Consider the following 54,632-nt stretch of genomic DNA (forward strand, 5'->3'; position numbering starts at 1 on the left):
GCGCAAGAAGGAGTTTACCGTTACCGTCGACCTGCATCTGGGCGACGGACGGGCAACGGTCTACACCTCGGACCTGTCCTACGACTACGTCAAGATCAACGCCGATTACCGTACCTGAGGAACAGAGAGGTGTCGAACAACACCAAGAACAGGAGGGGGAGGTGGTGCGGATGCTGAGACTGGTCGTCCTGCTCGTCACGCTGGTTGTGTGCGGCATGGTCATCGGCTCGCCCGTTCGGGCGGCCGACCTCAAGATCACCGAAATGGCGGTAACCACCAAGATTTCCCGCAACAACCCCATTGATGCGGTTCGTCGGATCTCGCACCGGTCGGTGAAAGCCCTCTACTGCTTTACCCGCATAGTCAACCCCGGCGCCCAGGAAACGGTCATCCGCCATGTCTGGTACAAGGACGGCGCCATGGCCGGCGAGCAGGAGCTTGCGGTCAAGGGTGCGAAATGGCGCACCTGGAGCAAGAAGCCCGTGGACGCCGAATCGGTTGGCACCTGGCGCGTCGAGGCGGTGGATTCGGCCGGGAAGGTTCTCAAAACAGTGGAATTCAAGGTACACTGATGGGGAGACGCGGTCTCCCCTTTTTTCTGGTCCCATAGCCACGGCTTGAATTTTGCTTGTGTCGGTGGTTAGGGCCCGTGCCCTCCAGCGGTTCAAAGCCGTTCATGTTCGTTGCAGAGTGACGGTATTTCTTCATGGTGTTCCGAAAGATACTCGCCATAGCCCTGATCCTTTTCGGCTCGCTGACGGTTTGTGCCGGCGATTCGCCGTCCGCGCCGCCAGCGGGTGGGGAAGCCATCGGGCGGTTGATGGAAAGGGCCATGCACGACGGGCTGGTGGCGGGCGGGATCGTGCTGGTGGGGAACCGCCACGGTGCGGTCTACGAGCACGTCTTCGGCAAGCAGTCGTCCCTGCCCGATGCCCCGCCGGTAACGTCTTCGACCATCTTCGACATGGCCTCCCTCACCAAGGTCATCGCAACGACCCCGGCAGTCATGAGACTGGCGGAAGAGGGCCGGCTCTCCCTGGTCGATCCCCTGGTCCGCTGGTTCCCCGAATTTGCGGGACACGGCAAGGACGACGTCCTTGTGGTGCATCTGCTGACCCATACCTCCGGCCTCGACGACTTCTCCCTGTCCTCGGCAGACCCCCTGCAAAGCGCCATCAACGGTGTTGCCGCCCAGAAATTGAAAGGTGAGCCGGGCACCCGGTTCAGGTATGCCGATATCAACTTCATCCTGCTGGGCGAGCTGGTCCGGCGCGTTACCGGCAGTACTCTTGACCGCTATGCGGCGGATGCCTTTCTCCGCCCCCTGGGCATGAAGGACACCGCTTTCCTGCCCGGCCCCGCAATTGCGGAGCGGTGCGCCGCCACCCTGGACGGCTCGGGGGGGGCACACTTCGGCACGGTGCAGGATCCCCTGGCACGCCTCATGGGAGGCGTTGCCGGACATGCGGGCCTCTTCGGCACCGCGAGCGACCTGGCGCTCTTCTGCCGGATGCTCCTCGGCGAAGGCGAGCTCAACGGTCGGCGCGTCCTGGAACAGCGGACGGTGCGCCAGATGACGGCCCCCTACTTTTCCCGCGGGGGCAAGGTGGCGCGGGGGCTCGGATGGGACATGGCATCCCCGTTTTCGTCGCCCCGGGGAGAAGGGTTTTCCGAGGAGTCGTTCGGCCACACCGGCTACTCGGGGGGATCGATCTGGATCGACCCGCGCACGGACACTTACGTGATCTTTCTTTCGGTCCGCCTCGACCATCGGCATACCAAGGCCTTTAGTCAACTGCGGAGCGATCTGTCGACGCTGGCCTTTCGGATGCTCTTCCCGGACCTCCGGGAACTGGTGGAAACGGCATCCTACGGCCCTGTTACGACCCGGTAAATAGCTTGACACCCTCAGGTCAGTATGGTAGCGTTTCCGCGATTGTGCGCGGGTTAACCGCACTTTTCCCCATCTATCCGGGGCCCCTTTTCCGACGCTCCCCCTGAAGGAGGATCCATGGGCAACAGGCTGCTCCTCGCCGACGACAGCATCACCATTCAGAAGGTCGTGGGTATCATCTTCGCCAATGAAGATTTTGAGCTGACCGTTGTCGACAACGGGGACGCCGCACTGGAAAAAGCCCGTGAAAGCAGACCCGATGTGATGCTCATCGACGCCCTCATGCCCGGCTCGAACGGCTATGAGGTGTGCGCCGCCGTACGGCATGACCCCGCCCTGAAGAACACGCCCCTCCTGCTCATGACCGGTGCCTTCGAGCCCTTTGACGAAGAGCGGGCCCGGCAGTGCGGCGCGGATGACTTCATCTCCAAACCCTTTGAATCCCAGCAACTTGTCGACAAAGTAAAAGAGCTTCTGGCTCTGGGAAGCTCGCGCGCGGTAACGGGCGCAGGCGCTACACCGGACTTTGCCGCGGAGAGTCCTCCCGCCGCCTTCGAGGTGGAGCCGGAGCCGTTCGTTTCGCCCCCCGAGCCGTCAGCCGTATTCGAGTCGGCTTTCCCCGAGCCATTTCCGACCTTCGAATCGGAGCCCCTGGCCGAACCCGCTGGAGCGCCTGCGTCGCAGGCGGTGACGTTCGAAGCGGAGGAGGCCGCTCCTGCCGACGATCTGTGGGGAGCCTTCGAACTTGAGGAAGAAGTCGCCGGGGAGGTTGAAGTCGGCGAGATGGTGACCGGAGACGAGGCAATGACAGAGGTGTTCGATGCCGCTGCCTTTGCCGCAACGCCTGCCGCCTCTGCCGATTCAGGCACGTTCGGCGTGCCTGTTGAAGAATTCACCTTCACGGAAGAACCCGCGTCCGGCGCAGTCGAGGAGACGATAAGCTTCGGCGCGGTGGCCGAACCCGAGTCCTTTACCTTCGAGCCGGAGCCGACGGCCGGTGCCCCGGCTGCCGAGGCCTTTGCCGGAGAACCGGTGACAGGCTTTGAATTCGGCGGGGCTGCCGTGCCGGCACAGTTTGTCGTGGAACAGCAGTTCGCCCCTGAGGAAGAATATGTCCCCGCAGCCGCTCCGGCTGCCTCCACGGTGGCGGTGCCGGCTGTTGAGCCGGTTGCTCCGGGCGCGGGGACCATCACCCTCTCCGAAGAACAACTGGCCGCCGCCATTTCCCGTATCTCCCGCGAAGTAATCGAGCGGATCGCCTGGGAAGTGGTGCCCGACCTGGCGGAGACGATCATCAAGGAAGAGATCCGCAAGATCAAGGAAGGACTTTAGGTCGTACTTCAGGGCCGGCCCACGGGACCGGTCCACACCGCTGAAACTGAAATGGGGATGCTTCATCCCCATTTTCATTTTGAAAAGGGAAGAGGTTAATCGAATGGCAGAAAAAGAACTGGCAAAGGTGTACGAGCCCACGGCCGTTGAACGGAAATGGTATGAAACCTGGGAGCAGGAAGGCTATTTCCGGGCAGACCCGGATAGCGGCAAGCCCCCCTACAGCATCGTCATCCCGCCGCCCAACGTCACCGGCGCCCTTCATATGGGGCACGCCCTGAACAATACGCTCCAGGACATCCTCTGTCGCTGGAAGCGGATGAGCGGCTACGAGGTCCTCTGGATGCCCGGCACCGACCATGCGGGCATTGCGACCCAGAACGTGGTGGAACGCCAACTGGCGGGCGAGGGGACGAGCCGCCACGAGTTGGGGCGCGAGGCATTCATCGAGCGGGTCTGGAAATGGAAGGCCGAGTCCGGCGGCCAGATCATCGGCCAGTTGAAGCGGCTCGGCGCATCCTGCGACTGGGGGCGCGAGCGCTTCACCATGGACGAAGGGCTTTCCCGCGCCGTGCGCGAGGTCTTTGTCCGTCTCTACGAGGAAGGGCTGATCTACCGGGACAACCGTCTCATCAACTGGTGTCCCCGCTGCCACACGGCCCTGTCCGACATCGAGGTGGAGCACGAGGACAAGGCGGGAAATCTCTGGCACATCCGCTATCCCGTGGTTGGCGAGCCCGGCCGCTTCGTGGTGGTGGCCACGACCCGTCCCGAAACCATGCTCGGCGATACCGCCGTGGCGGTTCACCCCGAGGATGAGCGCTATGCCGACCTTGTCGGCAAAAAGGTACTGCTCCCCCTCGTGAACCGGGAAATACCGGTGGTGGCCGACGAGTACGTGGATCGGGAGTTTGGTACCGGCGTGGTAAAGATCACCCCGGCCCACGATTTCAACGATTTCGAGGTGGGGCGCCGTCACAATCTGGACCTGCTCAACGTCTTCGACGAATCGGCCGTGGTTAATGCCGCCGGGCACCAGTACGAGGGGATGGAGCGTTTCGCCGCCAGAAAGCGGGTGGTGGAAGACCTGGAAGCGCTGGGGCTTCTGGAGAAGATCGACGATCATGCCCACGCGGTGGGGGGCTGCTATCGCTGTAAGACGGTGGTGGAGCCGTACCTGTCCCTCCAGTGGTACGTGAAGGTCGGTCCCCTGGCCGAACGGGCCCTGGCCGCGGTGAAGGACGGGCGGACCCGGATCGTTCCCCAGCAGTGGGAGAACACCTATTACGACTGGATGGAGAATATCAAGGACTGGTGCATCTCGCGCCAGATCTGGTGGGGGCACCGGATTCCGGCCTGGTATTGCGACCACTGCGGCGAAACCACGGTGGCCAAAATCGATCCGACAGTCTGCGCCGCGTGCGGCAGCGACGAGATCCGTCAGGAAACCGACGTGCTCGACACCTGGTTCTCCTCTGCCCTGTGGCCCTTTTCGACCATGGGCTGGCCGGACCGGACGCCGGAGCTTGCGGCGTTCTATCCCACCTCGTGCCTGGTGACCGGTTTCGACATCCTCTTCTTCTGGGTGGCGCGGATGATGATGATGGGGCTTCACTTCATGGACGAGGTGCCCTTCAGCGACGTATACATCCATGCCCTGGTGCGCGATGCCCAGGGCCAGAAGATGAGCAAGTCCAAGGGAAATGTCATCGACCCCCTGGTGGTCATCGACCAGTACGGCACCGACGCCTTCCGGTTCACCCTGGCGGCCTTTGCCGCCCAAGGGCGCGACATCAAGCTGGCCGAGGAGCGGATTGCCGGCTACCGGAATTTCGTGAACAAGATCTGGAACGCCTCCCGGTTCGCCCTCATGAACCTGGAGGGGTTCGAGCCCGATACGGTGGACCCGGCGACACTCGACCTGTCCAATGCGGATCGCTGGATTCTGCATCGGCTCAACGCTGCCGCCGCCGAAACCGCCGAGGCGCTGGAGGCATACCGCTTCAACGATGCGGCCGGAACCCTCTACCGGTTCACCTGGAGCGAATTCTGCGACTGGTACATTGAGCTGGCAAAGGACGATCTCTACCGGGGCGACGACGCACGCAAGGAAACGGCGCGGTATATCCTCTGGCTCGTGCTGGAAAATCTCCTGCGGCTGCTGCATCCCTTCATGCCCTTCATTACCGAAGAGATCTGGCAAACACTGCCGGGCGCGCGTCCCGCACCGAGCATCATGGTGGCCGGCTATCCGCGTCCCGCGCCCGAGCGCGACTTCCCCGAAGGCGCCGCAGAGATGGAGCTGGTCATGGAGGTGATCCGCGGCATCCGGAACATCCGGGGCGAGATGGATGTGGCTCCGTCGCGGGAGATAGCCGCCATCCTCTCCTGCGGTTCCGTTGAGAGCCTGCATCTGCTCAAACGCAACGAGGTCTACGTCATGAGTCTCGCGCGCCTCTCCGACCTGGCCATGGGGCAGGGGCTCGAACGGCCCGCCGACGCAGCGGTTCAGGTGGCCGGAGACGTGGAGATCGCGGTTCCCCTCAAAGGGCTCGTTGACGTTGAGGAAGAGGAAAAGCGTCTCCTCAAGGAGATCGGCAAGCTCGACAAGGAAATCGAGATGTTCGGCCGGAAGCTTGAGAACCCCTCCTTTGTGGAGCGGGCGCCGGCGGACGTGGTGGCCAAGGAGCGGGAAAAGCTGGCCGAGGTGACCCAGAAGAAGGATGTGCTCCTGGCCAGTCTCGAAAAAATACGAAAACTGGCCTGAAGTTACGCTATAACGCCGCCGGGTCCGTTGGTGACCGGCGGCGTTTTTCATGGGGTGCCTTTTCGCCGCGTGGGACAGTTGCCGGCGCGGGTCAAGATGGTGACATGCGTTGTCAATAATCTCGTGGAGATCGCGGGTGCCGGTTACCCCATAGCCGTGGCAAACATGCCGATGTCACGGATTATTTGTTCCGTTCGTTGTGTCGCTCCTGTTTTTGGATGGAATTTTGCATTTATTTAAGCTTTTATGGTTGCGGCCCCGTGCGCATGACCGACAGAACAAAGTCAGGATAATCTTCCGGGTCCCATGGCGAATCTCAAGCGATATAACGACGGCCTGTTCAAGCTTGACCTCTGGATCAGGCGACTGCTGACCATTGGTGAGTCGGGCGCGCTCTACACGGCCCTCTGCGATGGTGTCTGCGATATCGTCGGAGCCGGGACCGCTGTGTTTACCACCATCGACATCCAGGCCGGCACCCTGACCTACATGGCCGCGTCCGGGGGCTGGAATGCCATGGTGAAAGGGCTGGCGGTCCCCATGAAGAGCGGGAATCTGTGTGCATCGGTGGCCGCCTGCGGTACTCCCCTGCGGATCGACCGGATATCCTCCCGCGCTGACTCCTGCGAACTCCTGCAGGTGATGGACATGGATGCGGCGCTGCTGGTCCCCGTCCTTGAGGAAGGGAGAGTGACGGCCTGTCTGTCCGCGTTCCGGGTAGGCAATCCCTTTGATCAGATCGACGAGCAGCTTCTGCAGCAGTATGCCCACACCGCAGCCATGGTACTGCGCACCGTTCACCTCATGGTCGACCTGCGGCGCCATGCCGCCATGCTCGAAGAGGAGAACGATGAGCGGACCAGGGCCGAGCAGAAGCTGGCCGAGACCAACGTCTTCCTCAATTCCGTGGTTGACGGTGTGGCCGAGCCCATGGTGGTGGTCGGGCTCGATCGCCGTGTCATCATGACGAACCGGGCGGCTCGCGACTTTTTCCAGATAGCCGAGGCCGGCAGTGACGAGGCCTGCCATCGGCTCATTCACCATCGCGATACCCCCTGCGTCAGAGACGAGGGGATGCGATGCCCCCTGCTCGATGTGCGGACGGCGAAGCGTCCGGTCATCGCAACCCAGGAGCATCGGGACCAGAGCGGGGACAAGCGCGTGGTGGAGGTCATGACGTCCCCGCTGCTCGGCAGCGATGGCACAGCCATCGGGATCATCGAGGCGTTCCGGGATATCACGGATCGTCGCCAGGCCGAGGAAACCATCCGGCAGATGGCGTACTACGACTCACTCACCGGGCTGCCCAACCGCAGGCTCTTCAACGACCGGCTCCGCCAGTCCCTTGCCCTTGCCCAGCGGAGCAAGCGTCTTCTGGCAGTGCTGTTTCTCGACCTGGACCGGTTCAAGCTGATCAACGATACCCTCGGGCATGCGGTGGGAGACAAGCTTCTCATGCAGGTGGCCAAGCGCCTCAAGGGGGTCTGCCGCCGCGACGGCGACACCGTGGCCCGGCAGGGCGGCGACGAATTCATCATCAATCTGTCGGTCATTTCCGACGTGAAAGATGCCCTGAAAGTGGCCCAGAAGATCATAGACAGCCTGCGGACCCCCTTCGTGATCGATGGACACGAGTTGTTCATCACCACGAGCATCGGTATCAGCGTGTTTCCCTATGACGGCCGCACGAGCGACGCTTTGGTGAAGAACGCCGATTTTGCCATGTACCGGGCCAAGGAGCAGGGGCGGAACAACTGCCAGCTCTACACCCCCGAGATGAACAGCAAGGCATTCGAGCGGCTTTCCCTTGAAAACGATCTGCGCAAGGGGCTTGAGCGGGAAGAGCTGGTTCTCTACTATCAACCCAAGGTCAACGTTGACGACGGGCAAATCTCCTGCATGGAGGCCCTGGTCCGCTGGCAGCACCCCACCCTGGGGCTCGTGCCGCCGGCGCGCTTCATTCCCCTGGCGGAAGAAACGGGGCTCATCGTTCCCCTGGGCGAATGGGTGTTGAGGACCGCGTGCCGCCAGAACCGGGAATGGCAGAAGGCCGGCTACCCACCCATGCAGGTGGCGGTCAACATCTCTCCCCGCCAGCTCCAGCAGGGAAGCTTGGTGGAGGTGGTGGAGCGGGCCCTCTCCGACTCGGGGCTCGCCCCCCGGTGGCTCGTTCTGGAAGTGACGGAGAGCATCATGATGGACGGTACCGAAAGCACCTTGGCCACCTTCCGCGTGCTGGAGCGAATGGGAATCCATATCGCCATTGATGATTTCGGTACTGGATATTCATCCCTGCACTATCTGAAAAAGTTTCCGATCCATGCCCTGAAGATCGACCGTTCGTTCATTCGCGACATCACAACGAACCCTGACGACGAGGCAATTACCAGCGCGGTGATCACCATGGCAAAGGGGCTCAATCTGAAAGTGGTTGCCGAAGGTGTTGAAACCGTGGAGCAACTGGAAGTGCTGCGGGCGCTGCAGTGCACCCACATGCAGGGACATCTCTTCAGCCGCCCCGCGCCGGCGGAGCAGTTCGCGCCGGTCTTCGGCCGGGCTGCGGGCGCCTACCTCGGTTTTGGAACCTGGTGTTGACGGGGCCGGGCGGGAACAGGGCGACAAGGCCCAGGCAGGCTGTGTTACCGGTTAATCTATGACCTTACCAATTGTGTTCTATATCTTTTCCTTTGTCCTCGGGGCAGTGGTCGGCTCATTCCTGAACGTCTGCATCTATCGGCTGCCAACGGGTGAGTCGGTGGTGTTCCCCCCTTCCCGCTGTACCTCCTGCGGGACGCGGATTCGTCCCTGGGACAACATCCCGCTTCTGAGCTGGCTCATCCTGCGCGGATCATGCCGCGCCTGCGGTGCGAAGATATCGGCCCGCTATCCCCTGGTGGAACTCATCAACGGCCTGCTCTGCCTTGCCCTGTTCCTCAAGTTCGGGCCGACCCTGACCTTTGCGGCCCTCTTCGTATTCTGCTCCGCCCTGGTGGCGATCACCTTCATCGACCTCGACCATCAGATCATCCCCGATGTCATCAGCCTGCCCGGAATCGTCCTCGGCTTTGCCCTGTCATTTGTCCTTCCCTGGCTCGGCTGGCTCAACTCTCTCATCGGCATCGTGGCGGGGGGCGGGAGCCTCTTGCTGGTGGCCTGGCTCTACGAGCGGCTGACGGGCAAGGAGGGAATGGGCGGCGGAGATATCAAGCTCCTTGCCATGATGGGGGCCTTTCTCGGCTGGCGGGCAGTGCCGTTCATCATTTTTGCCAGTTCTCTGGTGGGCTCGATCATCGGGCTCACCGTCATGATGCTCCAGAAAAAAGACAGCAAGCTTGCCATCCCGTTCGGCCCGTTTCTGGCGCTGGGGGCACTTCTCTACATCTTTTTCGGCAAGGCGATCATTCTCTGGTACCTGAGCATCGGCGCCCGGTAGCGAGGTGCACCCGTGAGGCGTCTGCGCTTCAGTCTCAGCTTTCTGATCCTCTCTTCCCTTACGTTCCTCCTGGTTCTCACCTGGCTCCTCCTGAGCCTGATCTCCTTCAAAACCGCCGAAAGCGACCTTCTCCGCCAGAAAAGCGACAAGGCGCGCATCCTGCTCGCTTCCTTTACGGCGCTGGTTCCACCGTCGCTGGACGGGATCGGTCCTTCGGCGGCCGGCGTGCTTGCCCGCCAGTTGGCGGGTGAGCCGGAATTCACGGCCCTGACCGTCGTGCGGGGTGATGGAACGCCGGTGTTCGGCCTGGGGAGCGGTTCACCCGTTGACGAGCGCTTGGCGGCCTGTCTTCGCGACGGCGCCGAATCGGCCTGGTTCCCTGCGGGGGAAGGCGTTCTCATCCGCTATGCCCCGATCGTCAGTGACGGGGCGACCGTTGGCGCGGCCAGGCTCATCCTTTCCCTGGCAGGGGAGCGGCAGATGCTCGCCCATTCGCGTCACCTGTTCCTCGCCTACTTCGCCCTCGATTTCCTTCTCATCCTGGCAGTGGGGTCACTGCTGCTTTCCCGCTTTATCATCATTCCCATGCGCAAGCTCCTGGCCGCAACGGAGCGGATCGGCGCCGGCGACTATCACCATAAGGCCGTGGCTCCGGGGAGCCGTGAGATAGCCGAACTGGCCGATTCATTCAACCAGATGGTGGACGCCCTGCGGGTCAAGGACGAAGAGGCGGCGCGCCACGTGGCGTCGCTGGAGCGGGCCAACCGGGAGCTCAAGGAGGCCCGCGAGGAAACCCTCAGATCCGAAAAAATGGCGTCGGTGGGAATGCTGGCCGCAGGAACGGCCCACGAGATCGGCACCCCGCTGGCAGCCATCATGGGGTACGTATCGCTCTTGCGGGATGATGAATCCCTTGATCCGGAAAGGGCCGACTATCTTCGCCGGATCCTACAGGAGGCCGAACGGATCGACCGGATCGTCCACGACCTGCTCGATTATGCCCGCCCCGCGTCCCTTGCCGCCGAAGAGGTTGACGTGGCCTGCCTGGTGTCTGAAACTGTGGAGATGGTGAGTCGGCAGGGGGCCCTCAAGCGGGTGCAGGTGCACATCGGGGCAGGCGAGGAAAACGCAGCGGCCGTGACCGACCCCCATCAGCTCCAGCAGGTTCTGATCAACCTGCTGATCAATGCCCGCGACGCCATGCCCGCTGGTGGACGCCTGGATGTCACCGTGTCGTCCGGAATGTTCACGCCGCCGGCGGGGCTCACCGATAACGGTCCCTGGACTGTCATGGCCGGACGGCGCAAGGACGACTTCGGCGGGGTGTTCCGCACGCCGTTTGCCGGGGACGGAAGCGAGGCGCCGTGCATCCGGATTGCCGTGACCGACACCGGATCCGGGATCGCACCCGAGCACCTGGAGAGGATCTTTGATCCCTTTTTCACCACCAAGGAGCCGGGCAAGGGGACTGGGCTGGGCCTGTCCATCTCGGCCAGGATCATCGACTCCCTGGGTGGGAGAATGACCGTCGAAAGCACGGTAGGGGAGGGGACGCGGTTCGAGGTATGGCTTCCGGTCTCGAAATGAAATGAAATCCACTGGGTTATGGACAGGGGCATGAAATGAAAAAGCGGATACTGGTCGTCGATGACGAAGAAAACATGCGGCACATGCTGTGCGCCATGCTCCGCAAACAGGGCTACGAGGCCGTGGAGGCCACCGATGGCGAAGCGGCCCTGGCCCAGGCATCTGCTGCTGCCTACGACTTCATCCTCTGCGACATCCGGATGCCGGTCATGGACGGCGTTGGGTTCCTGCGGGCCTTTCAGCAGGCCGGACTCCCCGGCACCGTTATCATGATGTCCGCCTACGGTACCGTGGATGCGGCCATTGCCTGCATGAAGGAGGGGGCCTACGATTACGTTTCGAAACCCTTTAAAAATGATGAGATCCTCCTGGTCCTCAGGAAGGCGGAGGAGCGCGAGCGCCTCAAGAGTGAAAACCGGCGGCTGCGGGAAGTGGTCGGGCGGGAGTATTCGTTCGGCAGCATTGTGAGTCGCAACCCGCGCATGCGCGAGATCTTCAACCTTATCCGCAAGGTGTGCGACGTGCGGACCACCGTCCTCATCCTCGGCGAGTCGGGAACGGGCAAGGAACTGGTGGCCCGGGCCATCCACCACAACGGCAGCCGCAGCGACAGACCCTTTGTGGCGGTCAACTGCGGGGCCATCCCCGAAAGCCTTCTGGAGTCGGAACTGTTCGGTCACGTGCGCGGTGCCTTTACCGACGCATCGTCGGACCGGGCCGGACTTTTCGAGGAGGCCAACGGCGGGACGCTCTTTCTCGACGAGATCGGTGAAATGCCCCTGGCGCTCCAGGTGAAGCTTCTGCGCGTGCTGCAGGAGGGTGAGGTTCGACGGGTGGGCGGGGCCAAGGCCCTGCGCGTCGATGTCCGGATCCTTTCCGCCACTTCCCGGGATCTGGCCCGGGATGCCGCGGAGGGACGCTTTCGCGAGGATCTCTTTTTTCGCCTCAACGTGTTCAGCATTACCCTGCCTCCCCTGAGGGAGCGGTTGGAAGACATTCCGCTGCTCGTGAACCACTTCCTGCACAAGTATGGCGAGTCTTTCGGCAGGTCCGGAATGGTCGTGTCGCCGGACGCCATGAAGCTGCTTGCCGCCTATGGCTGGCCCGGCAATGTGCGTGAACTGGAAAACTGCATCGAGCGCGCATTCATTCTCAGCGAAGGAGAAATCCTCGATAGTGGAAGCCTGCCCGATGTCGTGCGGGGGGACTCGGCTGGAACTCCTTCGGGGTTCCGTCTCCCCGAGGACACCCTTTCCATCAAACAGGCCGAAGAGTATCTAGAGCGGGAATTCATCCGCAGGGCCCTGGCCAAGACCGGCGGGAACCGGACCCAAGCCGCGCGCTTGCTGGAAATCAGCCATCGGGCGTTGCTCTATAAGCTTAAGGAGTTTGGTATCGAGTAAAGTAAAAAATATTAATAAAATGTTGTAAATGTAAGAGGGCTGTGCAATTATTGCAAAGTCCTTTTTTTGTCACAAGGAGGTGACCGGGATGAGCGGGATGGTTAACCGCACCATTCTGCCCCCAGGGAAGGGGGATAGGGGGGCGGGTGGTTTCACGCTGCTCGAACTGCTCGCGGTGGTGGCGATCATCTGTGTCCTGAGCGTGATTGCCGTTCCCGCGTTCAGCAGCCTGTACGCCGACTGCTGCCTCAAGGCGGCGGTCTGGGAGATCAAGGATCTGTTCAAGGATGCCAAGCTGTTGAGTATCCAGGGCAAGTCGTGCTGCATCGAATTCGATCCCCCCCGCGGGCGGGCGATGCTTTACTCCGGCAGGGGGGAGGATGGACAGTGGGGTACCGGCGATGAGCAGTTTGTCAGAGAGGTTCGCCTCTCCGACAAAGGGGGCGGCCTCAGCTTCGGTTACGGAGAGCGGGGGCCTGTCCTCAAGCCCAACAAACTCACCGCAACCGATGACGGAGTTGCATTCACAGGCAACCGGTTTTACAGCGCTGAAGGGGTTGTCGGTACGGGCGGCGGCATCTATATCCAATCCGCCACGTCCGGCAGTGCCGTGGCAATGATCTTCAATACGTCTGATTTTTCCTGCAAGCTGTACCACTGGGACGGGTCGGAGTGGATCAGGAAGTGACATAAATCGTGTACCGGGAACACTGGGGCTATGCAAAAATTGCATAGCCTTTTGTGTTATTATGGAATCTGTTGGGTAATAGCATGTAATTGCTGATGCTTGGTGGCATTGTTTCTTGGCGCGCTCCTTGCTAATATGATCGATGGATCGTTGCGGCTAGCCCGTCCTGCCGGGAACGGGGGGGGTGAATTGCTACTGCTCGAGAGGTCGAATATGCGCTTTAGTTTCAAGAACCAGGGGACTGTCCGGACTATCTTCGGGGCAGCATTTCTGTTTATGGCGCCGGTTGTCGCCAATGCTGCGTCGATGGGAGATTACTGCGTCCAACCGGCGTTCATAGCCGCCACTGTTCCGCCGCAAGTGCTGTTCAGCATGGGGAAAGACCACAAGTACTACTTCCCCGCATTCAATGACGCCTCTGACGTGGATGGCGACGGCAAACTTGACACTACCTATGACCACAGCATCACATACTATGGATACTTTGATCCCTACAAGTGTTACACCTATATGACCTCCGGGGGCGAAGCAAATACGTTTATTGCCACCGGCGACACCTATGATCCGGTAAATCAGTCTGTTGATGCAAAGTACTGCACAGGTACTAATGCCGGCAAATGGAGTGGAAATTTTCTGAATTGGCTCACCATGTCGCGGGCCGACATCATCAAAAGAGTCCTTTACGGTGGTTACCGTACCACTGACAATTCATCTTCGACTTCAGCAGTCATTTCAGGCGAGAATATTCCCCAGGATGGCCATAGCTGGGCTAAGGAGTATGTTGGAAGCGACGCCACGAAGCTTTTTCCTGGTGCCGTCACCAACAACCGCGCCCTTTTCTGCGTTACCAGCAACGGTGCCTCCTCGAAACCGGTGTCTCAACTGCGTGTCATCCCCGATGTTACGGCGGTGACCGGCGTGACAGTGTCAGGGGGGCTCCGTGCATGGCATTGGGTGAACGTTGAGGGAAACGGCAACATATGTTCGGTGTCAGCCATAGACAAAAATGGTGACGGTGTGGCTGACAGCCATGCCAGCCTCGTCCCCACCAGCCAGCGCTTCGACATCAACGTCAAGGCATGCGGTGATCTGCTCGGCTACGAACTGGCTTCGGGTAAATGCGCCGCTTATGGCTCTAATTACAAACCAGTGGGTGTTCTGCAGTCCTATGGTGAGCGCAAGGCTCCCGGAGCAGGCAAGGTCTGTTCAAAGGACATGGCAACGCCCTGCAGTTCCAACAGCCAATGCTCTTCCATCAACAAGGGGGCATGCATTGATCAGGTGAATATGTACTTCGGGCTCATGACGGGTTCGTTCAAAAACCCGAAGGCAGGAGGAGTCCTCCGCAAAAACATCTGGAGCTTCCTGAACGAGGTGAACTCCTCTGCGGGTAACTTCCAGACTTCTAATACCGACCAGAAGGGACTCATCATACAGTCCATCGAGAGCATGAAATGTCCAACTACCTATCCTATTTCCCAGCGATGGGGGAATCCGACGGGCGAGATTCTGTATGAGGGACTCCGTTATCTGAAGGGGTTGCAATCCCCGACGCCTCAGTACGTAGCCGGCATAAGCGACGGTAGCGACGACGGGCTGAGCCTCACCATGCCCGCGTGGGATGCCCCGGAAGCAATATTCCCCATCTGCTCGCAGCGGTTCATTCTCCACTTAAGCGACATTTACAACAGCTTCGATACGGACCAGATACCGGGGACAGCTTTTTCCTCTTTCTCAAACAGCGCGGGCAATCTGCCCAACTTCGATCTCGGGGCCCTTGCCGACAGAATATTCGTCAATGAAAACAAGCCCTCCACGTCAATCACCGCCATGGTGGGGCAGAGTGGGACTACGGCGGGTGCGAATACCGATGGCACCTGTTCCGAAAAGACACTCACCGGTTTCGCCTCTGTCCGCGGGATCTGTCCTTCGGAACCGGACCTCGAGGGGGGGTATTCCCCTGCAGCAGTTGCACTTTACGGGCACAACAACATGAATGTAGCAACCTTCGCGGTTGGCTTCAATTCGCTTGTCCCCGAAATCACAGTGAAGACGTTATCGGGCTCCTTTGCAACGATAGTCCCCTATGGTAAGTCCGTCTCCACCGACAGCAGCCTGGGATGGAGTTGCTCTACCGCGAACTTCACATTTGCAGTCGACGCTTCGGCAAACGGAAAAGGGGTTGTTATTACCCCCAAAAACACCACTGGCAAATGTCCGACTCTTCAGATGGTCCGCACTTACGTGGTTGATACCCCGCTGTATCACTCGGGAACCAGTGATCTGAAATACATCAAGTTCAAGTCGAGCTTCGATGACGTAGGTGGCGGCGACTTTGACATGGACGTGCTTGCCGACTACACCATCTGCGCCGGGTCGATCAACACATCCGATCCCCTTTACACCAGTGGGAAATGCCCGTCGCTCTCCAGCGATCAGGTATCGATCAAGGTTGAACGGGTTTACTCCCAGGCCGGCAATGCAGCGGCATTCGGTTTCACTGTCGCGGGTGCAGGTTCGGCAAACGGGACCTACCTCATCGCGGAGCATACGGGGAGCAATCGGCCATGGGGGGCGGGCATCTCAACCACAAGTGCCACGCGAATCTTCACGGCTAGTGGCGAAAGTGGGAAACTCCCCGAAAATCCGCTCATGCTTGCCGCCAAATATGGCGGATTCAAGGATTCCGACGGGGATGGCCTTCCTTATATGGACGCAACCTGCGGTACCGCCAATCCGAATCCACGCTGTGCCGAGTGGGACGAAAAGGGCGACGGACTTCCCGATACCTATTTTCCGGTCAATAATCCCAACGAAATGGAGAGAAAGCTCAAGGAGGCCTTTGACGCCATCCTCGCACGTACTGCATCGGGGACAGCCGCTTCGATTCTCTCCAACAGCGAAGGAAGCGGTGCCAATATACTCCAGGCCATATTCTTCCCCAAGAAGATATACGAAAATCAGACTGAAATATCCTGGTCCGGAGAGATGTACAATCTCTGGTACTATATAGATCCCCGCATATCGGGGAGCACCATTCGGGAGGACGACGACTATGTTCCTGCCTCGTCGCCTCCTCCTGACAATGACCACGTTCTCAATATAGGAACGGCGAACGTGATCAAACTCGCCTTTAACAGCGCCGCCAACCAGACGCTCATGACGAGGATCAGGCCCGATGGCTCACAGGAAACAGTGTCCCCCGACGATCCCGAATTCGGCCTCAAAAGTATCTGGAGCGCAGGAAAGCTGCTGTGGGGACGTTCTGCCGCAAGCCGGAAAATCTATACGCAACTTGCAGGCACGCTGGTGGATTTCACGGCCCTTACTACGGCTTCGGCCTCCACGCAGCAGTATCTTCAGGCATCAAGCCAGGCCGAGGCCAATAATATCATCAGCTTCGTCAAGGGGGACGAGCCTGCGGGGTACCGTAAGCGTAGCGTAACGATCGGAGGAGCCACGAACGTCTGGAAACTTGGAGATATCGTTTCTTCCACGCCACGCCTGCAGTCGACACAGCCGATCGGCAGCTACCAGCTTTCGTCTCCTCTGGGCTATGACGATTTAACGTACAAGAGCTTCACGGAAACAACCGGATACCAGAATCGGGGCATGGTCTATGCCGGGGCCAATGACGGAATGCTTCATGCTTTCAAGCTCGGCAAATTGACCGTAAAAGGCCCTGGCATTACCGGCAATATCAAGGCAACTCTCTCGGGCAACAAGCTGGGAGAGGAACAGTGGACGTTCATTCCGCGCAATGTGCTGCCCTACCTCAAGTATCTCGGTGACGTCAATTACAAGGAAAACAATCATATCTACTATGTGGATGGTACGACCCAGATCTTCGATGTAAGCACCGGCATCCCCGCTGGCTGCACGGAATCCAATTACTGGCAGTGCCCAAAGGCGAGCGACGGGTCGAGCTGGAGAACCTACCTTGTCGGCGGAATGGGGATCGGAGGCGCCTCACGGAAACTCGGCGATGCCGCATGCACTGATAAGACCGCTGCCGGCACATGCGTTAAGACACCGATTCTCGATCCGGCGGACAACACCAAGGGGCTCGGATTTTCGTCGTATTACTCTCTTGATGTGACAGGCCAGTACTTCGGCACCGACCCGAACACCAACACCCTTCAGAATCAGCCGAGCCTCAAATGGGAGTTCAATAGTCCGCAACTCGGGTTCACTACCACCGGGCCGGCGATCGTTCGCCTCAATGCCCGGACCTATGATGCGGCAAAGGGAAAATATGTATCGGATCGGACTAAGAACGGTCGGTGGCTGGTCGTATTCGGCTCAGGCCCCACCGGTCCCATCGATACGACGCTCAGGCAGTTCAAGGGAAAATCCGACCAGAACCTCAGGCTCTTTGTGTACGACCTCGAAAGGGGGCCCACGGCGGGCAATTACTGGGTCATCGATACCGGCATCACCGAGGCGTTTGCCGGATCCCTCAACAGCGCAGTGGTCGATACGGACCGTCCAAACAAAAATGCCGATGGGTATTATCAGGACGATGCCCTGTATGTCGGATACGTGCAGAAAGCGTCCGACGGTAGCTGGACCAACGGTGGAGTGCTTCGGGTGATCATTCCCGACAGTGTCAGCCCCGATGACGTCGGCTTCAACCCCTCGACCCAGTGGAAGGTGTCGAAGGTTATCGACGGAATCGGTCCCGTAACGTCATCGGTGGCAAAGCTGCAGGGCAAGAATCTCTATCTCTTTTTCGGCACGGGACGTTACTTCTTCAACGGGGACGATGCCAACGCCACGACCCGCCGCCTGTTCATGGTAAAAGAACCCTGCTACAAGGCCACGGTGATCCATGACGACAACACCAAGACTGTCTTTGATATCGACGATTCATCCAGTTCCACCTGTGCGGCCGCTCCCCTCACGCTCTCTGATCTGACCGACCGGACGGCTGGCACGGCAAACGAATCTGTCGACAAAGGCTGGTACATCACTCTTGATCAGGGGGAGAGAGTCATTACGGACCCTGTCGCTACCGTTAACGGATCGATTTTCTACACTACATTCGTGCCCGAGCCGGATATCTGCAAGTTCGGCGGGACCTCCTACCTGTGGGCAGTGAAGTTCGATTCAGGATACCAGCTTGATGAAAGCGCCAAGGTTGGGAAAGTGCTCATTCAGGCTTCAACCGGGGGGTTTGAGGAGGTAGATCTGGCAACCGCGATGGCAGGGACGAACAGCAAGCAGGGACGGCGCATGAATGAGGGGATTATCGGCAAGCCGGCTTCCGATGCACCGCCGATCATTTCCAAGGCGGGGCTCAAGCCGGTCAAGAAAATACTCCATATCAAGGAGCGGTGATATGAGACAAGGGGGCTTCTCCCTTGTTGAACTGGTGGTTGTCATGGGGATCGCAATGGTTCTGATCGCTATCGGCACCCTTCAGTTCAATGAATACAGTCGTAAAAACGCCATCGAGAGTCAGGCGAAAAAGCTCCAGGCCGATCTCCTCAGGACAAAGGCAGATGCCCTTCTCCAAAGAAGAGACCGGGCAGTGACATTTTCTTCGTCCCAGTATTCCATCTACTCATCCTCCGTTACAACGGTAGGCCCGGTGCAACAGGTCGCGGTGAAAAATGCCATTTCGTCTGATATCGCCGGACAGCTAGTGTTCGAGAAGTCAGGGCTGGTTACCGATCCGTCCATGGCCAACAGAGCAATCTGTGTGGGGCCGAGCGGTAATCGGGCAGCAGTCGATAGTGTGGTCATCACGGATACGCAAATACGGATTGGGAAATGGAGTGCCGGCAACTGTGAAATGGCAAACATTACGCTCAAATGATAGCGGCTTCACGCTCCTTGAAGTGCTTGTCGCCATGGTCATCATGGTGGTTGGGCTGTTGGGGCTCCTTCAGGCGGTGAATGTCTCGATGGAGCATAATCTTCGGAACATGGCGCGTGATGAGGCATCCAGAATTGCGGACGAACGAATGAATTCGCTGCTTGCCCGTCCCTTCGACAAAATTTCCTCAACTTACTCGCCGGAATTCGTCCCGAGCAGGATTCGCGGCGTCAGCAAAAACTACACCGTAGAGAAGAAAAGCACAGAGGTCGGGGGATCATCGCTCCAATTGGAAGTGCTGGTTTCGTGGGCCTATAAAGGAACGACCCAACAACAGGAACTCGTCTCCCTCAAGACGCGCTGAACATGGAAGGACGTCAGATGTTGAAAGAGCGGGGTTTCTCACTTGTCGAGCTGATAGTGGTCATGGCTATTTTTATGGTCGTCATCATCATCAGTGGTAATGCATTCGAGCGTATTCTTCTCCATTCGGGGCAACTCGGCAAGTCAGCCCAGTCGGAAATCGAGGGGGTCATCGGGCTCGAAATCTTCAGGAGGGACATCGAAGTGGCGGGATTCGGCCTTCCTTGGTCTTTCCAGGACGCGCCAACGGCCTATGAAGAGGTGAGTGTCGATCCTGATGAAATAATAAAAGATTTTGATCCCGCAACTCTTAACGACATCCCTCCGGCTTTACCCAGGGCAGTGGTCGACGCTACGATTCCCGGCGCAAACAAGATCATTGACGGAAGTTCCGACACGAATTCCGGTACCGATTATCTTGTCATCAAGTCAGCCGCCCTGTCCGCTCCTCCCGATGCCGGAAGGTTCTCCTACGTAAACTACTCGGGCAACGAACTCTCAAACAGGAGTTATCTCGTGGACCGGAACGGTCCGGATGATGTGAAGGATGGCGACCGAGTCATCAGCATCCTGTCGACATTTTCCGCTGAAAGGGGTGACAACAGGCAACTGTTGATGAATGGAGCATCTTTTTTCTACACGGTCAACGGAAGTGAGCCGGTACATAGCGCATTCAAGCCTTCGGGCGAAGATGAGAGGGTCGATGTCTACAGCATAGACAGTTCGAGCGATCTCAGGATGCCTTACAACCGGGCTGACTATTATGTGAAAAAGCCGGCAACAGGAGTGCCCCCCCGTTGCAACCCCGGCACGGGAGTACTGTTCAAGTCTCGTGTCGCCCAGGGCGCGGCTTCCGGCAATACCGGCTACGAACACTATGCTCTGCTTGACTGTGTGGGAGACCTTCAAGTCGTTTTCGAGCTGGATACATCCGGCGCATCCCACAGTGGCGCCCGATCGATCCGGGCAACCCTGGCAGGTCTGTCCGCCCAGGAGATCCGCGAACAGCTTCGGACGGTAACCGTGTATATTCTCACGCATGAAGGAAAAAAAGACCCGTCCTTTTCGTACCCTGTAAATGATCCCAGCGAGGTGGTGGTCGTTTCAGACCCACATGTAAAGAGCGCCGGTCGCATCTGGAAGCAGGCCGACATGCTCAACGCGTTTGGAGCTGACTGGCGGAACTACCGCTGGAAGGTTTACGCAGTCAGCGTAACCCCTAGAAATCTCCTCCAATGAGCATCGGGTGGATCCTATGAAAATTCTTGACAATGAACGAGGGGTGGCTCTGGTAACCTCGCTTCTGCTTACGCTGATCTCGCTGGGAGTCGTCCTGACGCTGCTATATCTCGTTCTGCAGGGGACAAAAATGTCCGCGGCGAGAAAGACCTATGCCAACTCACTGGAAGCGAGCTACGGCGGGGTCGAAGTGGTTACCAAGGAAGTGATTCCCTATCTGTTCGCCAATATCAGTTCCTCGACGAAAATGACTGATCTCCAGTCGTCCTTTGGGGGCAACAGTCTCACTTTCTACGTGTCTGACGCATGCATCAAGCAGAAACTCGCACTACCGGCCGAGTTGTGGTCGGCCTGCTCCGATGCCCAGAAATCTCAGTCAACTGACACCATTAAAAGTGCACCCGACTTGGGCTTCAAGCTCAGAGGAACATCCGGCAAAGCAGGGTTTAACGTGTATTCCAAAATTGTCGATACATCGCCCGGCAATTCAGATCCGTCATCGCAGACATCGGGAGAGGCTGAATGGTTCCTTGCTGCCTCGGGCGCCGCCTATAACCCCGTTGTTGCCGGCAGCGGCGGTGTAAAGGTTAAACATATTCCAGGGGTGTACAAACTTGAGGTCCAGGGAGAACGTGAAACATCTTCGCAGGAAAAGGCGACCCTGTCCGTACTCTATGCGTATTAACCCATGTCGGCTGACAATTTATGGCACTTGAGGTGCCGATAGTGTCAATTGGCTGACAATAACGGGTGAGGGGAGTCTGGCAATACATCGTCACGGCCGGTCAATGTTCATGATATCGCCCTGTTATGAGTTGTGAGGTCTGCCGGGTTCATTGTGGAATCCATATTGCATTTTTGCTGCTAAATCGTGCCTATTGTTACTGGTAGGCCTTCATATGATATCGATAATACTAAACCATCCGCGAGGATGGGGCGGAAAGCCTACAGGGTCTCACTGAGACAGCCGGGTTGCCGAAATATCACCACCGTGATAGTCGGCCCCGGCTTTTCTTTTGCCCGGGTCCGATGGCGGAGCGGGACACCAACGCATGACCACCATGAAATTATCCTCAAGTTTTCCTGTGTTGACACCGATAGTTACACTATTGGCGTCAATTTCGCATAAAAGGTTTCAATTTGTTTCAAGTGTAACTAATAGCTTGACTTTCGATTCAATTCCGGTAGATTTCGCGTTGAATCATATAATTATTCGGGATAATGCAATGAAATACCGAAACAACGTGAAGAAGATCAGGGAAGAACGGCTCATGAGCAAGGCTGAACTGGCTCGGCTTGCGGGCGTCTCCCCGGCAACCATAGAGAGAATCGAGCGCGGCGAGGAATGCCGCATGGAAACCAAGAGAAAGATCCTCCTTGCTCTTGGTTTTTCGTTGTCCGAAAAGGACGCGGTGTTTATCGACTGATCTCGGACGGGATGGGGCGTATGCTTTTCTCCAAAAAGAAAGAAATCGTCGGCATCGACATCGGCTCCAGCTCCGTGAAGCTCGTTCAGCTCAAGGAGCAGAAGGGGGGGTGGCAACTGGTCAATGTCGGCATCCAGCCCTTGCCTCCCGAGGCCATTGTCGATAATACCCTCATGGACAGCTCGTCCGTTATCGAAGCGGTCAAGGGGCTCATGAAGGGACTTTCCGTCAAGGTCAAGGATGTGGCCTGCTCCATTTCCGGGAACACGGTCATCATACGCAAGATCAAGCTTCCGGCCATGACCCCCGAAGAGCTGGAAGACCAGATTCAATGGGAAGCGGAACAATACATCCCCTTCGACATCAACGATGTGAACATTGATTTCCAGATCCTGGAACCCGACGAGGACGATCCCTCCCGCATGAACGTCCTGCTCGTGGCCAGCAAAAAGGAAATTATCAACGATTATGTCAACGTCTTTGCCGAGACGGGTCTCAGGCTCGTGATCGTCGATGTGGATTCCTTCGCGGTCCAGAACGCTTTTGAACTCAATTACGAAACCGATCCCGAAGAGGTGGTTGCGCTCATCAATGTCGGTGCCAGCATTCTGAATCTCAATGTCGTCAGGGGGGGAAGCTCCCTTTTTACCCGCGATGTGCAGGTGGGAGGGAATCTCTTCACCGAGGAGATCCAGAAGCAGTTCGCCTTGAGCAGCGAGGAGGCAGAACAGGTGAAAGTCACCGGCGAGTACCCCGACAAGGCCAAGCTGAAGGATGTCATCGCCCGCGTCAACGAAACCCTGGCCGTGGAGATGCGCCGTTCGCTCGATTTTTACAACACAACCGCGAACGAGGGAAGAATCGCCAGGGTGTACCTGAGTGGAGGGGCAGCCAAGAGTTCCATGCTTGCCGAAGCCGTGCAGAACAAGTTGGGCGTTCCGGTCGAGATGCTGGACCCGCTCGCGAAAATCACCTGCAGCGAGAAAGAGTTCGACCCCGAGTACCTTCGGGAGATCGGGCCGCTCGTGACGGTTGCCGTGGGGCTGGCCACGAGGAGGGTGGGTGACAAATGGTAAGGATCAACCTGCTTCCGGTCAGAACGTCCAAAAAGAAGGAAACTGCCAGGCAGCAGATGGCGATTCTGCTTGTTTCGGTGCTGGTGGTCCTCGGCGTGGGGCTCGGCCTGTTCGGCTACGCCCAGGCAAAGATCAAGACGGCAAAGAGCGATATTTCCGGTGCGGAAAGCGAATTGCAGCGGCTCAAGGGGAAAATCGGCGAGCTCGAGAATATCAAGAAGCTGAAAGATGATGTCACAAAGAAGCTTGACGTGCTCGCCCAGTTGCGCAAGGAAAAAACCGGCCCCGTGCGCCGTCTGGCTACCCTCAGCGATGCGACGCCGGAGAAACTCTGGCTCACCAAGTATTCCGAGAACGGACCGAACGTCAGCATCGGCGGCATCGCCGTGGACGAGGATCTGATCGCCGCCTTCATGCGCAATCTCCAGCAAACGGATGACTACACAAACGTCGAGCTGGTCGTGTCCGAGCAGACCGAAGTCGGCGGTGTGAAGGCGAAACGGTTCGAGCTCACCTGTGCCATCAAGGCGCTGAAAAAAGAAGAGCCCGCGCCGGCTAAGAAAAAATAAGGCCATAGGCCCCGGAAAACATTCTCAAGGACTCCCAATGGACGCGAGAATAGAAAAACTGCTCAAGCTCCCCAACAGACAGAAGATTGCTCTCCTGGCGGCAATTCTTGCGATAGAAGGGGCTGCCCTGTATTGGGGGCTGTACGCTCCTCGCCAGAAGGAACTTGCGGACCTGCGCGGGAAGCTTGAGAAGCTCCAGCACGAGGTCCAGGAAAAGACCCGGATCGCCAACAACCTTCCCAAGCTGAAAAAGGAGTATCAGCAATTGCAGAAGGACTTGGAGAGCGCGCTTACCGAGTTGCCCAACCAGAAGGAGATACCCTCGCTGCTCACGGGAATCACCAGCGTAGGTAAAGGGGCGGGCCTCGATTTTCTCCTCTTCAGGCCAAAGGGCGAAGAACCCAAGGACTTCTATGCCGAAGTGCCGGTTGATATCTCGGTATCGGGCTCGTTCTACGGAGTGGCGAATTTCTTTACCGCCGTCGGCAACCTGCCGAGGATCGTCAACATAACGAACGTATCGTTCACCGACATCAAGCCCATGGGCGGCAAGACCACCGTCAAGGTCAACTGCCTGGCCACGACCTTCCGCTTCATCGAAAAGAAAGAGACCAAGGATGACAAGAAGAAATAGCCTATCGATTCTTGCCGTTTTGGTGGCTCTCACCTTTGTCTCGGCTGGCTGCGGAAAGAAGGAGCAAGCGCCTCCTCCGACTCCTCCCCCAAAGGCCTCCCCTGCACCCCAGGCACAGCCTCCGATCCAGGGCCGAACCACCTCCGCCGCGATTGTCCCTGCGACGGGCCTTGCCCAGTACGACTTCACCAGCCGCCGTGACCCGTTCAAACCCTTTCTCCAGGCCAAGGCTCCCGGAAAATCCCCGGCCGTGCGGGGACCGGCCGCCGGTCTGCTGCCGATCCAGAGCTACAACGTGGAGCAGTTCAGGATTACGGGCATCATCGTCGGGCTCAGGGAAAGCAAGGCGCTCATCGTTGATCCGGCCGGCAAGGGCTATGTGGTGAAAGAGGGCATGAGCATCGGCGCCAATAACGGTGTGATTACGAAAATCGCGCCTTCGTATCTGGAAGTGAGCGAGCGATATACCGATGATTTCGGCAAGGTGAGGAAGCGGACGGTCAAGCTTTCTCTGGCGAAGAAACAGTAAGGAGTCCCCATGAGAATCCAGACGACACTCTCCCGGAAACTCGTCCTGATGTCACTGCTGGCCGTGTTCTGCGGATGCGCTGAGGTTCACTCCAGCGTGAAGGGCGACGCCATGGCCGAGCAGGTCAAGGGGGGCGTCCTGCGCGAGATCAAGGTGGCGGAAACGGGTGAGGGCGCCCGAATCGTGCTGTCAGCCGACCGGCCCTTGGCCTACACGTTCTACAAGACGGCTGATCCGCCCAAGGCGGTCATCGACTTGGCCCGTACCGAACCGGGCGCCATTGCGTCGCCGATGGAGGTGAACTCCGATACCATCCGGCGCATTGAGACGGTGCGGTACGGAGAAGGCGCCACGGCCATGACCCGCGTGGAGGTATATCTCACACGCGACACCGAGGTGAACGCGGCCATCGATGCCAGCGACAAAGGAATGCTTGCCCTTGCCGTGGCACGTCCTGCCGTGGCCGGTGCGCCCGCTGCCGCCGAAGCCGCGCCGGTTGCTGCCCAGGCCCGGGAAGGCGTTGCCGGTTCCCCGGTGACGGCCGACCCAGTCCCGGCAGTAGTTCAGGCGCCCGTTGCCGCGAAGCCTCAGGCTCCGATAGCTCCTGTCCTTTCCTCGCAGACCGGTTCCCCCGTTATCAAGGCCATCGAATCGCAGAATGGCTACCTGCTGATCGAAACAACCGGAGAAATAAGGGACTTCAAGTCCTTCCGCCTTGCCAAACCCGATCGGCTCGTGGTGGATATCGCGGACGCCAAGCTCGGAATGAACTCAAAGGTCATCCCGCTGAACGCCTTAGGCATAGGCACGGCCCGCATTGGCGCCTATCCCGACAAGGTCAGGATTGTACTTGACGCCGCAGGAGGCACTCTTCCTCCCTTTGGCGTGACAAAGGGGGCGACCGGCCTGGTGGTTGCACCGGCTGACAGGGTTGTTGAAGCACCGCGTGCTGCCGCCCCTGCGCAGCCTTCCGCCTCAGTATCCCAGGCGCGGCAGCCGGAGCCGGTCAAGCCCGCCGAACCGTCAAGGGGTTCAGCCCCTGCGGTTGAGTCCATTGATTTCAAGGTGATTGATGGGACCTCGCGCATCACAGTTGCCGTCACCGGCGCCTGTGCCAACGACAAGCCGGCGAAAACCGCCGACGGCTTCAGCGTGACGCTCAGAAACTGCGTCCTTCCCAGGAAGCTGCAACGTCATCTCGATACGGGCGCTTTTGCCAGTGTCGTTCAGAAGGTTACTCCCTACCAGGTGAAGACCAAGGGGCACAGTGACGTAAAGATTCAAGTTCTGCTCCGCCAGCCCGCATCCTACGATGTCAGGCGTGAAGGGGACCTGCTGCAGATGAATATCAGGAACCCCGAAGGCTTCGAGCCTCCGGTGGCGGATGTGCCTGCCTCTCCCGCGCTTCAGGATGGCAAGGCCCAGGCTGCTGTCCGGCAGACCCCCAGGGAGTCCGATCCGCTTGCCGGCGTCGCCCCGTCGGGCGGAACAAAGAAGGTGTATACCGGGCGCCGCGTGACGCTTGAATTTTCCGATGCCGATATCCGCAAGATATTCCAGCTCATCGCCGAGGTGAGCAATCTCAACTTCCTCGTGGGCGACGACGTTTCCGGCACCATCAGCCTTAAGCTGGTCAACGTTCCCTGGGACCAGGCCCTTGATGTCATTCTTGAGAACAAGGGCCTGGGGATGCAGCGGGACGGCAACATCGTCCAAATCCGCCCCAAGTCCAAGATCCAGACCCTGGCTGACGAAGAGCAGGCCCTGAAGCGGGCCAGGGAACGGGGCATGGAACTGAAGACGGAAGTCTTCGACATCAACTTCGCCACAGTGGGGGATATCGTATCCCAGTTCAACACCGTCAAGAGTGAGCGGGGAACCATCAGCCAGGATGCGCGGACCAACCGGGTGATCGTGAAGGATATCGAGCCGGCTCTGGCTGAAATGCGTGCCTTGCTCAAAAATCTGGATTTGCCTGAAAAGCAGGTGCTCATCGAAGCGCGTATCGTGGAAGCAACCTCCACCTTCACCCGCGACCTGGGTGTCCAGTGGGGGCTCCATTACAAGGATGGGTCAGCCTCGATTCTCAATGTCAATGCCATGGATGCCGGATTCGGCGGCATCGTGACACCGCCGCCAGCAAGCGGTTTTCCTACAGCCACGTCTTCCGGCGGTGCGGTAGGCATTTCCTTCGGCAAGCTCACCAACAACTTCCAGGTTGATCTTCGTTTGTCGGCCGCTGCCGTTGCCGGTCTCGTCAAAATCGTGTCGACACCGAAGGTGGTTACTCTCAACAACAAAGCAGCGAAGATTTCCCAGGGCCAGTCTATCCCGTATCAGACAACATCCGCAGAAGGAACCAAGACCGAGTTCGTCGAAGCAGCGCTCACTCTCGAGGTAACTCCGCATATCACCGCCGACGGCAGTATCTCCATGAAGATCAAAGCGTCCAACAACTCAGCCGGCACGGGATCACCTCCCCCCATTAACAAGAAGGAAGCAACCACGGAGCTTTTGGTTAAGAACAGTGAAACCACGGTCATTGGCGGCATTTACGTGGACAGTGACACGGATGAAAACCGCGGCGTGCCGTTCCTGATGGACATTCCCCTGCTTGGCTGGCTCTTCAAGTCAAACACGAAGAATAAAACCAAGACGGAATTGCTGATATTCATAACGCCGAAAATCGTATCCTAACCTATTGTGGAGGAAGGCATGATATTAAAGAAACTGAGCGGTCTTCTCTTGATTGCAGGGCTATTGATTGGCGGATGTGGCGGAAGCGGTGGTGATGACCTTGTCGGAGGCCTGACTCTCAATGCCTCAACTAATGATTTAACGGCAGGTAACTACCAGGTAACTGCAACGGCAAAGTATACGCACCCTTCAAAGGACCCTCTCGGTACCGAAATTGCCTTCAATACGAGGGTGTATACCAATATCTCTACTCTTGCGACATATAGTGCAACATATAAGGTAAACTCTTCCGGTGAGGTCGGGGTTGTTTATCCGGTTGTTCGACAGAGAAGCACACCAATATTCTATGACATCAATGCCAGTACTGGAGATTTGAACCAATTTAAAACTGTTTCCGTGCCAGCAGTAAGTTCACTGGCTGTTAATCCGACGGCATTGTCATTCGCCGACACAGATACGGTGGGAACAGCTAAAACCCTTGCTTTAAGCGGCGGCGTCACTCCATTCTCGGTCTCCTCCACTACTGCCGATGTGGAGGCGAGTGTCTCTGACAGGACTGTCACCGTCATATTGATGGCAAATCCAGTTGGACCTCAAACTGCAACGCTAACAATTACCGATGCCCTCGGTACTAGGCTTATGGTGCCAATTGGCTATTGATTGCCGCTGATTAATCATGATGAAGGATAAAGAAATGCCAGGGGGGTCCCCTGGCATTTCTTTGCCTGAGAGGTATTCATGCTACGTTACCTGACAGCCGGTGAATCCCACGGCCCGCAACTTACGGCAATCATCGAGGGGTTGCCGGCAGGACTGAACATTACCGAAGAGTCGATCAACCGCGATCTTGCCAGGCGCCAGTGCGGCTACGGCCGCGGCGGCAGGATGAAAATCGAGCGGGACGAGGTTCAGATTCTCTCCGGCGTGCGCTGGGGGGAGACCATCGGGTCACCGGTGACGCTCTGCATCATCAACCGCGATTGGATCAACTGGCAGGAGAAGATGTCTCCCAACGCACGGCACCGGGACGAGAAAATCCGCGTGACCCGCTCCCGTCCCGGCCATGCGGACCTGCCGGGAGCCATGAAATACGATCACCGGGACGTCCGCAATATCCTGGAGCGCTCCAGTGCCCGCGAGACGGCGGCGAGGGTGGCGGTTGGTGCTGTTGCCAAGGCGTTTCTCGCCTCGTTCGATATTGAAGTGAACGGCTTTGTTTCAGAGGTGGGGGGGATACGCGCCGAGCGTGGCGCTCTTCCGCTGGAGCGGATGAAAGAGTTGTCAGCCGCGTCCGAACTCTTTACCTATGATGCCGAGGCCGAAGAGCGGATGAAGGCCTTTATCGATGGCGCACGTGAGGCTGGCGACACGGTGGGCGGGGTGGTGGAGGTCATCGCCTCCGGCCTGCCCGTGGGGCTCGGCAGCCACGTGCAGTGGGATCGCAAGCTTGACGCCCGCCTGGCCATGGCGGTCATGAGCATTCAGGCCATAAAAGGGGTGGAGATCGGGCTCGGTTTCGATGCCGCCCGCCGCCCCGGTTCCCAGGTCCATGACGAAATCTACTATGACCCCGCGAGAATAGGCCGGGGCGAGCTTTCGGGCTTTTACCGCAAGGGCAATAATGCCGGCGGCATTGAAGGCGGTATCACAAATGGCGAGGATATCGTCATCCGTGCTGCCATGAAGCCGATCCCCACCCTCTATCGGCCGCTCCGCTCCGTCGACATGCAGACCAAAGAGCCCTTCGAGGCCACGGTGGAGCGTTCCGATGCCTGCGCCGTTCCCGCAGCGGCGGTGGTGGCAGAGGCGGTTGTGGCCCTTGAATTGGCCAATGCCATGCTGGAGAAGTTCGGCGGTGATTCGCTCGGGGAAGTACGGCGCAACTATGAGGGGTATCTGGAGTATCTCCGTGCCTTCTGACGGGCGCAACGTGGTCCTGACCGGTTTCATGGGGACCGGCAAGAGCACGGTGGGAAAGCTCCTGGCAAAGCGCCTCGGTTACTGCTTCAGCGATCTGGACGCGCTGATCGTGGGTCGGGCCGGCATCTCCATCAACGAGATATTCGAGCGTTATGGGGAACAACGGTTTCGCGAGCTGGAAACGGAAGCGATCCGTTTCCTTTGCGGCGTTTCCGGCCGGGTGGTGGCCACCGGGGGAGGGGCGGTTATTGCGCCCCGTAACAGAGAGTTGCTCCGCAAGGCGGGCCTTGTGGTGAATCTCACGGCCTCGCTTGAGGTGATCCTGTGTCGGTTGAAGGGGGATCGGGAGCGACCGCTGCTGAAGAGCAACAACACTCCGGAGGCCCTGGCCGCGCTCATGGCAGGTCGTGAGGACGCTTACGCCGATGCGGACTTGAGGATTGACACTGCCGGCAAAAGCGTGGAAGATGTGGTCACCGAAATCGCCACCTTTGTCCGGGAGCATCAATGACCATCGAGACGCTGAGAGTAGAACTCGGTGAACGGAGCTACGACATCCGCGTCGGCTCGGCGATCATCGGCACGATCGGCGCCGTGTGTCGTGACGCTGTGGCCGGCAGGCGCGTGGCTGTCGTGACCAATACTACCGTTGGTCCCCTCTATGCGGGCGGCGTGGCCGATTCGCTGACTGCCGCCGGTTTTAACGTGCTGCGCATTGAGATCCCCGATGGAGAAGAGCATAAGACCTCGGCCACCCTCAATCGCGTCTATGACAGACTCGTCAACGGCGGATTGACGCGGGACTCCCTTGTTGTCGCCCTGGGCGGAGGGGTGGTTGGAGACCTGGCCGGTTATGCCGCGGCAACATATCTGCGCGGCATCCCCTTCGTGCAGGTTCCGACCACGCTCCTCGCCCAGGTGGACAGCAGTGTGGGGGGCAAGACCGGCATCAACCATCCGCTGGGCAAGAACCTGATCGGTGCCTTCCACCAGCCCAGGGCGGTTCTCATCGACGTGGACACCCTTGCCACTCTTCCCCGGCGCGAGTATCTCGGCGGGCTTGCCGAAGTCATCAAGTATGGCGTGGTGCTCGATGGTGAGTTCTTCGCCTTTCTCGAACAGAATGTGAGCGCTCTTCTCGGGCGCGACCGGCAGACGCTGGTCCGGGCCATAACGCGTTGCTGCGCGCTGAAGGCCTGGGTCGTGGAGCAGGATGAGCGTGAGGCCGGCCTTCGGGCGGTTCTCAACTACGGGCACACGTTCGGCCACGCCGTGGAGGCGTTGACGGGCTATACTGCCGTGCTCCACGGGGAGGCGGTCGCCATCGGTATGGTGCGGGCCGCTGTCCTGGCAGAGGCCCGGGGATACTCCTCGGCCGGCGATACCCGGCGGATTCGAGCACTGGTGGAGGCGGTGGGGCTGCCGACCGGGCTTCCGTCGTTTGACGCAGACAGCTATCGCGACGTACTCCTGCGCGATAAAAAGGCCCGGGATCGGGGGCTGGACTTCGTTCTCAACCGGGGAATCGGCAGCCACGAAATCGTCAGGATCGAAAACCTGTCTGAAGTATTCGGCATCTGCGGCGTGGGGGAATGACCATGGAACACGGAACCGAATCGTTCTGGACCGATATCAAGCGCTATGAGGATATCCTGGCCAAGGATCCCGGGTCGTACTGCTTTGCGCCTCTTTCAGAGTTGTATCGCAAAGTGGGGCTCCTGGACGACGCCATCATGACGGCCCGCACGGGGATCGGGCAGCATCCGGAGTATGTCGGGGGGTACATGGCCCTCGGACGCGCCTGCTTCGAGAAGGGTGAGCGGACGGAGAGCAGGACGGCCCTGGAGAAGGTCGTACGGGTCACACCGGATAATCTCCTGGCCCAAAAGCTTCTCAGCCAGATCTATGGTGATGCCGGGGAAACCGATCTCGCCCGCCGGTGCCTGGAGATCATCCTTTCCCTCAATCCCGATGATCTGGAAAGCAGGCTCATGTTCGACGCCATGTGCCGGCAACCCTTTGAGAGCTCTGGCTATGCCGACGACCTCTTCGACGGTGCGGGCGCCGATGTGGAAGATGAATCGTTGCTGGAAGAGATCGAGATTATCGAAGAACTGGTTGACGAGGGGGTCGACGGGGAAGAGGTTGCAGCCGTTGCAGAGCGCACACCGCCTCCGCCGCTCGCGGAGGAGTCGTTCGCGGGCCTTCTTCTCGATGAAGAGCCCGCAGCGAATGCTGGCGTCCCGGGTCTGCACGATGTCCTGAGTACCGGCACCATCGCGGATCTCTACATAGCACAGGGGTTCCCCAAGAAGGCGCTCGTCATCTACCGTGAGCTGCTGGATGCCGACCCCCTCAATGAGGCGCTCCGCAACCGGATGGTGGACCTCAAGAGGCGCATCGATGAGGACGAGGCCCGCGCCCGCGAATCTGTCCTGATGGAGGGTGGTCCCTCCGTGGCCATGGCTGCCGGCGACGCGGAATTCGGCGAAGACGTGGCCGCGGGCACAGGTGCTTTCGAGAGTGAGGCGGTTTTCGGCTCTGCCGGCGAGTCGGCACCCCAGGTTGATACTCCCCTTGAGGACGCTGCAGTGACCAGGTCGTCGGCCAGCGTTGCAGGGGGGGATGGGGCCGCGGCCCATGTAGTCTCTGTGCTCGAAGGGTGGCTCGATTCCATTCGGAGGATACGCCAATGCCGTTCAGTGCCGCACTGAAGCAGATCGTCGACGGGGTCGAGGGAGGGCTGGGCGCGGCCATCATGGGCTACGACGGTATCCATATCGACGAGTATCTCAGGGAAGATCCCCCCATGGACCTCCATCTCCTGGCCGTTGAGTACGCCACCGTGCTCAAGGAGGTCAAAAGGACGGTCGATGTGCTCGGGACCGGCGACATGGAGGAGGTTTCCGTCGCTACCGAGCGGTCGCGGGTCATTGTCCGGGTCATAAACGACGATGCGTTTTTGGTCCTGACTCTCGAGCGGGACGGCAACTACGGCAAAGGGCGCTACCTGTTGCGCCTTGCCGCCCCGAAACTGCGCGAACTGCTGTCGTAAGCCAGCCTCTCCGGAAAAGGAGCACATGCATGCGCATTCTCGTGGTGCACGGCCCGAACCTGAATCTGCTGGGAACCCGCGAACCGGGCATCTACGGCACGTTAACCCTTGATCGGATCAATGAGTCTCTGGTAGCCTTGGCCGATGAGCTGGGGTGTACACTCTCCTTGTTCCAGTCCAACAGCGAAGGGGCGCTGGTCGATGCCATCCAGGCCGCGGCGGGAACCTGTGCCGGCATTCTCATCAACCCGGCCGCATATACCCACACCAGCGTTGCCATTCGCGACGCCCTCACCGCAGTGGCGTTGCCGGTGGTTGAGGTGCATCTTTCAAATATCCATCGCCGGGAGGAATTCCGGACCCACAGTTTCGTCGCACCCGTTGCCGTGGGGCAGATCACGGGGTTCGGCGCGGACAGCTACCTGCTCGGGTTGCGCGCCCTTTTTACCCACATTGAAAAAGGGATTGTCACCAAGGGTTGAAACATGTTACAAAACAGGCTCAATAAGGCCCGGAGTCATGCTGAAAAACACGATGTTGATGCCATCGTGTTTTTTAACATGAGTAACGTTCGGTACCTTTCCGGATTCACCGGAAGCGATGGTGCAGTGGTCCTCGGGAGGGAGGCGTGCTGGTTCCTCACCGATTCACGCTACACCACCCAGGCGTCCCGTCAGGTTGCCGGGTTCCCGACGGTCGAATATCGCATCAAACTCGACGGGATCGCTGAGCTGGCGCGGGAACAGGGATTCCGCCGGATCGGGTTTGAGTCTGAACACACGACGGTTGCCGTGTACGAGTCCCTGCGGCAGAAACTCCCCGAGACCGAACTGATGCCCATCGGTGATGAGCTTGCCCAGCTCCGGCTGATCAAGGACCCCTCGGAATGTGAGATCTTGTCCCGTGTCGCCCGGTTGGCCTCCGAGGCCCTGCTGTCAGTCCTGCCGTTGGTGAAGCCGGGCGCCGTGGAGCGCGAACTGGCCCTTGAGCTCGAATTCGCCATGCGCCGCGCCGGTGCGGAGAATTCATCCTTTGATTTCATCGTGGCTTCCGGCGAACGGGGAGCCCTTCCCCACGGACGTGCCAGCGACAAGGCACTGGCTGCGGGAGAACTGGTTACCATCGATTTCGGCGCACGGTACGAAGGCTACTGTTCGGACGAAACCGTGACCGTTGCCGTGGGCGCCCCCGATGAGCGCCAGCGCCAGGTCTACGGCATTGTCAAGGAAGCTCACGATCGGGCGATTGCCGCGGTCAGGCCCGGCACTGAATTGCGGGAAGTCGATCGGATCGCCCGCGGATATATTGAAGAACAGGGCTACGGCGCCTTTTTCGGCCATGGCCTCGGCCACGGCGTCGGCCTTGACGTCCATGAGAGGCCGGTCGTTTCCCCCCGGAGCGAGGGTGTAGCGGCTGCCGGCATGGTTTTCACCATCGAGCCGGGCATCTACATTCCCGGCTGGGGTGGCGTGCGGATCGAAGACACGGTCATCGTTACCGAGCATGGTTGCCGTCCTATTACCATGGTTCCCAAGGAACTCATGATTTTGTAACGCCGTTGGCACGTCCCGGCGGCGATACCCGTCAAAGGAGATACGATACATGGATATCAAGGATCTGAAGTCACTCATAAAAATGGTTACCGAAACCGACATCACCGAGTTCGAGCTGGAGGGAGCCGAGGAGAAGATTCACATCAAGCGCGGCTGCACTTCCCAGGTGGTCCAGTATCAGGCCCCCGCGCCCATGATGGCCATTCCCCAGCCTGTTGCCGCACCGGTTGCCGCTGCTGCGCCCGCCCCGGCTGCAGCTCCTGCTGCCCCCGCTCCCGCCGTGGCGGCCGGCAAGGAGGTAGCCTCTCCCATCGTCGGTACCTTCTATCGTGCCCCGGCCCCTGATGCGGCCCCTTACGTGGAAGTCGGCCAAGTGGTGGAAAAGGGGCAGGTCCTCTGCATCGTTGAGGCCATGAAGCTCATGAACGAAATCGAGGCCGAGTTTCGCTGCAAGATCGTCCAAATATGCAAAGAGAACGCCCAGCCGGTGGAGTTCGGGGAGCCCCTCTTCATCGTGGAGCCGATGTAGCTCGTCCCGGCCGTCATTGGAGAAATCTACATGTTTCATAAAGTTCTGATTGCAAATCGCGGCGAAATCGCCCTGAGGGTCATCCGGGCCTGCAAGGAGCTGGGAATCAAGACTGTTGCCGTCTACTCGACAGCGGACAAGGATTCGCTCCACGTGAAGCTCGCGGATGAGAGCGTCTGCATCGGCCCCGCGCCGAGCCTGCAAAGCTATCTCAATATCAACGCCATTATTTCGGCTGCCGAGTTGACCGATGCCGAGGCGATCCACCCCGGCTACGGCTTTCTTTCGGAAAATGCCGCCTTTGCTGAGATCTGCGAAAACTGCGGCATAACCTTCATTGGCCCTTCCTCGCAGAGCATGCGCATCATGGGCGACAAGATCAGCGCCCGGCAGGCGGTGATCAAGGAGGATGTACCGATCCTGCCCGGCACCAAGGAGGGGGTTAACGACGTCAACGAGGCGGTGAAGATCGCCAAGAAAATCGGCTTCCCCGTCATCATCAAGGCGACTGCCGGCGGCGGCGGCCGGGGGATGAAGATCGTACACTCCCCGGCGGCCCTCCCCAATGCCTTTGCCACGGCCCGCGCCGAGGCCCAGGCCGGTTTCGGCAACCCCGAGGTCTACATCGAGAAGTACTGTGAGAAGCCGCGTCACGTCGAGATACAGGTCATGGCCGACAAGCACGGCAACGTGATCCACCTGGGTGAGCGGGATTGCTCCATCCAGCGCCGTCACCAGAAGATCATCGAGGAGTCGCCCTGCCCGGTCATGACTCCTGCACTCCGCAAGGCCATGGGTGATGCGGCTGTTCGCGCGTCCAAGGCCGTGGGGTACGACAGTGTCGGCACCGTTGAGTTCCTGGTGGACAAGGACCTCAACTTCTATTTCATGGAGATGAATACCCGGGTGCAGGTGGAGCATCCGGTGACCGAAATGGTGACCGGCATCGACATCGTCCGGGAGCAGATCCGTTCCGCGGCCGGTCTCAAGCTCCGTTACAAGCAGAGCGACGTGAAGCTGCACGGCCACGCCATCGAGTGCAGGATCAATGCCGAGGATCCGGTGAAGTTCACCCCGTCGCCGGGCAAGATCGTCGGCTACCATACCCCGGGCGGCCTGGGGGTGCGGATCGATTCCTTTGTCTATGATCAGTATTCCGTGGTTCCCCATTATGACTCGCTCATCGCGAAGCTGATCGTCCACGCCGAAACCCGGGAGGATGCCATCCGCCGCATGGCCCGGGCCCTTGACGAGTACATCATTGAGGGCATCAAGACCACGATCCCTTTCCACAAGAGGATTATGGACAACAAAGACTTCATGGAGGGGAACGTCGACACCGGCTTCCTCGAGCGAATCGTGCTGGAGTAGGGCATGGATTTTCCTGAAGAGCTCAAGTACAGCAAGGAACACGTCTGGGTCAGGGAAGAGGGGGATCGGGCGGTCATCGGGCTGACCGATTACGCCCAGGATGCCCTGGGCACCGTCAGTGCCATAGAACTGCCCACGGTGGGAGATGAACTGGAGCAGGAGGATTCCTTTGGTTCCCTTGAGGCACGTAAGACCGCGTCGGAGCTTTACGCCCCCATCAGCGGGACGGTGCTGGAGGTAAACGAGGAACTGGACGCTGCCCCGGAGATCGTCAACGACGACCCCTATGACGGGGGGTGGATTGCAGTGGTCTCACTCGATGACCCTGAAGAGCTCAAGTCGCTCCTGTCGGCGGAGGATTACGCAGAGTACGTGAGCCAGGCCGACGAAGACGAAGAATAACCAACAGCGGCGTTTCAGCCCGCTGGCAAAGGCGAGATACCCATCTCGCCTTTGTTTTTGACCAGAACCGGAGCACGCAATGCCACTGACACTCGGCCATATTGTCTATGCCAACTGTACGCCCATTTTCACTGCTCTGCGGGGCCTCGGCCACTCTCCCGATTACCGGATCGTGACGGGGGTGCCTGCCCAGCTCAACCGACTTCTCGCCCATGGCGGGATCGACGTCTGCCCCTCGTCATCCATCGAATACGCCACCCATCCCGACCGCTACGTGATCCTGCCCGACCTTTCCATCAGCGCGGTGGGGCCGGTCAAGAGCGTCATGCTCTTTTCCCGCGTACCCATCGAGCAACTGGATGGCGCCACCATTGCCATGACCACGGAGTCCGACACATCGGTCAATCTTTTAAAGATAATCCTGGGCCTGTTCCACCGGTTCACCAATCGGTTCCAGCGGACCGACCTCCCGCTGAAGGAGGCGCTGGAAGCCCATCCAGGTCTGCTGCTCATCGGCGACAAGGCCCTTCGGGCGGTTCTCGACGGCACTGCCCCCCACGTCTATGACCTGGGTGAGCTGTGGTACCGGTTCACGGGACTTCCGTTCGTGTTTGCCCTCTGGCTGGTCCGCCGTGAAGCTGCGGAGTCGCAGCGGGATGAGGTGGTCCGGCTGGGCGCCGACCTGCTCGCGGCAAAACTGATCTCCTACGAGTCCTATCCCGCCATTGCGGCAGAGGCGCCGGAACGCAACTGGATCGGCGAGGAGCAGCTTGTCGACTACTGGCGAACCATTTCCTACGATCTGACGCCCGCTCACCTGGACGGGCTGCGTCTCTTCTTTCGCCATGCGGCTGAACTCGGTTCCATTGCATCGGCTCCGGAAATTCGTCTGTTTTCTTGAGGATAGTTGGCATATGAATTGCTGAATAAATATTCATGACTCAGACTTCATTGACCGGCTCCCGTTGGCTCGATTCGGTGGCCAGGCGACTCAAACATCTGCGCGAAGGGCTCAAGTCTCCGGAATCCGGGCGTTTAGAAGAATACAAGGCACGCGCTCTTCTCGTGGTCAAGTGCCGTTGGCTGCTCCTGGCGCTTGTGGGCACCTACTGCCTCGTTGCGGGAAGTACGTATTATGTCAGTCGTATCGGTCTCTTTTTGTCACCGTCTCAGGTGATGTTCCTCGTGATCACCGCTTCGTCGGTGGTTGCCTACAATCTTCTGCTTCATCTCTTTCACCAGCGGATCATCTGGTGCTTCAGATTCATCAACATCATTCAGATTCTCCTCGACCTGTTCCTGGTAACGGTTCTCATTCACCTCAGCGGCGGTGCCTCCAGTTGGTTCTGGCCGGTCTATCTCATTGTTACCATCGAAGCCGCATTCCTGATTGAGGGAAAGCGTGAAGTCTGGCTCGTGGGGGCGTTCGGCGGCATTCTCTACGGGGCATTGCTTGGTCTGGAGCATGCCGGCGTCATCCCGAACGTCCCCATGCCCTTCGTGGAACCGGGGCTCCAGCGGGATCCTCACTACCTTCTTCTGGTCTGGCTCTGGGTGTCGCTACTCAACGCGGCTGCAGCCGTCATCGGCTCCTACTTCATGTCAGTGATCGAGCGCGAGTCGGAAGCGACGAGGCAGAGCGAAGAGCGGCTCATGGGCTTCCTCGATACGGCCAACGATCTGATCCTGAGCTTTTCTCCCGAAGGCCGGCTTCTCTATGTGAACGAGGCGTGGCAGCAGGTTCTCGGCTATACGGCAGAGGAGGCGAAGAAACTTTCCTTCTTCGGCATCATTCATCCCGACAGCCGTGAGCGATGCAATGCGGAGCTGGAGCGGATCCTCGCCGGCGATGTGCTCAGTCCGCTTGAAGCAACGCTGGTTGCCAAGGGAGGGCGATCCATCATTGTCGAGGGCAGCCTGACCTGTGGTGTCGATGGTGAAGGCTCCACCGCCGTGTGGGGCATCTGCCGGGACATCACCGAGCGCAAGCAGGTGGAGGAACAGCTCTACCGCCTCGCCCATCACGATACCCTGACCGGGCTCCCCAACCGCATCCTCTTCCTGGACCGCCTTCAGCAGGCAAAGGCCCATGCCAATCGATACCGGCGTCATGTGGCGCTCATGTTTCTCGACCTGGACCGTTTCAAGATCATTAACGACACCCTTGGTCATCCGGTGGGCGACAAGCTTCTTCAGGAGGTGGCGAAGCGCCTTGTGGACTGCGTGCGGGAGGTTGATACCGTGGCGCGCATCGGCGGTGACGAGTTTACCGTCGTGCTCGTGAACATCGACTCCGACGAGGACGTGAAGCGGGTAGCCAAGAAAATACTCAAGTCCCTGTCCGTCCCGTTCATGGTGGACAGCTTCGAGCTCTACATCACCACGAGCATCGGCATTGCCCTGTATCCCGGCGACGATGACAATCTGGACAATCTGGTCAAGAAGGCCGACATCGCCATGTACCATGCAAAGGGTGAGGGGAGAAACACCTTCAAGTTCTACGTCCCCAAGATGGACGCCAACGCGGACAAGCGGCTGCTTCTTGAAACCAGTCTGCGCAAGGCGCTGGATAATGAAGAATTCCGGGTCTACTATCAGCCCAAAGTCGACATCCTGACCAAAAGGATCACCGCCATGGAGGCCCTGCTGCGCTGGCAGCATCCGACGCTCGGCCTTGTGGCCCCGTCGGAATTCATCCCCCTGGCCGAGGAGACGGGGCTCATCGTTCCCATCGGCGAATGGGTGCTGCGCGCCGCCTGTCTCCAGAACCGCAAGTGGCTCGAGATGGGGCTTCCGCCCATGAGGGTGGCGGTCAACCTGTCCGGCTACCAGTTCCAGCAGCCTAACCTGTTGGACATTATTCGCGCCGTGCTGGCTGATACCCGTCTTGATCCCGGGCTTCTGGAGCTGGAGATAACCGAGAGCGTCATCATGCAGAACCCTGACTTTGCCGTGGCGGTCCTGGCAGAGATCAGGGAGCTGGGCATCCATATCTCCATTGACGATTTCGGCACCGGCTACTCGTCTCTGGCCCACCTGAAGCGTTTCTCCATCAGTACCCTGAAGATCGACAAGTCATTCGTGCGCGACGTGGAGATCAATTCAGCCGATGCCGCCATTGCCACGGCGATCATTGCCATGGGGAACAGCCTCAACCTTAAGGTTATCGCCGAGGGAGTGGAAACCGAGGGGCAGTTGTCGTTTCTGTCCGAAAACAAGTGCGACGAGGTTCAGGGGTTTCTGTTCAGCACACCCATGCCTTCGGAGGATGTGGCCGATTTTCTTCGGGGCAGGACCAACCTGGTGGCGCCTGTCAGTCTGAAATCAGACCCGTAACGAGCAGGTAGTCGTCGAGGATCTTTCGATGATCGAAACAGAGCGTGGCGGGGAGTTTGTTTGATGGGAAAACCGCGAGCCCGGCCGCGTCGTCGCCCGCCCGGGGCGTGCCCTGTGCGGAGGCGATGAAAACGGTGGATATGGTGTGCCGGCGGGCGTCGCGCCGGGGGTCGGAATAGCACCCCAGGAGCCTGAGGCCTGAGATGCGGAGAGATGTCTCCTCCCATGCCTCGCGGACAGCCGCGGCCTCAAGGGTCTCCCCGTAGTCCACGAATCCTCCCGGCAGTGCCCATCCCAGTGGTTCGTTTTTTCGTTCAATGAGGACAATGCCATCGGGCGTTTCGATGATGATGTCGACCGTGGGGACGGGATTACGGTATGCGCGGACTTTTGCCCCGCAACGGGGACAGGAGAGGTACTCGAAGGGCATGGCGTCCTCCGGGGAAATGAAAAGGGGAGGAATCGCTTCCTCCCCCTTCGGTGCCGTTGCGTCCGTCCGGCTTACTTCTTCTTGCCGCCGGAGGCCTTCTTGGAGGCCTTGAGCGGGTTGATCCTGAGGTCATCGCCCTTTATCTCGACCTTCGCATGGGTGGCGAAGTTACAGATGCCGCCCACCCACTTTTTGCCCGGAGCCGGGTAGGCACTGCAGACCTTGCCGATGGTCCCCTCGACGATCCGTTCGCACCCTTCGCAGTTCTCAACCACGTTTTGGCAGGAACCGCCGGTGAAGATGCAACCTTGTTTTCCCCAAAAGGTACACTCGGTACCGGGAAGTACCGTTTGACACAGCATCCTGAATCCTCCTAACAAGTGTTTTTTCCGTAAACCCGTGTAGTATCAAATCTAGCAATTTCAAAAGAATAAAGTCAACGGAAAAATCCCGCTGCCACAGGGATTGCGAAGCCTTTCGGGGCGTGCGTCAGGCGGCCGTGCCCGTGGGACGCATCTGAAAATCTCCGTGGCCATCCCGGCCGCGGGGTTGACTCCCCACAGGGTATGTATTACCCTTTGGAGGCCGGTAAATCAAGGCATCCACGGCTCGGTGGCGGCCATGCTCCCAGGGGAGGGACTTCATGCATCGCATTACCTTCGGCACTTCCGGTTGGCGCGGCATTCTCTGCGAGGATTTCACCTTCGAGAACGTGAAGGTGGTGACTCAGGCCATTGCCGACCATGTGAAAGCAGTAGGCGAACAGGACAAGGGGATCATCGTCGCCTATGACACCCGATTCATGGGAGAGCGTTTCGCCAAGGAAACGGTCCGCGTCCTGGCCGGTGCCGGCATCAAGGCCTATTTCTGCCGGCGCGACACGCCGACGCCGGTCATTTCCTTCGAGATCCTGCGCCGCGGGACTGCGGGGGCGGTCAATTTTACCGCAAGCCATAACCCGCCCGAATACAACGGGATCAAGTTTTCTCCGTCCTGGGGCGGGCCGGCGTTGCCTGAGACCACCGGCGACATCGAGCGGCGGGCCAACGAAATGATGGGTGAGGTCTGTTACCGTGAGATGGCCCTTGACGAGGCGGTAAGGGCGGGGCTGCTGGAGGAGATCGATCCCCGGGAGGAGTACCTGAAGGCCCTGGAGTCCAAGGTCGACTTCGACGCCATCGGCCGTCTCGGTTCCGTTGCCGTGAACGCCCTCTACGGGACCGGCCGGGGGTATCTGGATGAGCCTCTGATGGCGCGAGGCGTGGGCGTAAAGGCGATCAACATGCATCGCGACCCCTATTTCGGGGGGTTTCCGCCCGAACCATCCGAGAAGTATATCCAGGATTTTATCCGACTCGTGAAGGATGATCCGGCCGTAGGGCTGGGGATCGCCACTGACGGCGATGCTGACCGCTTCGGTATCGTGGATGGCGATGGCACCTTTATCGAGCCGAACTACATCATTGCGCTGCTGTTCGACTATCTGGTCCGGGTGAGGAAGATGACCGGCGCGGTGGCCCGCAGCGTGGCAACGTCCCACCTCGTGGACGCGGTGGCAAAGAAGCACGGCATCGAAGTCATCGAGACGCCGGTGGGCTTCAAGTATATTGGCGAGCTGATCAGCCAGGACCGGATCATTATCGGTGGAGAAGAGAGCGCCGGCCTTTCCATCAAGGGCCACGTTCCCGAGAAGGATGGCATTCTCGCCTGTTTCCTGGTGGCAGAAATGGTCGCCCGGGAGGGGTTGTCCGTGAAAGCATTGCTGGCAAGGCTCTATGAGGAGGTCGGGACCTTTGTGACAAAACGGGAGAACATTACCCTTTCTCCTGCCGTGGAAGAGGGCTACGCTGAAAAGCAGCGCCAGGCGCCCGATTCCTTTGCCGGTCTGAAGGTGACGCAAAAGGTTGCCGTGGACGGCAGCAAGTTCATCCTTGAGGACGGCAGTTGGCTGCTGTTCCGCAAATCAGGGACCGAGCCGGTGGTTCGCCTGTACGGCGAGGCGTCCAGCGAGGAGAAGCTCGTGGCGGTCATGGCTGCCGGGAAACAGTTCATCCTCGGCTAAAACGCTGACGAACAGACAAACGGACGGTGCAACGGCGCCCATCCGCCCCAGGCGGCGGGGCGCCTTTTATCTTTGTCGGGTGAAAACGGAGTATTGAATACCTGACAATTTTGCTATAGTATTATCAAGCGATGACTACAATCCGAGGAGGAATCCATGTGGGATTACACTGAGAAGGTTCGGGAGCACTTCCTGAATCCCAGAAACGTTGGAGAGATACCCGATGCGGATGCGGTGGGCGAGGTGGGAAGCCTTGCCTGCGGTGATGCGCTCAAGCTCTATATCAAACTTGACGAGGCCAAGGAGAAGATCGTCGACGCAAAGTTCCAGACCTTTGGTTGTGCCAGCGCCATTGCATCGTCGTCGGCCCTGACCGAGATCATCAAGGGCAAGACCCTTGACGAGGCCCTGGCGACCACCAACCAGGAGATCGCCGAATTTCTGGGAGGGCTTCCCGAGGAGAAGATGCACTGTTCGGTCATGGGGCAGGAGGCCCTTGAGGTGGCAATCGCCAAATACCGAGGCGGTCCGGTGCCGACTCACCATGACCACGGTCACGAAGAGGCCGGGGGCGAGATCGTCTGCAAGTGCTTCGGCCTGACCGATGTCTTCCTGCGCAAGGTGATCGAGACCAACAAGCTGACCACCGCCGAGCAGGTGACCCATTTCACCAAGGCCGGCGGAGCATGCGGCGGTTGTATCCCGAGAATCAAGGAGATCATCAACGAGGTTCTGGGCGCCAAGCCGGCGGAAGAGCACAGACGGCCCGAAAAGTTGACCAACCTCCGCAAGATGCAGCTTATCCAGGAGACCCTGGAGAAGGAGATCCGACCCCAGCTCTGGGCCGACGGCGGAGATCTTGAGCTGATAGACATTGCCGGCAGCGAAGTGCAGATTGCATTCCGCAAGGCGTGCGCCGGGTGCGCCGCTTCGGGCAATACCGCCAAGTTCGTGGAGATGAAGCTGCGCGAGCTTGTGGCCGAGGACATCACTGTCACGGAGGTGGAGGGATGAAGGAGATCTACCTGGACAACAACGCCACCACCAAAGTGGACGAGGCTGTTTTCGAGGAGATGCGTCCCTATTTCTGTGACCTCTACGGCAACCCCAGCTCCATGCACTATTTCGGCGGCCAGGTCCAGAGGAAGGTGGACGAGGCCCGGAACCGGGTCGCTGCGCTCCTGGGCGCCCTGCCCGAAGAGATCATCTTCACGGCCTGCGGTACCGAGAGCGACAACGCGGCCATCCGTTCGGCCCTTGAGGTCTTTCCGGAGCGCCGTCACATCATTACCACCCGGGTGGAGCATCCGGCGGTCCTGACCCTCTGCCGTAACCTGTCCAAGCGGGGGTACCGGGTCACCGAACTGGGTGTTGACGGGGAAGGCCGGCTGGACCTGGATGAACTGCGGAGCGTGATTGACGAGGATACCGCCGTGGTATCGGTCATGTGGGCCAATAACGAAACGGGCGTGATCTTCCCGGTTGAGGAGATCAGCGGGATCGTCAAGGAGAAAGGAAAGGGTGCGCTGTTCCATACCGACGCGGTTCAGGCCGTGGGGAAAATCCCCATCAACATGGCCACGTCGTGCATCGACATGCTTTCCATTTCGGGACACAAGCTCCATGCCCCCAAAGGCACGGGGGTTCTTTATCTGCGCAAAGGGGTACCGTTCAGGCCGTTCATGGTTGGCGGGCACCAGGAGCACAGCCGCCGGGCCGGCACCGAAAACACCGCAGGCATCATCGCCCTCGGCAAGGCATGCGAGCTGGCAGGCCACTGGATGGAAGACGAAAATACGCGGGTCAGGGCCCTGCGCGACCGGCTCCAGGCCGCGCTGCTCGACCTGATTCCCCGGGCCAGGATCAACGGGGGCGAAGCAGAACGGCTCCCCAATACCCTCTCCATTGCCTTCGAGTTCGTGGAAGGGGAGGCGATCCTCATGCTGATGTCCGAGAAGGGGATCTGCGCATCGTCGGGGAGCGCCTGCACCTCCGGCTCCCTTGAGCCGTCCCACGTGCTGCGGGCCATGGGGGTTCCGTTCACCTGCGCCCACGGTTCCATCCGGTTCTCGTTATCTCGTTTCACCACCGACGGAGAGATCGACACCATAATCCGCGAGTTGCCGCCCATCATCCGGCGGTTGCGGGAAATGTCGCCCTTTGGCCGGGAGTTTCTCAACGCCTGATCCGTCCGGCACGTTGCAGCAGGAAAGAGAAAGGGGGACCGTCACTGACGTGTCCCCCTTTCTCTTTTTCAGACAGTTTGTGCATTGGCCGGGCAGCCCGGGCAGTGAGCCCAGGGCGCCGACTTATTTCTTGCAGGCATCCGGGTCCTTGCAGACCTCGATCAGGGCCTCAAGGGCGTTGGTGACGGTGAGGATTCCGACCAGCCGGTCGTCGTCGTCCACCACCAGGACGCCATTGAGCTTGCGATCGTGGAGAAGCTGGGCCGCCGCGGTCAGGTCGGTATCGGGTTTTACCTTGTACGGTTTCGGATTCATGGCCTCGGTGACCGGCGTCTTGGAAAGGATGTAGTGGACCTCCCAGGTGTCCAGCGACGTGGCCTTGGACGGTCTGAAATCCGCCACCATCTTTTCGGTGAGGATTCCCACGATCGTTTCCTTGTCCATTACCGGCACCCGGCGGATGTTCTTTTCCTTCATCAGATGGATCGCCTCGATGACCGTGGCGTCCTTTTCGATGGTGACGGGGTTCTTCGTCATCCAGGTTCCTACTTTAGTCATGTCAGTATCCTCCTCTGGTTGCCTCTACATTCCCAGGAATGCTTTTTTCACATGTTCGTCGTTCAGGAGGGCCTCGCCGGTGCCGGAGAGGACAACCCTGCCGGTCTCCAGGACATAGGCCCTGTGGGCGATCCTGAGCGACTGGAAGACGTTCTGCTCCACGAGGAGGATGGTGACCCCCTGCTTGTTGATCTCGGTGATGATCTCGAAGATGAACTTGACCAGGAGCGGTGCGAGACCGAGGGACGGCTCGTCCAGGAGCAGAAGCTTCGGGTTCGTCATCAGCCCCCGGGCAATGGCGAGCATCTGCTGCTCGCCGCCGCTCATGGTGCCGCCCAACTGTTTCGCCCGCTCCTTGAGCCGGGGGAAGAGGCCGAAGACCCGGTCCACGTTGGCCTCCCGGTCGCCGCGGGTGCTCTTGAGATAGGAGCCCATGCGCAGGTTTTCGAGAACCGTCATTTCCGGGAAGATCTTCCGTCCCTCGGGTACCTGGACGATCCCCTGTTCCACCACCTCGTGGGATTCCAGTTTGGTGAGGTCGGTGCCGTTGAAGGTGAGGGTGCCCGAGTCGGGTTTCACGAGCCGTGAAATGTTCTTGAGGGTGGTGGACTTGCCGGCGCCGTTGGAGCCGACAACAGTGACGATTTCACCTTCCTTGACCTCCAGGTCGATGTCCCAGAGGACCTTGAGGTCACCGTAGCTGAAATTGAGTTTTTCTATCGTGAGCATGGCATATCCTTTGTCGGAACAGTGAAATCAGTGCTCGGAGCCCAGGTAGGCCTCAACCACCGCCTGGTTATTGACGATCTCCTCCGGCGTTCCTTCGGCCAGCTTTTCGCCTGAGTTGAGGACCACGATGCGCTCGGAGATCCTCATGATCGCCTTCATGTCGTGCTCGATGACCATCTGGGTGATCCCGCCGCGTTTCTTGATGTCGAGGATCAACTGGATGATTTCCTCGCTCTCGGCCGGGTTCAGTCCTCCCATGACCTCGTCAAGGAGCAGCATTTTGGGCTGGGTGGCGAGAACGCGGGCCACCTCCAGCTTTTTCCGCTCGCCGATGGGGAGCCCGCCGGCAAGGAAGTCGGACTTGTGATCCAGTCCCACGACCTTGAGCTGCTCGTGGGCAATCTCGCGGGCAACCTTGAGGGAGCCGGTCCGGCAGAGGGCGCCGACCATGACGTTGTCGAGCACCGAGAGCTTGGCCAGGGGCCGGACTTTCTGCCAGGTGCGGACCATGCCGAGCTTGCAGACCCTGTCGGGTTCCATGCCGTTGATCTTCCTGCCGTCGAAGATCACGTCGCCCCGCGACGGGGGGTAATAGCCGGTAATGCAGTTGAACAGGGTGGTCTTGCCGGCGCCATTGGGGCCGATCAGCCCCATGATCATCCCCTCCTCCATGGAGAAGGAGACGTCCGAATTGGCGGCGAGACCGCCGAAGAATTTGCTGACGTGCTTTATTTCCAGTATCGCCATGGGATTGACCTCACATCGCCTTTTTCTTGGTGAGTTTCTTGACGTAGCCCAGGACGCCGTCGGGCATGAAGAGGATGACCACCACCACCAGGATGCCGTAGATCAGGGCATGGGCGTGGGCCAGGTGCTCCTTGAGGAGGATGCCGAAGCCGGACTCCTCGCTGGCCAGGCCGATTTTGAAGATCCCCTGGGCGATCAGGTTGCTGCGCAGGGCCTCCGACAGGGGAACCAGCACCAGAGATCCCACCACCGGCCCCCAGATGGTGCCGATGCCGCCGATGATGCAGATGAGGACGATCTGCACCGAGATGTCCAGGGCGAGCACCGTGGGGGGATCGATGAAGCCGATGTAAATGGCGTAGAAGCTGCCGGCCAGCGACGTGAATGCTGCCGAGATGGCCAGGGCGATGTTCTTGTAGATGGAAAGGTTGATCCCGAGAGAATGGGCCGCATCCTGGTCCTCGCGGATGGCCTGGAAGTAGTAGCCGAGCTTGGAGTGCTGCACCAGGTAGGTGACTGCGATGGTCAGGATGGCGATCACCAGGCCGATGTAATAGAAGGGGACCTTGGAGAGAAAGTCGGTGATTACTGTTTCCCCCAGGGTGAAGGGGGGGATGTCCGTGGCCAGGATCCCCTCGGCCCCGTTGGTCAGATTTTTCAGGTTCATGGCGCAGAGGCGCATGATCTCGGCCACGGCAATGGACGCGAGAACAAAGTAGGGTCCCCGGAGCCGGAAGCAGATGCTGCCGATGATCAGGGAAACCACCAGTGCCACGATGATGCCGGCGATCATCCCGTACCAGGGGGGGATCTCCTTGAACTGCATCAGGATCATGGTGGTATAGGCGCCGGCCCCGAAGTAGGCGGCGTGGCCCACCGAGTACTGTCCCGCGTAGCCGCCGACGATGTTCCAGCTCTCCCCCATGATGGTGCTGAGGAAGAAGAGGATCATGATGTGGAGGGCGTAGGGGCTCTCCACTGCCTTGGGAAAGAGGAAGAGGCCCGCGAGAATGACCACCCCGAGGATGATCGACACCGGCGAGGCTCCGCGCGTATTGGTTATCAGAGCATTGATCTGTCTCATGTCAGTCGGACCCCGCTACATTTTGGATTTGCCGAGCAGACCCGCCGGCTTGAAGAGCAGCACCAGGAGGAAGAGGACGAACACGACCACGTCCTTCCAGCCGGATGAGATGTAGACGGCTCCCAGGGACTCCGCCACCCCGATGATGACGCCGCCTATGGTAGCTCCCACGATGCTCCCCATGCCGCCGAGAACCGTGATGACGAACGCCTTGAGGGTGAAGGTGCTCCCGATCTGCGGGAAGATGTAGTAGGTGGGGGACACGAGCGCGCCGGCCGTGCCGGCCAGGGCCGCTCCCATGCCGAAGGCCAGGATCGACATCCGCTTCACGTTGATCCCCATGAGCTGGGCCGCCTCCCGGTCCTGGGCCGTGGCCCGGATCGCCTGGCCCGTATCGGTCCTCATCAGGAACCAGTAGAGAAGCAGCGTTATCGCCGCGGTGATCAGGAAGGAGATGGCCAGCGGCCACGAGATGGAGATGGCGCCGATATTGAAGCTGCTCGACGAATAGGGTGTGGTCAGTATCTTGTAGTCTGACGTATAGATGAACATCATCGTGTTGCTCATGATCAGTCCCAGGCCGATGGTGAGCAGGATCTGGTTCTGGGGCAGGGCACCGAGCACGCGGTTGATGAATGTTTTCTGGAGAAAGGCTCCGAAGAGGAACATGAGCGGGATGGTGAAGGCGATGGAGGCGAACGGATCGACCCCCGCCAGGGTAAAGAAGTTATAGGTCAGGTACATGCCGATCATCATGATGTCGCCGTGGGCGAAGTTGATGACCCGCATGACACCGAAGATGATGGTGAGCCCTATGCCGATCAGGGCATAGACGCCGCCGATCAGGATACCGCTGATGAGCGATTGGAGGAAAATGGTCATGGATAGCTCCGGGTAAAAAATCTGGTTCACGCATCAAGGGCCAAGGGACGGAACGATGGAAAACCTCCATTCCGGCCCTTGACCCTTGACCTGCCTCAGTGGTCCTTCAGACTATTTCCAGCCGGGGAACGGATACACGGCCTTCTTGGTGGCGAACTTGGCCGGGTAGACCGTCTCGTACTTGCCGTTCAGGATCTGCTGAACCAGCATCTGGTGGTTGTTCTGGTTGGTGAAGCCGGCGTAGTCCTCGAACTTGACATCACCCATGATGCCGTTCCACTTGCCGGCCTTGAGCCCGGCGCGGGTCTTTTCCCGGTCGCCGTTGGCAGCGGCCGCGGTCTGGGCCATGATCATCATGGCTTCGTAGGCGCAGGCGGCGTGGTAGGTGGGTTCCTTGCCGAACTTGGCCTTGTAGCGCTTGGCAAAGTCCGCGGCTCCCGGCCAGTTCACGTCGTCGGTCCACTGGGTGCAGGAGAGCACATAGTTGGAGATAGCCTTCTCGTTGGCAAACTGTGACGTGGTGAAGCCGGCGCCGCCACCCAGGAATGCCTGGGGCTTGAGGCCGATTTCACGGGACTGGCGCATGAGGAGGATGGCGTCGGCCACGTAGGAAACCATGAAGACCAAGTCGGGGTTCTTTGCCTTGACCTTTGTCAGGGTGGAGCGGTAGTCGGGAGACCCCTTGGAATAGGACTCGTCGGCAACGATCTGGATACCCTTCTTGGCCACATACTCTTTGGCGGCCTTGACCGTGGATGTGCCGAAATCGGTGTTCTCATAGATGAAGGCGATGGTTTTCGGCTTGCCGAGACCGGTGGCCGCGTCGATGAGGCTCGCCGCATACTGGTCGGCCGGGGCATTCAGGCGGTAGACCCACTTGAGGCCCTGGCGGGTGATCTCCTCCTTGGCGGCCGCAGGCACGAGCAGCGGCACTTTGTAGCGCTCGGCAAGCTTCGACACGGCATTGGAGCAGGCGGAGGTGTAGGGGCCGACCACGCCGGCCACGCCGTCGCGGGTGGCGAGCTTTTCCATGGCGCTCATGGCGATCTGGGGCTTGCCGGTGTCGTCTTCCCAGACGAGATCGGCGTTGATTCCTTTCTTTTTCAGGTCCTCCTGGGCCAGCTTGATGCCGTTGGTCAGGTTCTCGCCGATGGGGGCCTCGGGGCCGGTCATGGAGTTGATGACCCCGATCTTTACGTTGGCTGCCATGGCAAGGCCGGGAATGGCCAATGCGGCTGCCAGCACGCATGAGACAAGCTTCTTCATCATGTTCTGCCTCCTTGTGTGGGTAGTGACTGACACTATGTTATAATAACACTCCAAAAAAACATTTCCAGATCAGGCCGTTAGGGTGCCTGATCGATAAGCTGGCACTCAGCGCGGCATTTCGTAAATGTGAGATGGTGTTTTATTTTAAGCAACTACAATGCCACTCCGTAAACGTTTTGTAACCTATCGATTTGTCGTTGCCGGTCCTGGTGCAAACATTCTTTTGCCAATCATAACGGATGGCGAGTGGCTGAAATTGGCCACCAGCAAGTGGCGAAAATTGGCCAATTACCACCATCCCGTTGACTTGGATGCATGGCCTCGCTAGAGTGCGAGCATATACACTTTCACCAGTCTGCCGCCAAGACTGCGCGAGCAACGGGGAGGAATCGCCGGAACATGGGTTATCGCAATCTGCAGGAATGTGTGAAGGAACTGGAACGGACCGGCCAGTTGATCAGGATCGACGTGGAAACCGATCCGTACCTCGAAATCGGCGCCATCCAGCGCCGCGTCTACCATGCGGAGGGGCCGGCCCTCCTGTTCACGCGGGCGAAGGGGTGCCGCTTTCCCCTGTTGGGGAACCTGTTCGGCACCATGGACCGCACTACCTTCATCTTCCGAGACACCCTGCGCGTCATTGAGCGTCTCGTGGCTCTCAAGATCAATCCCACGGCACTCCTGCGGGATCCCGTGGGGCACCTCGGCATTCCCCGGGCGGCGCTTCACCTTCTGCCGCGCCAGGTATCGGACGGGCCGATTCTCGCCAATCACGCAACCATCGATCAACTTCCTCCTTTGGTTTCCTGGCCCAAGGACGGCGGGCCTTTTGTGACGCTGCCCCAGGTCTATTCCGAAAGCCCGGGCCGGCCCGGATTCCGCTTCTCCAACCTGGGAATGTACCGCGTTCAACTTTCGGGGAACGAGTATGCGCCGAACCAGGAGGTCGGAATCCACTACCAGATCCATCGGGGGATCGGCGTCCACCATGCCGAGGCGATCGCCCGGGGTGAGCCCCTGAAGGTGAGCGTCTTCGTGGGCGGGGCACCCTCCATGGCCGTGGCGGCGGTCATGCCGCTCCCCGAGGGGCTGCCGGAACTTTCCTTTGCCGGGCTCCTGGCCGGACGCCGCATCGACATGATCTGCCGCCCCGACCGCCTTCCCCTTCCGGCTGAGGCGGATTTCGTCATCACCGGCACCATCGACCCGAACCGGACGCTCCCCGAGGGTCCCTTCGGCGATCACCTGGGGTATTACAGCCTCGCCCATCCGTTCCCGGTCCTCACGGTCGAGAACGTGTACCATCGTGCCGACGCCATCTGGCCCTTCACCACCGTCGGCCGCCCTCCCCAGGAGGACACCACCTTCGGCGCCTTTATCCATGAACTGACCGGCGCCCTGATCCCCGAGGTGCTTCCCGGGGTGAAGGCGGTTCATGCCGTGGACGCGGCCGGGGTCCATCCCCTGCTGCTGGCCGTGGGCTCAGAACGCTACGTTCCCTATGAAGAGGAACGCACCCCCCGGGAGCTTCTCACCATTGCCAGCGCCATCCTGGGCAACGGCCAGCTCTCCCTGGCCAAGTACCTCTTCATCGCCCCCCATGAGGACGAGCCCCCCGACATCCACGACATCGACGGTTTTATCCGCTTTGCCCTGGAGCGGGCCGACTGGCGGCGCGACCTTCACTTCCATACCCGCACCACCATCGACACGCTCGACTATTCGGGCACGGGCCTGAACGAGGGGTCAAAGGTCATCGTCGCGGCGGCAGGTCCACCAAGGCGTGAACTGCCCGGCGAGCTACCTGTCGGGCTGCGCCTTCCCGACGGGTTTAGCGCGCCCCGGGTCTGCTTCCCCGGCGTTCTGGCGGTGCAGGGCCCCGCCTTCCCCGGCTACCGCGACTGCGTTACCCCGGACATGGAGCGCTTCTGCGCGGGCATCTCCGTCGACGATCCCCTCAACCGCTTTCCCCTGGTGGTCATCGTGGACGACAGCGATTTTGCCGCCCGGACCCTCAATAATTTCCTCTGGGTCACCTTTACCCGCTCCAATCCCGCAGCGGACATCCACGGCATCGGCGCCTCGGTCCGCTGCAAGCACTGGGGGTGCGACGGCGCACTGGTCATCGATGCCCGCACCAAGCCGCACCATGCGCCGCCCCTGGAGGATGTCCCCGAGATTGAACGGCGGGTCGATGAGCTTGGTGCCCCCGGAGGTCCGTTGCACGGCATCATCTGAGCAGCGTTCGATGGCTGCCCATGGCGGGAGGTGTTTCGTGGCACGATACCTCTGCATGGCGATTCTCTTCCTTCTGCTGGGTCCGGGGCGCTCGATGGCCTTCACGGCCCATCAGGTGACGACCGAGGCCCGAATCGCGTTTGAGCAGATTCTCGATCTGTGGCGGGCGGAGGATCTGGAGCGGCTGTACGGGCGCCTCGATCATCCGGTGGCATGGGGATGGGACTACTTTGCCGAGCGCATGGTCTACGCTTCCCGGGTCCCGGCCTGCTGCTGGGAAAAGCTCCAGGATGTATCCGTAGCGGCCCGTGATGCCGACCATGTGGTCATCAATGCCACGGTCGGCTTCGAGGTGGAAGGGGTCGGGACCAGGTTCGTCACCCGCGATTTTCACCTGCGACGGATCGACGGCATCTGGAAGCTCCCCATGAAGGACGTCCTCACCCTTTCCGAATATAATTTTCAGCGCATCCCCAGGAAAATCTACTGGCGGACACCCTGAGCCGCTGTCTGAACAGCCGGAAGCGCATCCGGGCGGACGAAGGCGGAAGCCGTCCCTTGCCGCCCAATTCAGTCGATTGACGCGGCAGCCAAAACGGGGTATCGTCAAAAGTCCTCGGGGAGTTCCCCCGGGGGTTTTTGCTTTTGGCCGAGGGCGCATCCTGGCCGGTGGAGGTGCAATGGAACAGCAGATGTATGACGTCCTCATCGTGGGGGGCGGTCCGGCAGGGATCGCCTGCGCCTACCTGTGTCACAGAAACGATCTCTCCTATCTCCTCATCGAACAGGGAAAGAGTGTTTTTCAGGGAATCGCCAACACCTACCCCGAAGGGAAGAACGTCTACCCGTCTCGGCCCAAGGAGAGCCCCGAACCGTTCCTGGTGGAAGAGCTCCGCCCGCCCGACAAGCCGGTGGCCGTGGAAAAGTACATCCAGTACGTGCAGCACTTTGTCCAGCACGAGAACCTGAATATCCGGGCCGAGGTCCAGTTCGAGGATCTTAAAGACGCCCGCGATCACCTCATCGTCCAGACCTCTGTGGGGAATTTCACCGCCCGCAAGGTGGTCCTGGCCTTCGGCAGCAGCATTCCCCGCGAACTTTCCGTCTACGGCGACGCCAAGATGGTGGCCAAGACCCTGGATGACCCGAAGAAGTACGTGGGGGCCCGGACCCTGGTCATCGGCGGCGGCAACACGGCGGCGGACGTGATCATCTCCATCCTCAGGGCCAAGCGCGAGGCCGGGGACACCCAGTCGGTCTACTGGGCCCATGTGGCGGAAAAATTCGACGTGAACAAGGAGACCGCCCAGCGCCTGGGGGAGGAGATCCTCCTGGGTGGCAACATCAGGCTGCTTCCCGGTGCCATCCCCCGCATCGGCGAGGTGGACCAGGAGGGGGTCGACCGGCTCGTAATCCGGGTGAACGAGTTCACCCAGCCCGACGGCATCGAGATCTACCATGCCATGAGCTTCCCCATGAAGAGCGTCATTGCCTGCATCGGCTCCCAGGGACCGCTTCCCATCTTCGACAAGATCGGGGTCCAGACCATTGCCTGCGCCGAAGGAGTCTGCACCGTGGCCAAAGAGGGGGACCGGCTCATCCTGCTCAACGCCGAGTTCGAGTCGACCCGCAAGGGGGTCTACGTCATCGGCGGCGCCATCTCACCCTCGTTCATGAAGATCAGCGGCGGCAGCATCCAGGAGCAGAAGCATCCCAACCTGATCTACACCGCCATCAACGACGCCTTCCACGTGGTGGAGGCCGTCAAGAGGAAGCTTGCCTGATGCCCCACCGGATCAGGATACTGTCCGAGATACTCACCAACAAGATCGCTGCCGGCGAGGTGGTGGAACGCCCCGCGTCGGTGGTGAAGGAACTGGTGGAGAACGCCCTGGATGCCGGCTGCGGCGAGATCATCGTGGAGATCGAGGGGGGAGGGCGGCGCCTCATCCGGATCACCGACGACGGCTGCGGCATGTCGCGGGAAGACGCCCTCATGGCCCTGGAGCGCCACGCCACCAGCAAGATCGCCACGGATGACGACCTGTTCTCCCTGGCCACGCTCGGCTTCCGCGGAGAGGCGCTCCCCTCCGTGGCCTCGGTCTCCCGCTTCACCCTCGCCACCCGCGAGCGGGGGAGCATCGAAGGAACCGAGATCTACGCCGAAGGGGGAAAGATCCGCGAGGTGAAGGCCTGCGGCATGGCCGAGGGGACCGTGGTCTCGGTCCGCAATCTCTTCTTCAATACCCCGGCCCGTCTCAAGTTCATGAAGAGTGTCGAGACCGAGGGGGGCCACGTGGCAGATCTGGTCACCCGGCTGGCCCTTTCCCGCCCAGAGGTTCGCTTTACCTGCGTGAGCGACGGCAAGACACTGTTCCGGGCCCTGGACGGCACCCTGAGGGACCGGGTGGCCGCACTTCTGGGCAAGACCGTGGCTGCGGCCCTCCACCCCGTTGAGCTGGCCACCGAGGGGGTGCGGGTGACCGGACTCGTGGCCCGCCCGGATGTGAGCCGTTCCGCGGCATCGCACCTCTACACCTACATCAATGGTCGCTTCATCCGCGACCGCGTCGTGCAGCACGCCGTGCTCCAGGCCTATCGCAACTTCCTGGAGCGGGGCCGCTACCCGGTGGTGGTTCTCTTTATCGAGGTGTCTCCCGGCGAAGTGGACGTGAACGTCCACCCCACCAAGCACGAGGTCCGCTTCAGGCAGCAGGGGATCGTGCACGATGTGATCCAGGGCGCCGTGGAGGAGACGCTCCGGCTCACGCCCTGGATCCGCCGCTCCGAGTCACCCGTTGTTGCGCCGCCGGCGGCGCCCC

The 54,632-nt window shown here is 59.7% G+C and carries 49 protein-coding genes and 1 riboswitch; of the genes, 41 read left to right on the top strand and 8 right to left on the bottom strand.

Features of this window, described 5'->3' with window-relative positions:
• From AC6CDK_RS03590 to AC6CDK_RS03755, 34 genes are all read left to right on the top strand, one after another.
• On the top strand, positions 1-118 hold a 118-nt coding region (locus AC6CDK_RS03590), incomplete at its 5' end, for a bifunctional ornithine acetyltransferase/N-acetylglutamate synthase (protein WP_496639722.1).
• A 46-nt stretch (positions 119-164) separates the two neighbouring features.
• Positions 165-572 (top strand): DUF2914 domain-containing protein, encoded by a 408-nt coding sequence (locus AC6CDK_RS03595; protein ID WP_039648177.1) that lies wholly within the window; start codon positions 165-167, stop codon positions 570-572.
• 134 nt (positions 573-706) lie between these two features.
• Positions 707-1,894, top strand: a complete 1,188-nt coding sequence (locus AC6CDK_RS03600) for a serine hydrolase domain-containing protein (protein WP_066357280.1) — start codon at positions 707-709, stop codon at positions 1,892-1,894.
• A gap of 117 nt (positions 1,895-2,011) precedes the next feature.
• Positions 2,012-3,226: a response regulator gene (locus AC6CDK_RS03605; RefSeq protein ID WP_192905050.1), complete on the top strand. Its 1,215-nt coding sequence runs from the start codon at positions 2,012-2,014 to the stop codon at positions 3,224-3,226.
• A gap of 103 nt (positions 3,227-3,329) precedes the next feature.
• Positions 3,330-5,993 (top strand): valine--tRNA ligase, encoded by a 2,664-nt coding sequence (locus tag AC6CDK_RS03610; protein ID WP_066357283.1) that lies wholly within the window; start codon positions 3,330-3,332, stop codon positions 5,991-5,993.
• A 306-nt stretch (positions 5,994-6,299) separates the two neighbouring features.
• Positions 6,300-8,588, top strand: a complete 2,289-nt coding sequence (locus AC6CDK_RS03615; protein WP_192905049.1) for a putative bifunctional diguanylate cyclase/phosphodiesterase — start codon at positions 6,300-6,302, stop codon at positions 8,586-8,588.
• A gap of 58 nt (positions 8,589-8,646) precedes the next feature.
• Positions 8,647-9,426: a prepilin peptidase gene (locus AC6CDK_RS03620; protein ID WP_192905048.1), complete on the top strand. Its 780-nt coding sequence runs from the start codon at positions 8,647-8,649 to the stop codon at positions 9,424-9,426.
• Positions 9,427-9,438: 12 nt separating this feature from the next.
• Positions 9,439-11,013: a sensor histidine kinase gene (locus AC6CDK_RS03625; protein ID WP_192905047.1), complete on the top strand. Its 1,575-nt coding sequence runs from the start codon at positions 9,439-9,441 to the stop codon at positions 11,011-11,013.
• A gap of 35 nt (positions 11,014-11,048) precedes the next feature.
• Positions 11,049-12,416 (top strand): sigma-54-dependent transcriptional regulator, encoded by a 1,368-nt coding sequence (locus tag AC6CDK_RS03630; protein ID WP_039644030.1) that lies wholly within the window; start codon positions 11,049-11,051, stop codon positions 12,414-12,416.
• An 88-nt stretch (positions 12,417-12,504) separates the two neighbouring features.
• A complete protein-coding gene (locus AC6CDK_RS03635; protein WP_226048188.1) occupies positions 12,505-13,104 on the top strand; it encodes a pilus assembly FimT family protein in 600 nt (199 codons plus the stop codon).
• A 213-nt stretch (positions 13,105-13,317) separates the two neighbouring features.
• Positions 13,318-18,444, top strand: coding sequence for a pilus assembly protein (locus tag AC6CDK_RS03640; RefSeq protein WP_052269397.1), 5,127 nt, complete (start codon positions 13,318-13,320; stop codon positions 18,442-18,444).
• Position 18,445: 1 nt separating this feature from the next.
• Positions 18,446-18,925: a pilus assembly FimT family protein gene (locus tag AC6CDK_RS03645; RefSeq protein ID WP_052269398.1), complete on the top strand. Its 480-nt coding sequence runs from the start codon at positions 18,446-18,448 to the stop codon at positions 18,923-18,925.
• Complete coding sequence (locus AC6CDK_RS03650) at positions 18,897-19,289, top strand: type IV pilus modification PilV family protein (RefSeq protein ID WP_039644031.1); 393 nt, start codon at positions 18,897-18,899, stop codon at positions 19,287-19,289. Before AC6CDK_RS03645 ends, AC6CDK_RS03650 begins: the two co-directional genes overlap by 29 nt.
• Positions 19,290-19,306: 17 nt before the next feature.
• Positions 19,307-20,527, top strand: coding sequence for a PilW family protein (locus AC6CDK_RS03655; RefSeq protein WP_161792675.1), 1,221 nt, complete (start codon positions 19,307-19,309; stop codon positions 20,525-20,527).
• Positions 20,528-20,543: 16 nt separating this feature from the next.
• Positions 20,544-21,212, top strand: a complete 669-nt coding sequence (locus AC6CDK_RS03660; protein ID WP_192905046.1) for a pilus assembly protein PilX — start codon at positions 20,544-20,546, stop codon at positions 21,210-21,212.
• A 218-nt stretch (positions 21,213-21,430) separates the two neighbouring features.
• Positions 21,431-21,507: riboswitch (cyclic di-GMP riboswitch) on the top strand.
• A gap of 246 nt (positions 21,508-21,753) precedes the next feature.
• Positions 21,754-21,954 (top strand): helix-turn-helix transcriptional regulator, encoded by a 201-nt coding sequence (locus AC6CDK_RS03665; protein ID WP_010942676.1) that lies wholly within the window; start codon positions 21,754-21,756, stop codon positions 21,952-21,954.
• A gap of 20 nt (positions 21,955-21,974) precedes the next feature.
• Positions 21,975-23,030, top strand: coding sequence for a type IV pilus biogenesis protein PilM (gene pilM, locus AC6CDK_RS03670; protein WP_039644036.1), 1,056 nt, complete (start codon positions 21,975-21,977; stop codon positions 23,028-23,030).
• On the top strand, positions 23,024-23,599 hold the full coding sequence (locus AC6CDK_RS03675; protein ID WP_039644038.1) for a PilN domain-containing protein: 576 nt from the start codon (positions 23,024-23,026) through the stop codon (positions 23,597-23,599). Before pilM ends, AC6CDK_RS03675 begins: the two co-directional genes overlap by 7 nt.
• Before the next feature lie 37 nt (positions 23,600-23,636).
• The gene (locus AC6CDK_RS03680) at positions 23,637-24,233 is read left to right on the top strand and encodes a type IV pilus inner membrane component PilO (protein WP_039644040.1); all 597 of its coding nucleotides are present in this window, start codon (positions 23,637-23,639) and stop codon (positions 24,231-24,233) included.
• Complete coding sequence (locus tag AC6CDK_RS03685; RefSeq protein WP_066357286.1) at positions 24,217-24,762, top strand: pilus assembly protein PilP; 546 nt, start codon at positions 24,217-24,219, stop codon at positions 24,760-24,762. Before AC6CDK_RS03680 ends, AC6CDK_RS03685 begins: the two co-directional genes overlap by 17 nt.
• Before the next feature lie 9 nt (positions 24,763-24,771).
• The gene (locus AC6CDK_RS03690; RefSeq protein WP_192905045.1) at positions 24,772-27,459 is read left to right on the top strand and encodes a type IV pilus secretin PilQ; all 2,688 of its coding nucleotides are present in this window, start codon (positions 24,772-24,774) and stop codon (positions 27,457-27,459) included.
• Positions 27,460-27,477: 18 nt separating this feature from the next.
• Positions 27,478-28,119 (top strand): hypothetical protein, encoded by a 642-nt coding sequence (locus AC6CDK_RS03695; RefSeq protein WP_145915390.1) that lies wholly within the window; start codon positions 27,478-27,480, stop codon positions 28,117-28,119.
• Positions 28,120-28,197: 78 nt separating this feature from the next.
• The gene (gene aroC / locus AC6CDK_RS03700; RefSeq protein WP_039644045.1) at positions 28,198-29,379 is read left to right on the top strand and encodes a chorismate synthase; all 1,182 of its coding nucleotides are present in this window, start codon (positions 28,198-28,200) and stop codon (positions 29,377-29,379) included.
• Complete coding sequence (locus AC6CDK_RS03705) at positions 29,345-29,890, top strand: shikimate kinase (protein ID WP_039644047.1); 546 nt, start codon at positions 29,345-29,347, stop codon at positions 29,888-29,890. The genes aroC and AC6CDK_RS03705 overlap by 35 nt, the downstream gene beginning before the upstream one ends.
• Positions 29,887-30,975 carry a 3-dehydroquinate synthase gene (gene aroB / locus AC6CDK_RS03710; RefSeq protein WP_039644049.1) on the top strand — a complete coding sequence of 363 codons (1,089 nt, stop codon included), beginning with the start codon at positions 29,887-29,889 and terminating at the stop codon, positions 30,973-30,975. Before AC6CDK_RS03705 ends, aroB begins: the two co-directional genes overlap by 4 nt.
• A 2-nt stretch (positions 30,976-30,977) precedes the next feature.
• Positions 30,978-32,093 carry a tetratricopeptide repeat protein gene (locus AC6CDK_RS03715; RefSeq protein WP_226048186.1) on the top strand — a complete coding sequence of 372 codons (1,116 nt, stop codon included), beginning with the start codon at positions 30,978-30,980 and terminating at the stop codon, positions 32,091-32,093.
• Positions 32,072-32,434 (top strand): roadblock/LC7 domain-containing protein, encoded by a 363-nt coding sequence (locus AC6CDK_RS03720; protein ID WP_039644053.1) that lies wholly within the window; start codon positions 32,072-32,074, stop codon positions 32,432-32,434. Before AC6CDK_RS03715 ends, AC6CDK_RS03720 begins: the two co-directional genes overlap by 22 nt.
• 29 nt (positions 32,435-32,463) lie before the next feature.
• Complete coding sequence (gene aroQ, locus AC6CDK_RS03725; protein ID WP_039644055.1) at positions 32,464-32,916, top strand: type II 3-dehydroquinate dehydratase; 453 nt, start codon at positions 32,464-32,466, stop codon at positions 32,914-32,916.
• A gap of 3 nt (positions 32,917-32,919) precedes the next feature.
• The gene (locus AC6CDK_RS03730) at positions 32,920-33,987 is read left to right on the top strand and encodes a M24 family metallopeptidase (RefSeq protein ID WP_192905043.1); all 1,068 of its coding nucleotides are present in this window, start codon (positions 32,920-32,922) and stop codon (positions 33,985-33,987) included.
• 49 nt (positions 33,988-34,036) lie between these two features.
• Entirely contained in the window at positions 34,037-34,516 is a 480-nt protein-coding gene (accB, locus tag AC6CDK_RS03735) for an acetyl-CoA carboxylase biotin carboxyl carrier protein (protein ID WP_192905042.1), read from the top strand.
• 30 nt (positions 34,517-34,546) lie between these two features.
• Complete coding sequence (accC, locus tag AC6CDK_RS03740) at positions 34,547-35,887, top strand: acetyl-CoA carboxylase biotin carboxylase subunit (RefSeq protein WP_039644061.1); 1,341 nt, start codon at positions 34,547-34,549, stop codon at positions 35,885-35,887.
• Between the two features lie 3 nt (positions 35,888-35,890).
• Positions 35,891-36,289 (top strand): glycine cleavage system protein GcvH, encoded by a 399-nt coding sequence (gene gcvH / locus AC6CDK_RS03745; RefSeq protein ID WP_039644063.1) that lies wholly within the window; start codon positions 35,891-35,893, stop codon positions 36,287-36,289.
• A 79-nt stretch (positions 36,290-36,368) separates the two neighbouring features.
• Positions 36,369-37,190, top strand: a complete 822-nt coding sequence (locus AC6CDK_RS03750) for a menaquinone biosynthesis protein (RefSeq protein WP_039644065.1) — start codon at positions 36,369-36,371, stop codon at positions 37,188-37,190.
• Between the two features lie 35 nt (positions 37,191-37,225).
• Positions 37,226-39,625: a putative bifunctional diguanylate cyclase/phosphodiesterase gene (locus AC6CDK_RS03755; protein WP_066357288.1), complete on the top strand. Its 2,400-nt coding sequence runs from the start codon at positions 37,226-37,228 to the stop codon at positions 39,623-39,625.
• Here AC6CDK_RS03755 and AC6CDK_RS03760 read toward each other — a convergent pair.
• Both AC6CDK_RS03760 and AC6CDK_RS03765 read right to left on the bottom strand, forming a co-directional pair.
• Positions 39,603-40,055 (bottom strand): NUDIX domain-containing protein, encoded by a 453-nt coding sequence (locus tag AC6CDK_RS03760; protein WP_039644069.1) that lies wholly within the window; start codon positions 40,053-40,055, stop codon positions 39,603-39,605. The two genes, AC6CDK_RS03755 and AC6CDK_RS03760, sit on opposite strands and share 23 nt — an antisense overlap.
• Before the next feature lie 71 nt (positions 40,056-40,126).
• Positions 40,127-40,417: a PxxKW family cysteine-rich protein gene (locus AC6CDK_RS03765; RefSeq protein ID WP_039644071.1), complete on the bottom strand. Its 291-nt coding sequence runs from the start codon at positions 40,415-40,417 to the stop codon at positions 40,127-40,129.
• Positions 40,418-40,698: 281 nt separating this feature from the next.
• Between AC6CDK_RS03765 and AC6CDK_RS03770 the strand changes: the two genes are divergently transcribed.
• The 3 genes from AC6CDK_RS03770 (at position 40,699) to nifS (ending at position 44,303) form a co-directional block, all read left to right on the top strand.
• Positions 40,699-42,117, top strand: a complete 1,419-nt coding sequence (locus tag AC6CDK_RS03770; RefSeq protein ID WP_039644073.1) for a phosphoglucomutase/phosphomannomutase family protein — start codon at positions 40,699-40,701, stop codon at positions 42,115-42,117.
• A 156-nt stretch (positions 42,118-42,273) separates the two neighbouring features.
• Positions 42,274-43,131 carry a Fe-S cluster assembly protein NifU gene (gene nifU, locus AC6CDK_RS03775; protein ID WP_039644075.1) on the top strand — a complete coding sequence of 286 codons (858 nt, stop codon included), beginning with the start codon at positions 42,274-42,276 and terminating at the stop codon, positions 43,129-43,131.
• Positions 43,128-44,303 carry a cysteine desulfurase NifS gene (nifS, locus tag AC6CDK_RS03780; RefSeq protein ID WP_039644076.1) on the top strand — a complete coding sequence of 392 codons (1,176 nt, stop codon included), beginning with the start codon at positions 43,128-43,130 and terminating at the stop codon, positions 44,301-44,303. Before nifU ends, nifS begins: the two co-directional genes overlap by 4 nt.
• 123 nt (positions 44,304-44,426) lie before the next feature.
• On the opposite strand, the gene AC6CDK_RS03785 is transcribed toward nifS, so the two are convergent.
• The 6 genes from AC6CDK_RS03785 to AC6CDK_RS03810 form a co-directional block, all read right to left on the bottom strand.
• Complete coding sequence (locus AC6CDK_RS03785) at positions 44,427-44,861, bottom strand: CBS domain-containing protein (RefSeq protein WP_039644078.1); 435 nt, start codon at positions 44,859-44,861, stop codon at positions 44,427-44,429.
• A 24-nt stretch (positions 44,862-44,885) separates the two neighbouring features.
• On the bottom strand, positions 44,886-45,590 hold the full coding sequence (locus tag AC6CDK_RS03790) for an ABC transporter ATP-binding protein (protein WP_039644080.1): 705 nt from the start codon (positions 45,588-45,590) through the stop codon (positions 44,886-44,888).
• 27 nt (positions 45,591-45,617) lie between these two features.
• Entirely contained in the window at positions 45,618-46,337 is a 720-nt protein-coding gene (locus AC6CDK_RS03795; protein WP_039644082.1) for an ABC transporter ATP-binding protein, read from the bottom strand.
• A gap of 10 nt (positions 46,338-46,347) precedes the next feature.
• Positions 46,348-47,421 (bottom strand): branched-chain amino acid ABC transporter permease, encoded by a 1,074-nt coding sequence (locus AC6CDK_RS03800; RefSeq protein ID WP_039644085.1) that lies wholly within the window; start codon positions 47,419-47,421, stop codon positions 46,348-46,350.
• 15 nt (positions 47,422-47,436) lie between these two features.
• Positions 47,437-48,303: a branched-chain amino acid ABC transporter permease gene (locus tag AC6CDK_RS03805; RefSeq protein WP_039644087.1), complete on the bottom strand. Its 867-nt coding sequence runs from the start codon at positions 48,301-48,303 to the stop codon at positions 47,437-47,439.
• A gap of 111 nt (positions 48,304-48,414) precedes the next feature.
• Positions 48,415-49,572 (bottom strand): ABC transporter substrate-binding protein, encoded by a 1,158-nt coding sequence (locus AC6CDK_RS03810; protein WP_039644089.1) that lies wholly within the window; start codon positions 49,570-49,572, stop codon positions 48,415-48,417.
• Positions 49,573-49,971: 399 nt separating this feature from the next.
• Here AC6CDK_RS03810 and AC6CDK_RS03815 point away from each other — a divergent pair, with 399 nt between their 5' ends.
• The 4 genes from AC6CDK_RS03815 to mutL form a co-directional block, all read left to right on the top strand.
• Positions 49,972-51,810 (top strand): UbiD family decarboxylase, encoded by a 1,839-nt coding sequence (locus AC6CDK_RS03815; protein WP_039644091.1) that lies wholly within the window; start codon positions 49,972-49,974, stop codon positions 51,808-51,810.
• Positions 51,811-51,847: 37 nt separating this feature from the next.
• The gene (locus tag AC6CDK_RS03820; RefSeq protein ID WP_039644093.1) at positions 51,848-52,312 is read left to right on the top strand and encodes a hypothetical protein; all 465 of its coding nucleotides are present in this window, start codon (positions 51,848-51,850) and stop codon (positions 52,310-52,312) included.
• A 178-nt stretch (positions 52,313-52,490) separates the two neighbouring features.
• Positions 52,491-53,594, top strand: a complete 1,104-nt coding sequence (locus tag AC6CDK_RS03825) for an NAD(P)-binding domain-containing protein (RefSeq protein ID WP_039644094.1) — start codon at positions 52,491-52,493, stop codon at positions 53,592-53,594.
• The coding region (mutL, locus tag AC6CDK_RS03830; RefSeq protein ID WP_496639720.1) for a DNA mismatch repair endonuclease MutL at positions 53,594-54,632 on the top strand (1,039 nt) is incomplete at its 3' end. The genes AC6CDK_RS03825 and mutL, both read left to right, overlap by 1 nt.

The organism is Geobacter sp. PheSNFMC, assembly GCF_059620965.1.

Bases quoted from the DNA above. Each gene is read 5' to 3' on its own strand.
- AC6CDK_RS03760 (WP_039644069.1), bottom strand. From the start codon at position 40,055: ATGCCCTTCGAGTACCTCTCCTGTCCCCGTTGCGGGGCAAAAGTCCGC.
- AC6CDK_RS03795 (WP_039644082.1), bottom strand. From the start codon at position 46,337: ATGGCGATACTGGAAATAAAGCACGTCAGCAAATTCTTCGGCGGTCTC.
- AC6CDK_RS03680 (WP_039644040.1), top strand. From the start codon at position 23,637: ATGGACGCGAGAATAGAAAAACTGCTCAAGCTCCCCAACAGACAGAAG.
- nifS (WP_039644076.1), top strand. From the start codon at position 43,128: ATGAAGGAGATCTACCTGGACAACAACGCCACCACCAAAGTGGACGAG.
- AC6CDK_RS03720 (WP_039644053.1), top strand. From the start codon at position 32,072: ATGCCGTTCAGTGCCGCACTGAAGCAGATCGTCGACGGGGTCGAGGGA.
- pilM (WP_039644036.1), top strand. From the start codon at position 21,975: ATGCTTTTCTCCAAAAAGAAAGAAATCGTCGGCATCGACATCGGCTCC.
- AC6CDK_RS03620 (WP_192905048.1), top strand. From the start codon at position 8,647: ATGACCTTACCAATTGTGTTCTATATCTTTTCCTTTGTCCTCGGGGCA.
- nifU (WP_039644075.1), top strand. From the start codon at position 42,274: ATGTGGGATTACACTGAGAAGGTTCGGGAGCACTTCCTGAATCCCAGA.
- AC6CDK_RS03635 (WP_226048188.1), top strand. From the start codon at position 12,505: ATGAGCGGGATGGTTAACCGCACCATTCTGCCCCCAGGGAAGGGGGAT.
- AC6CDK_RS03630 (WP_039644030.1), top strand. From the start codon at position 11,049: ATGAAAAAGCGGATACTGGTCGTCGATGACGAAGAAAACATGCGGCAC.
- AC6CDK_RS03765 (WP_039644071.1), bottom strand. From the start codon at position 40,417: ATGCTGTGTCAAACGGTACTTCCCGGTACCGAGTGTACCTTTTGGGGA.
- AC6CDK_RS03825 (WP_039644094.1), top strand. From the start codon at position 52,491: ATGGAACAGCAGATGTATGACGTCCTCATCGTGGGGGGCGGTCCGGCA.
- AC6CDK_RS03750 (WP_039644065.1), top strand. From the start codon at position 36,369: ATGCCACTGACACTCGGCCATATTGTCTATGCCAACTGTACGCCCATT.
- AC6CDK_RS03800 (WP_039644085.1), bottom strand. From the start codon at position 47,421: ATGAGACAGATCAATGCTCTGATAACCAATACGCGCGGAGCCTCGCCG.
- AC6CDK_RS03610 (WP_066357283.1), top strand. From the start codon at position 3,330: ATGGCAGAAAAAGAACTGGCAAAGGTGTACGAGCCCACGGCCGTTGAA.
- AC6CDK_RS03695 (WP_145915390.1), top strand. From the start codon at position 27,478: ATGATATTAAAGAAACTGAGCGGTCTTCTCTTGATTGCAGGGCTATTG.
- AC6CDK_RS03815 (WP_039644091.1), top strand. From the start codon at position 49,972: ATGGGTTATCGCAATCTGCAGGAATGTGTGAAGGAACTGGAACGGACC.
- AC6CDK_RS03755 (WP_066357288.1), top strand. From the start codon at position 37,226: ATGACTCAGACTTCATTGACCGGCTCCCGTTGGCTCGATTCGGTGGCC.
- AC6CDK_RS03645 (WP_052269398.1), top strand. From the start codon at position 18,446: ATGAGACAAGGGGGCTTCTCCCTTGTTGAACTGGTGGTTGTCATGGGG.
- AC6CDK_RS03605 (WP_192905050.1), top strand. From the start codon at position 2,012: ATGGGCAACAGGCTGCTCCTCGCCGACGACAGCATCACCATTCAGAAG.
- AC6CDK_RS03660 (WP_192905046.1), top strand. From the start codon at position 20,544: ATGAAAATTCTTGACAATGAACGAGGGGTGGCTCTGGTAACCTCGCTT.
- AC6CDK_RS03805 (WP_039644087.1), bottom strand. From the start codon at position 48,303: ATGACCATTTTCCTCCAATCGCTCATCAGCGGTATCCTGATCGGCGGC.
- AC6CDK_RS03600 (WP_066357280.1), top strand. From the start codon at position 707: ATGGTGTTCCGAAAGATACTCGCCATAGCCCTGATCCTTTTCGGCTCG.
- AC6CDK_RS03665 (WP_010942676.1), top strand. From the start codon at position 21,754: ATGAAATACCGAAACAACGTGAAGAAGATCAGGGAAGAACGGCTCATG.
- AC6CDK_RS03685 (WP_066357286.1), top strand. From the start codon at position 24,217: ATGACAAGAAGAAATAGCCTATCGATTCTTGCCGTTTTGGTGGCTCTC.
- accC (WP_039644061.1), top strand. From the start codon at position 34,547: ATGTTTCATAAAGTTCTGATTGCAAATCGCGGCGAAATCGCCCTGAGG.
- AC6CDK_RS03790 (WP_039644080.1), bottom strand. From the start codon at position 45,590: ATGCTCACGATAGAAAAACTCAATTTCAGCTACGGTGACCTCAAGGTC.
- AC6CDK_RS03655 (WP_161792675.1), top strand. From the start codon at position 19,307: ATGTTGAAAGAGCGGGGTTTCTCACTTGTCGAGCTGATAGTGGTCATG.
- AC6CDK_RS03770 (WP_039644073.1), top strand. From the start codon at position 40,699: ATGCATCGCATTACCTTCGGCACTTCCGGTTGGCGCGGCATTCTCTGC.
- AC6CDK_RS03785 (WP_039644078.1), bottom strand. From the start codon at position 44,861: ATGACTAAAGTAGGAACCTGGATGACGAAGAACCCCGTCACCATCGAA.
- gcvH (WP_039644063.1), top strand. From the start codon at position 35,891: ATGGATTTTCCTGAAGAGCTCAAGTACAGCAAGGAACACGTCTGGGTC.
- AC6CDK_RS03715 (WP_226048186.1), top strand. From the start codon at position 30,978: ATGGAACACGGAACCGAATCGTTCTGGACCGATATCAAGCGCTATGAG.
- AC6CDK_RS03705 (WP_039644047.1), top strand. From the start codon at position 29,345: ATGAGGGGTATCTGGAGTATCTCCGTGCCTTCTGACGGGCGCAACGTG.
- aroC (WP_039644045.1), top strand. From the start codon at position 28,198: ATGCTACGTTACCTGACAGCCGGTGAATCCCACGGCCCGCAACTTACG.
- aroQ (WP_039644055.1), top strand. From the start codon at position 32,464: ATGCGCATTCTCGTGGTGCACGGCCCGAACCTGAATCTGCTGGGAACC.
- AC6CDK_RS03615 (WP_192905049.1), top strand. From the start codon at position 6,300: ATGGCGAATCTCAAGCGATATAACGACGGCCTGTTCAAGCTTGACCTC.
- AC6CDK_RS03640 (WP_052269397.1), top strand. From the start codon at position 13,318: ATGCGCTTTAGTTTCAAGAACCAGGGGACTGTCCGGACTATCTTCGGG.
- aroB (WP_039644049.1), top strand. From the start codon at position 29,887: ATGACCATCGAGACGCTGAGAGTAGAACTCGGTGAACGGAGCTACGAC.
- AC6CDK_RS03690 (WP_192905045.1), top strand. From the start codon at position 24,772: ATGAGAATCCAGACGACACTCTCCCGGAAACTCGTCCTGATGTCACTG.
- accB (WP_192905042.1), top strand. From the start codon at position 34,037: ATGGATATCAAGGATCTGAAGTCACTCATAAAAATGGTTACCGAAACC.
- AC6CDK_RS03675 (WP_039644038.1), top strand. From the start codon at position 23,024: ATGGTAAGGATCAACCTGCTTCCGGTCAGAACGTCCAAAAAGAAGGAA.
- AC6CDK_RS03730 (WP_192905043.1), top strand. From the start codon at position 32,920: ATGTTACAAAACAGGCTCAATAAGGCCCGGAGTCATGCTGAAAAACAC.
- AC6CDK_RS03810 (WP_039644089.1), bottom strand. From the start codon at position 49,572: ATGATGAAGAAGCTTGTCTCATGCGTGCTGGCAGCCGCATTGGCCATT.